Source organism: Pseudomonas sp. Sample_10 (assembly GCF_004321495.1).
GTDB lineage: Bacteria > Pseudomonadota > Gammaproteobacteria > Pseudomonadales > Pseudomonadaceae > Aquipseudomonas.
This window is the reverse complement of the sequence record NZ_RCOE01000181.1, coordinates 1-56629: the sequence shown is the minus strand read 5'-3', so window position 1 is coordinate 56629 and position 56629 is coordinate 1. Positions and strand designations below refer to the sequence as shown.

51 protein-coding genes are annotated in these 56629 nt (G+C 59.6%); 29 read left to right on the top strand and 22 right to left on the bottom strand.

The window, feature by feature from the left end:
* Both D8U18_RS18020 and D8U18_RS18015 read right to left on the bottom strand, forming a co-directional pair.
* Positions 1-1370 (bottom strand): methyl-accepting chemotaxis protein (locus D8U18_RS18020; protein ID WP_131108119.1); only part of this gene is annotated, 1370 nt, incomplete at its 3' end.
* 140 nt (positions 1371-1510) lie between these two features.
* Positions 1511-2827, bottom strand: a complete 1317-nt coding sequence (locus tag D8U18_RS18015) for a Na+/H+ antiporter NhaC family protein (protein ID WP_056854813.1) — start codon at positions 2825-2827, stop codon at positions 1511-1513.
* Positions 2828-3051: 224 nt separating this feature from the next.
* Between D8U18_RS18015 and D8U18_RS18010 the strand changes: the two genes are divergently transcribed.
* Entirely contained in the window at positions 3052-5199 is a 2148-nt protein-coding gene (locus D8U18_RS18010) for a methyl-accepting chemotaxis protein (RefSeq protein WP_131108118.1), read from the top strand.
* A 291-nt stretch (positions 5200-5490) separates the two neighbouring features.
* Entirely contained in the window at positions 5491-7167 is a 1677-nt protein-coding gene (locus tag D8U18_RS18005; protein ID WP_056854815.1) for an MFS transporter, read from the top strand.
* Positions 7168-7273: 106 nt separating this feature from the next.
* On the opposite strand, the gene D8U18_RS18000 is transcribed toward D8U18_RS18005, so the two are convergent.
* The 4 genes from D8U18_RS18000 to D8U18_RS17985 are packed head-to-tail and all read right to left on the bottom strand — an operon-like array spanning position 7274 to position 9890.
* Positions 7274-8590, bottom strand: a complete 1317-nt coding sequence (locus tag D8U18_RS18000) for an ATP-binding protein (RefSeq protein WP_131108117.1) — start codon at positions 8588-8590, stop codon at positions 7274-7276.
* Positions 8587-9255, bottom strand: a complete 669-nt coding sequence (locus D8U18_RS17995; RefSeq protein ID WP_056854817.1) for a response regulator transcription factor — start codon at positions 9253-9255, stop codon at positions 8587-8589. The genes D8U18_RS18000 and D8U18_RS17995 overlap by 4 nt, the downstream gene beginning before the upstream one ends.
* Before the next feature lie 3 nt (positions 9256-9258).
* A complete protein-coding gene (locus tag D8U18_RS17990) occupies positions 9259-9582 on the bottom strand; it encodes a PepSY domain-containing protein (protein ID WP_056854818.1) in 324 nt (107 codons plus the stop codon).
* Positions 9582-9890, bottom strand: a complete 309-nt coding sequence (locus tag D8U18_RS17985; protein ID WP_056854819.1) for a PepSY domain-containing protein — start codon at positions 9888-9890, stop codon at positions 9582-9584. The genes D8U18_RS17990 and D8U18_RS17985 overlap by 1 nt, the downstream gene beginning before the upstream one ends.
* A gap of 223 nt (positions 9891-10113) precedes the next feature.
* On the opposite strand from D8U18_RS17985, the gene D8U18_RS17980 reads away from it, so the two are divergent.
* The 4 genes from D8U18_RS17980 (at position 10114) to codA (ending at position 13974) form a co-directional block, all read left to right on the top strand.
* The gene (locus tag D8U18_RS17980; RefSeq protein WP_130904211.1) at positions 10114-11193 is read left to right on the top strand and encodes a patatin-like phospholipase family protein; all 1080 of its coding nucleotides are present in this window, start codon (positions 10114-10116) and stop codon (positions 11191-11193) included.
* A 75-nt stretch (positions 11194-11268) separates the two neighbouring features.
* The gene (queD, locus tag D8U18_RS17975; RefSeq protein WP_056854821.1) at positions 11269-11625 is read left to right on the top strand and encodes a 6-carboxytetrahydropterin synthase QueD; all 357 of its coding nucleotides are present in this window, start codon (positions 11269-11271) and stop codon (positions 11623-11625) included.
* Positions 11626-11846: 221 nt separating this feature from the next.
* Entirely contained in the window at positions 11847-12692 is an 846-nt protein-coding gene (locus D8U18_RS17970; protein ID WP_131108116.1) for an alpha/beta hydrolase, read from the top strand.
* Positions 12693-12729: 37 nt separating this feature from the next.
* Entirely contained in the window at positions 12730-13974 is a 1245-nt protein-coding gene (gene codA / locus D8U18_RS17965) for a cytosine deaminase (protein WP_056854823.1), read from the top strand.
* Between the two features lie 96 nt (positions 13975-14070).
* Here codA and D8U18_RS17960 read toward each other — a convergent pair whose 3' ends face one another.
* The 4 genes from D8U18_RS17960 to D8U18_RS17945 form a co-directional block, all read right to left on the bottom strand.
* On the bottom strand, positions 14071-14421 hold the full coding sequence (locus D8U18_RS17960) for a hypothetical protein (RefSeq protein WP_131108115.1): 351 nt from the start codon (positions 14419-14421) through the stop codon (positions 14071-14073).
* 11 nt (positions 14422-14432) lie between these two features.
* Positions 14433-15407: a hypothetical protein gene (locus D8U18_RS17955; RefSeq protein ID WP_056854825.1), complete on the bottom strand. Its 975-nt coding sequence runs from the start codon at positions 15405-15407 to the stop codon at positions 14433-14435.
* 10 nt (positions 15408-15417) lie between these two features.
* Complete coding sequence (locus D8U18_RS17950) at positions 15418-15906, bottom strand: type VI secretion system tube protein Hcp (protein WP_056854826.1); 489 nt, start codon at positions 15904-15906, stop codon at positions 15418-15420.
* Between the two features lie 203 nt (positions 15907-16109).
* Positions 16110-17102, bottom strand: a complete 993-nt coding sequence (locus tag D8U18_RS17945) for a hypothetical protein (protein WP_056854827.1) — start codon at positions 17100-17102, stop codon at positions 16110-16112.
* Between the two features lie 205 nt (positions 17103-17307).
* On the opposite strand from D8U18_RS17945, the gene D8U18_RS17940 reads away from it, so the two are divergent.
* From D8U18_RS17940 to D8U18_RS17930, 3 genes are all read left to right on the top strand, one after another.
* Positions 17308-18879: a glucan 1,4-alpha-maltotetraohydrolase domain-containing protein gene (locus D8U18_RS17940; RefSeq protein ID WP_056854828.1), complete on the top strand. Its 1572-nt coding sequence runs from the start codon at positions 17308-17310 to the stop codon at positions 18877-18879.
* 109 nt (positions 18880-18988) lie between these two features.
* Complete coding sequence (locus D8U18_RS17935) at positions 18989-20140, top strand: MFS transporter (RefSeq protein ID WP_056854903.1); 1152 nt, start codon at positions 18989-18991, stop codon at positions 20138-20140.
* A 119-nt stretch (positions 20141-20259) separates the two neighbouring features.
* Positions 20260-21786, top strand: a complete 1527-nt coding sequence (locus tag D8U18_RS17930) for a trypsin-like serine protease (protein ID WP_056854829.1) — start codon at positions 20260-20262, stop codon at positions 21784-21786.
* Positions 21787-21851: 65 nt separating this feature from the next.
* Here the strand turns inward: D8U18_RS17930 and D8U18_RS17925 are convergent, their stop codons facing one another.
* The 5 genes from D8U18_RS17925 to D8U18_RS17905 all read right to left on the bottom strand — a co-directional run bounded on the left by D8U18_RS17925 (position 21852) and on the right by D8U18_RS17905 (position 28057).
* Positions 21852-24278 (bottom strand): TonB-dependent receptor, encoded by a 2427-nt coding sequence (locus D8U18_RS17925; protein WP_131108114.1) that lies wholly within the window; start codon positions 24276-24278, stop codon positions 21852-21854.
* A gap of 98 nt (positions 24279-24376) precedes the next feature.
* Positions 24377-25360 carry a FecR family protein gene (locus D8U18_RS17920; protein ID WP_131108113.1) on the bottom strand — a complete coding sequence of 328 codons (984 nt, stop codon included), beginning with the start codon at positions 25358-25360 and terminating at the stop codon, positions 24377-24379.
* Positions 25361-25400: 40 nt separating this feature from the next.
* Positions 25401-25901 (bottom strand): sigma-70 family RNA polymerase sigma factor, encoded by a 501-nt coding sequence (locus D8U18_RS17915; RefSeq protein ID WP_056854832.1) that lies wholly within the window; start codon positions 25899-25901, stop codon positions 25401-25403.
* A 96-nt stretch (positions 25902-25997) separates the two neighbouring features.
* Positions 25998-27353 (bottom strand): ATP-binding protein, encoded by a 1356-nt coding sequence (locus D8U18_RS17910; RefSeq protein ID WP_056854833.1) that lies wholly within the window; start codon positions 27351-27353, stop codon positions 25998-26000.
* Positions 27350-28057 (bottom strand): response regulator, encoded by a 708-nt coding sequence (locus D8U18_RS17905; protein ID WP_056854834.1) that lies wholly within the window; start codon positions 28055-28057, stop codon positions 27350-27352. Before D8U18_RS17905 ends, D8U18_RS17910 begins: the two co-directional genes overlap by 4 nt.
* A gap of 164 nt (positions 28058-28221) precedes the next feature.
* Here D8U18_RS17905 and D8U18_RS17900 point away from each other — a divergent pair, with 164 nt between their 5' ends.
* From D8U18_RS17900 to tynA, 3 genes are all read left to right on the top strand, one after another.
* Positions 28222-28524: a hypothetical protein gene (locus D8U18_RS17900; protein ID WP_056854835.1), complete on the top strand. Its 303-nt coding sequence runs from the start codon at positions 28222-28224 to the stop codon at positions 28522-28524.
* A gap of 46 nt (positions 28525-28570) precedes the next feature.
* Positions 28571-29245: a DUF3313 domain-containing protein gene (locus D8U18_RS17895; protein WP_131108112.1), complete on the top strand. Its 675-nt coding sequence runs from the start codon at positions 28571-28573 to the stop codon at positions 29243-29245.
* A gap of 107 nt (positions 29246-29352) precedes the next feature.
* Positions 29353-31641 carry a primary-amine oxidase gene (gene tynA, locus D8U18_RS17890; RefSeq protein WP_131108111.1) on the top strand — a complete coding sequence of 763 codons (2289 nt, stop codon included), beginning with the start codon at positions 29353-29355 and terminating at the stop codon, positions 31639-31641.
* Positions 31642-31771: 130 nt separating this feature from the next.
* Here the strand turns inward: tynA and feaR are convergent, their stop codons facing one another.
* From feaR to paaY, 3 genes are all read right to left on the bottom strand, one after another.
* Positions 31772-32686, bottom strand: coding sequence for a transcriptional regulator FeaR (gene feaR, locus D8U18_RS17885; RefSeq protein ID WP_130904200.1), 915 nt, complete (start codon positions 32684-32686; stop codon positions 31772-31774).
* Positions 32687-32788: 102 nt separating this feature from the next.
* Positions 32789-33712, bottom strand: coding sequence for a phenylacetic acid degradation operon negative regulatory protein PaaX (paaX, locus tag D8U18_RS17880; protein ID WP_056854839.1), 924 nt, complete (start codon positions 33710-33712; stop codon positions 32789-32791).
* Between the two features lie 92 nt (positions 33713-33804).
* Entirely contained in the window at positions 33805-34401 is a 597-nt protein-coding gene (gene paaY, locus D8U18_RS17875) for a phenylacetic acid degradation protein PaaY (RefSeq protein WP_056854840.1), read from the bottom strand.
* Positions 34402-34749: 348 nt separating this feature from the next.
* On the opposite strand from paaY, the gene paaF reads away from it, so the two are divergent.
* From paaF to paaZ, 14 genes are all read left to right on the top strand, one after another.
* Entirely contained in the window at positions 34750-35523 is a 774-nt protein-coding gene (gene paaF, locus D8U18_RS17870) for a 2,3-dehydroadipyl-CoA hydratase PaaF (RefSeq protein WP_130908391.1), read from the top strand.
* Positions 35524-35560: 37 nt separating this feature from the next.
* A complete protein-coding gene (paaG, locus tag D8U18_RS17865) occupies positions 35561-36352 on the top strand; it encodes a 2-(1,2-epoxy-1,2-dihydrophenyl)acetyl-CoA isomerase PaaG (protein ID WP_130908392.1) in 792 nt (263 codons plus the stop codon).
* A gap of 3 nt (positions 36353-36355) precedes the next feature.
* Complete coding sequence (paaH, locus tag D8U18_RS17860; protein ID WP_131108110.1) at positions 36356-37873, top strand: 3-hydroxyacyl-CoA dehydrogenase PaaH; 1518 nt, start codon at positions 36356-36358, stop codon at positions 37871-37873.
* The gene (paaI, locus tag D8U18_RS17855; protein WP_056854844.1) at positions 37866-38315 is read left to right on the top strand and encodes a hydroxyphenylacetyl-CoA thioesterase PaaI; all 450 of its coding nucleotides are present in this window, start codon (positions 37866-37868) and stop codon (positions 38313-38315) included. The genes paaH and paaI overlap by 8 nt, the downstream gene beginning before the upstream one ends.
* Positions 38308-39519 (top strand): 3-oxoadipyl-CoA thiolase, encoded by a 1212-nt coding sequence (gene pcaF, locus D8U18_RS17850; RefSeq protein ID WP_131108109.1) that lies wholly within the window; start codon positions 38308-38310, stop codon positions 39517-39519. The genes paaI and pcaF overlap by 8 nt, the downstream gene beginning before the upstream one ends.
* A 99-nt stretch (positions 39520-39618) precedes the next feature.
* Positions 39619-40944: a phenylacetate--CoA ligase PaaK gene (gene paaK, locus D8U18_RS17845; protein ID WP_130904197.1), complete on the top strand. Its 1326-nt coding sequence runs from the start codon at positions 39619-39621 to the stop codon at positions 40942-40944.
* 297 nt (positions 40945-41241) lie between these two features.
* A complete protein-coding gene (gene paaA / locus D8U18_RS17840; protein WP_056854847.1) occupies positions 41242-42231 on the top strand; it encodes a 1,2-phenylacetyl-CoA epoxidase subunit PaaA in 990 nt (329 codons plus the stop codon).
* A gap of 28 nt (positions 42232-42259) precedes the next feature.
* Positions 42260-42541 carry a 1,2-phenylacetyl-CoA epoxidase subunit PaaB gene (gene paaB, locus D8U18_RS17835; RefSeq protein WP_007943393.1) on the top strand — a complete coding sequence of 94 codons (282 nt, stop codon included), beginning with the start codon at positions 42260-42262 and terminating at the stop codon, positions 42539-42541.
* An 8-nt stretch (positions 42542-42549) separates the two neighbouring features.
* On the top strand, positions 42550-43311 hold the full coding sequence (paaC, locus tag D8U18_RS17830; RefSeq protein WP_130931028.1) for a 1,2-phenylacetyl-CoA epoxidase subunit PaaC: 762 nt from the start codon (positions 42550-42552) through the stop codon (positions 43309-43311).
* On the top strand, positions 43298-43831 hold the full coding sequence (paaD, locus tag D8U18_RS17825) for a 1,2-phenylacetyl-CoA epoxidase subunit PaaD (protein WP_056854849.1): 534 nt from the start codon (positions 43298-43300) through the stop codon (positions 43829-43831). Before paaC ends, paaD begins: the two co-directional genes overlap by 14 nt.
* A gap of 34 nt (positions 43832-43865) precedes the next feature.
* Complete coding sequence (paaE, locus tag D8U18_RS17820; RefSeq protein WP_056854850.1) at positions 43866-44942, top strand: 1,2-phenylacetyl-CoA epoxidase subunit PaaE; 1077 nt, start codon at positions 43866-43868, stop codon at positions 44940-44942.
* A 176-nt stretch (positions 44943-45118) separates the two neighbouring features.
* Positions 45119-45427 carry a DUF485 domain-containing protein gene (locus D8U18_RS17810; protein WP_130904194.1) on the top strand — a complete coding sequence of 103 codons (309 nt, stop codon included), beginning with the start codon at positions 45119-45121 and terminating at the stop codon, positions 45425-45427.
* On the top strand, positions 45424-47070 hold the full coding sequence (locus D8U18_RS17805; RefSeq protein WP_131108108.1) for a cation acetate symporter: 1647 nt from the start codon (positions 45424-45426) through the stop codon (positions 47068-47070). The genes D8U18_RS17810 and D8U18_RS17805 overlap by 4 nt, the downstream gene beginning before the upstream one ends.
* 62 nt (positions 47071-47132) lie before the next feature.
* The gene (paaZ, locus tag D8U18_RS17800) at positions 47133-49202 is read left to right on the top strand and encodes a phenylacetic acid degradation bifunctional protein PaaZ (RefSeq protein ID WP_130904193.1); all 2070 of its coding nucleotides are present in this window, start codon (positions 47133-47135) and stop codon (positions 49200-49202) included.
* A 137-nt stretch (positions 49203-49339) separates the two neighbouring features.
* Here paaZ and D8U18_RS17795 read toward each other — a convergent pair whose 3' ends face one another.
* From D8U18_RS17795 to D8U18_RS17785, 3 genes are read right to left on the bottom strand one after another with little or no spacing between them, the layout of a single operon-like run.
* Positions 49340-50248: a helix-turn-helix transcriptional regulator gene (locus tag D8U18_RS17795; RefSeq protein WP_131108107.1), complete on the bottom strand. Its 909-nt coding sequence runs from the start codon at positions 50246-50248 to the stop codon at positions 49340-49342.
* Positions 50245-51663: an aminotransferase gene (locus D8U18_RS17790; protein ID WP_131108106.1), complete on the bottom strand. Its 1419-nt coding sequence runs from the start codon at positions 51661-51663 to the stop codon at positions 50245-50247. The genes D8U18_RS17795 and D8U18_RS17790 overlap by 4 nt, the downstream gene beginning before the upstream one ends.
* A gap of 38 nt (positions 51664-51701) precedes the next feature.
* Entirely contained in the window at positions 51702-52808 is a 1107-nt protein-coding gene (locus tag D8U18_RS17785) for a polyamine ABC transporter substrate-binding protein (protein ID WP_130931026.1), read from the bottom strand.
* A 217-nt stretch (positions 52809-53025) separates the two neighbouring features.
* Here D8U18_RS17785 and D8U18_RS17780 point away from each other — a divergent pair, with 217 nt between their 5' ends.
* From D8U18_RS17780 to queC, 3 genes are all read left to right on the top strand, one after another.
* A complete protein-coding gene (locus D8U18_RS17780; protein ID WP_130908400.1) occupies positions 53026-53808 on the top strand; it encodes an enoyl-CoA hydratase-related protein in 783 nt (260 codons plus the stop codon).
* Positions 53805-54986: an acetyl-CoA C-acyltransferase family protein gene (locus D8U18_RS17775; protein ID WP_056854858.1), complete on the top strand. Its 1182-nt coding sequence runs from the start codon at positions 53805-53807 to the stop codon at positions 54984-54986. Before D8U18_RS17780 ends, D8U18_RS17775 begins: the two co-directional genes overlap by 4 nt.
* Before the next feature lie 248 nt (positions 54987-55234).
* The gene (gene queC / locus D8U18_RS17770) at positions 55235-55930 is read left to right on the top strand and encodes a 7-cyano-7-deazaguanine synthase QueC (protein ID WP_131108105.1); all 696 of its coding nucleotides are present in this window, start codon (positions 55235-55237) and stop codon (positions 55928-55930) included.
* Between the two features lie 54 nt (positions 55931-55984).
* Here the strand turns inward: queC and D8U18_RS17765 are convergent.
* A partial coding sequence (locus D8U18_RS17765) for a queuosine precursor transporter (RefSeq protein WP_131108104.1) occupies positions 55985-56629 on the bottom strand: 645 nt, incomplete at its 5' end.

Sequence of the window (56629 nt, the reverse complement as noted above, 5' to 3'; positions counted from 1 at the left end):
GTGCCGGCCTGCAAGCGGTCGATCATGCCCTGGATTTCCTGGGTGCTGATCTGCGTACGACTGGCCAGCGCCCGTACCTCGTCGGCCACCACCGCAAAACCGCGCCCGGCCTCGCCGGCGCGGGCCGCTTCGATGGCGGCGTTGAGTGCCAGCAGGTTGGTCTGCTCGGCGATCGAACGAATCACCCCAAGCACGCTGACAATCGACGACACGTCTTTTTGCAGGCTGTCCAGGGACACGCCGCTGCTGCGAATGTCGTCCACCAACGCATGAATCTTGACGATGCTGCCGGCCACCACTCGCTTGGCAGCTTGTCCTTCTTCATCAGTCTGCTGGGCAGCAACCGCGGCGTTTTGCGCACTCTTGGCCACTTCCTGGGCAGCGGCGGACATTTCGTTGATCGCCGTGGCCACCTGGTCGGTCTCGTGACGCTGGCGCTCCATGGCCTGGTCGGAACGGTTGGCCTGTTCGGAAACCTGAGTCACCAGCCCGGTCAACTGTGAGGTCATCTCGGTGATCTGGCGCACCAGGCCATGGATCTTGTCGACGAAGCGGTTGAACGAACCCGCCAGTTGACCCAGCTCATCCTGGCTGGTGATGGTCAGGCGACGGGTCAGGTCCCCCTCACCCGCGGCGATGTCGTCGAGGTTGGCTTTCATCAGGTTCAATGGCCGCAGAATGGTGTTGGCCAGCAGCATGCCGGCTGCCGCGATCAGCAACAGCACCACCACGGCCACACCGACGATACTCAGCACCACGCCTTGCATACGCTCCTGAACCTTGGCCTCGACCACGGCGACTTGCGCCTCGATACCGTCGAGGTTGACCGACGTACCCACCGCCATGTCCCATTTCGGCAGGTATTCGGTGTAACCGAGCTTGGGCACCAGCACCTTATTGTTGCCCGGCAACGGCGAGCTGTATTGCAGATAGTGCGTCCCGTCCTGGGCGACTTTCACCAGATCGCGATTGACGTAGACCCCGTTGGGGTCGCGGTTGTCCTTGAAGCTTTTGCCTACGCCTTCCGGATCTTTGGCCTTGAACAGGCGCACGGTGTTGGAGTCATAGCCGAAGAAGTAGCCGTCCTTGCCGTAGGTGATGTTCGACAGCAACTTGATCGCCTGCGCCCGCGCTGCGTCATCGCCTTGCGCGGCAGCGTCGTACAGCGGCTTGATCGTGGTCATTGCCACGGCAACGTAACTTTGCAGGGTGGCCTTGGCATCGCTGAGCAGGCGCTCGCGGGTGACCTCGACCTCTTGGCGGGCCTGGCCTTGCAGGATGAACAACGTGGTCAGGCTGATGACCAGCGCGAAGAGCAATACCGGGAGGACGGCGAGGGACAGGACTTTGGCCTTCAGGCTCATGCGCATGACGTTCACTCTTTTGATTTTGTTGGCGTGGTTAAAGGCTATAACGGCACGCCAAGGCAAAACTGTAGGAGCCGGGTTTGCCGGCGAAAGCAATGTCAAAGACGCCTTCGCCGGCAAACCTGGCTTCTACATGAGTGAAATCAGAGGACCATCGCGGCCACCCAGCCAAACGCCAGCAACGGCAGGTTGTAGTGCAGGAAGGTCGGGACCACGGTGTCCCAGATGTGATGGTGCTGGCCGTCGATGTTCAGGCCGGAAGTCGGGCCGAGGGTCGAGTCCGATGCGGGCGAACCGGCATCACCGAGGGCACCGGCCGTACCGACGATGCACACGATGGCGATCGGACTGAAGCCAAGTTGCACGCACAACGGCACGAAAATCACCGCCAGGATCGGCACGGTGGAAAACGACGAACCGATGCCCATGGTCACCAGCAATCCCACCAGCAGCATCAGCAAGGCGCCGATGGCTTTGCTGTGGCCGATCCACGCTGCCGACGTTTCGACGAGTGTCTGCACTTGCCCGGTGGCCTTGATCACTTCGCCAAACCCGGAAGCGGCGATCATGATGAAGCCGATCATCGCCATCATCTTCATGCCTTCGGTGAACAGGTCATCGGTGTCGCGCCATTTGACGATGCCCGATACCGAGAAAATCAGGAATCCGGCCAGCGCACCGATGATCATCGAGTCCAGCAACAGCTGAATAATGAAGGCCGCCGCAATCGCCGCACCCGCGACCATCAGGCTCAACGGGTTGTATTGCACCGCAACCTGTTCGACTTGCTCGATCTTTTGCAGATCGTAGACACGCTTCTTGCGGTAACTGACGAACGCAATCAGCAAGCCCACCAGCATGCCCAGCGCCGGAATCCCCATGGCGTGGGTGACGTTGATGCCGCTGATGTCTACGCCGCTGCGGGCGACGTTGGCCAGCAGGATCTCATTGAGGAAGATGTTGCCGAAGCCCACGGGCAGAAACATGTACGGGGTGATGAGGCCGAAGGTAATGACACAGGCGATCAACCGGCGATCGAGTTGCAACTTGGTCAGCACGTATAAAAGCGGCGGCACCAGCAAGGGAATGAAGGCGATATGTATCGGCAAGATGTTCTGCGAGGCAATGGCCACGACCCAGAGCAACCCGATCAACAACCACTTGACCTGGCCACCGCCCGAGGCGTGCTGGCGATCGACCATCGCCAAGGCCTTGTCGGCCAGGGCATGGGCCATGCCGGACTTGGCAATGGCCACCGCGAAAGCACCGAGCAAGGCGTAGGACAACGCCACGGTCGCCCCGCCGCCGAGGCCGCTGTTGAAGGCTTTGAGCGTCGCCTCGATCCCCAGGCCACCGGTCAAGCCACCCACCAACGCACCTACGATCAGCGCGATCACCACATGCACGCGGGACAGGCTGAGTATCAGCATGACGCCGACCGCGGCAATTACTGCATTCATTGTCACTACTCCAGACAAGCGAAAAGAGTCCAGCCGGGCGCCTGCATGAGCCACCAGCGGGTTAAAGAATGGGTCTTATTAGAAGGGCGCGCACTTTGCCGCAGACACGGCCCGGTGTCAAAGCCGCGCTCGAGGTCATTTATTCACCGGGGCGAGATAAAGAAAGCCAAATCACAGCCGTTACAGTGCAAAGTCTCAGATATTTATCGAATAAGGACGTCTCCATGTCGCTCAGACAACTTTCCATTCAATGGAAAATCACCCTGCTGGCCGGGCTGTGCCTGGCGGGCATCGTGACCCTGCTGGTAGGTCTTTCGCTGTACCGCATGGAGCACAGCTCCGAGTTGGTGAAAGCCTCGAGCATGGAAATGCTGACTGAAGCGGCGCAGGCACGGATCGAGTCCCAGGGTGAAAACCAGGCACTGGTCATTCGCCAGCAGTTCATGGACGCCTATCAATACGGGCATGGATTTTCCCGTCAGGTGCTGTTTTTGCGAGACCAGGCCGAGAAGCGTTTCCTCGATGCCTTCGACCTGCGCGAAGACCTGACACGACAGGTCAAATCGGCCCTGCAAGCCAACCCCGAACTGCTCGGCTTGTCCCTGGTGTTTGAGCCCAATGGCCTGGATGGCAAGGACGATCTGTTCAGCGGACAAGCCGAACTGGGCAGTAACGACAAGGGCCGTTTTGCCCTGTACTGGTCACAGCCGACGCCGGGCAAGGTAACGTCCATGGCGCTGCCGGAAAGCGACATGGCCGACACCAGCAGCGGCCCCAGCGGCGAACCGGCCAATGCCTGGTTCACCTGCCCGCGCACCCGCCTCAAGCCCTGCGTGATCGAACCCTACTTTTATGTGATCGACGGCCAGAAAGTGCTGATGACCAGCATCGTGTTCCCGCTGATGGTCAACGGCAAGGTCATCGCTTCGCTATCGGTGGATATCAACCTCAACAGCTTGCAAACGATCAGTCAGGGCGCCAGCAAAAAGCTCTACGACGGCCAGACCAGCGTCAGTATTGTCAGCCCGGCCGGCCTGCTCGCCGGTCACAGCCCGGACGCCGACAAACTCAGCCAGCGCCTGGAAACCGTGGACCAGACCAGCGGTGCCGAACTGATGCGCATGCTCGCCGGCAGCAGCCAGACCGGCAGCCTGCACAGCCATCAGCAGCTCAAAGTCATATCGCCCTTCCAACCGATTCCCGATGGAAAATCCTGGGGTGTGTTGCTCGACGTCCCTGAAAAAGTGCTGATCGGTCCCGCCGAAGCCTTGAAAAAGCAGCTGGATGAAAGCAACACGGCCGGCACACTGACCGAGTTGGGGCTGGGTGTCCTCGCCGCATTGATCGGGCTGGTGCTGGTGTGGCTGATGGCCCGCAGTGTGACCAAACCGATCCTCGGCGTGGCGTACATGCTCGAAGACATCGCCAGCGGCGAAGGCGACCTGACCCGGCGCCTGGCCTACGACAAACAGGATGAGCTGGGGCAATTGGCGGGCTGGTTCAACCGCTTCCTCGACAAGCTGCAACCGATCATCGCCGAAGTGAAACGCTCGGTGCAGGATGCCCGCAACACCGCTGACCAATCGTCCGCCATCGCCACCCAGACCAGCGCCGGCATGGAACAGCAGTACCGTCAGGTGGATCAGGTCGCTACCGCGTCCCACGAAATGAGCGCCACTGCCCAGGATGTCGCCCGCAGCGCCGCCCAGGCCGCACAAGCGGCGCGGGATGCCGACCAGGCGACTCGCCAAGGCCTGACCGTGATCGACCGCACCACCACCAGCATCGACAACCTCGCCGCCGACATGAGCGCGGCGATGGTCCAGGTTGAAGGCCTGGCTGCCAATAGCGAAAAAATCGGTTCGGTACTCGAAGTGATCCGCGCCATTGCTGAACAGACCAACCTGCTGGCACTCAACGCCGCCATCGAAGCCGCCCGTGCCGGTGAAGCCGGACGTGGGTTTGCCGTGGTGGCCGATGAAGTGCGCAACCTGGCGCGACGCACCCAGGAGTCCGTCGAGGAAACCCGTGTGGTGATCGAGCAATTGCAAAGCGGCACCCAGGATGTGGTGGGCTCGATGGGCAACAGCCATCGCCAGGCCCAGGGCAGTGTCGAGCAGGTTGGACAGGCCGTTACGGCACTGCGGCAGATCGGCGATGCGGTGACCGTGATCAGCGACATGAACCTGCAAATCGCCAGTGCAGCCGAAGAGCAAAGCGCGGTTGCCGAGGAGATCAATAACAATGTCGCGACCATTCGCGATGTGACCGAATCGTTGTCGGGACAAGCCAACGAATCAGCACGGGTGAGCCAGTCGCTCAATTGCCTGGCCAATCATCAGCAGGGGTTGATGGATCAGTTCCGCGTCTAATTACCACTGATCCCCTGTAGGAGCCGGCTTGCTGGCGATAGCGGCGACACATTCAGTATCAATGTGTCCAGTACACCGCTATCGCGAGCAAGCTCGCTCCCACAGGTTTTCGTGTACATCCTTGCCATTCACTTTCCATCTTCAATGATGGCGAGTGGATATCTTCCGGAAGCCGATTATGCTTCATGAAACCTTGCAGCGATGCGAGGCCGTCAGTCTGTGTCCCAGGGCCCGGGTACGGCAACAAATGAGAGGTGCTCCGGCCTAAAACAAGAACAACGGAGAAAACTCATGGCGGCAATCGACAATACAACCACGGGCAGTGCGCCCAACCGCGGGATTACCAAGGAGGAACGTAAAGTCATCTTTGCCTCGTCCTTGGGCACCGTGTTCGAGTGGTACGACTTTTACCTGTATGGCTCCCTCGCCGCGATCATCGCCAAGCACTTCTTTGCCGGCGTCAACGAGACCACGTCCTTCATCTTCGCTTTGCTCGCGTTCGCCGCAGGCTTTGCAGTACGCCCCTTCGGCGCGATTGTTTTCGGCCGGTTGGGTGACATGATCGGACGCAAACACACCTTCCTCATCACCATTGTGATCATGGGTGTGTCCACGGCGGTGGTGGGCTTTTTACCGGGGTACGCGACCATCGGGGTGGCGGCGCCGATTATCCTCATCACCCTGCGCTTGCTGCAGGGCCTGGCCCTGGGTGGCGAATACGGCGGTGCGGCGACTTACGTGGCCGAACACGCGCCAAAAGGCAAACGCGGTTACTTCACCTCATGGATCCAGACCACCGCGACCCTCGGTCTGTTTCTGTCATTGCTGGTGATCCTGGCCTGTCGCACAGCGCTGGGCACTGAAGCCTTCGAAGCCTGGGGCTGGCGGATCCCGTTCCTGCTGTCGATCCTGCTGTTGATCATCTCGGTGTACATCCGCCTGCAACTCAACGAGTCACCGGTGTTCCTGAAAATGAAGGCTGAGGGCAAATCCTCCAAGGCGCCGCTGACCGAATCTTTCGCCCGCTGGGACAACCTCAAGATCGTCATCATGGCCCTGCTCGGCGGCACTGCCGGGCAAGCCGTGGTCTGGTACACCGGGCAGTTCTACGCGCTGTTCTTCCTGTTGCAAACATTGAAAATCGAACCGCAGACCGCCAACCTGCTGATCGCCGGCTCGTTGCTGATCGGCACGCCGTTCTTCGTGATTTTCGGCAGCCTGTCCGATCGGATCGGCCGCAAAGGAATCATAATGGCCGGCTGCATCCTCGCGGCGCTGACGTATTTCCCGATTTTCAATGCGCTGACCCAGTACGGCAATCCCGATGTGTTCGTCGCCCAGGAGAAAAACCCGGTCACGGTGGTCGCCGATCCTGACCAGTGTTCGTTCCAGTTCGACCCGGTGGGCAAGGCCAAATTCACCAGTTCCTGTGACTTGGCCAAGACCGTGCTGGCCAGACGGGCGATCCCCTATAAAAACGAGAAGGCCGAGCCGGGCACTGTGGCGCAGGTGCGGATCGGTGAGAAGGTGATCCAGAGTTTCGAGGGCACCGGCATGCCGGCCGCCGACTTCAAGGCGAAGAACGATGCATTCACCGCCTCGCTCGCTACCGCTCTGAAGGAGGCCGGCTACCCCGAAAAGGCTGACCCGGCCAAGACCAACTATCCGATGGTGTTGTTGCTCCTGACCATTCTCGTCATCTACGTGACCATGGTGTACGGCCCGATCGCCGCGTGGCTGGTTGAACTGTTCCCGGCACGTATCCGCTATACCTCGATGTCGCTGCCGTACCACATCGGCAACGGCTGGTTTGGCGGATTCCTGCCGACGGTGGCCTTCGCTATGGTGGCAGCCACTGGGGATATCTATTACGGCCTGTGGTATCCGATCGTGATCGCAGTGATGACGGCGATTCTGGGGATTTTCTTCATGCCGGAAACCAAGGATCGGGAGATTCATCACACCTGAAACCGGCACAACACAACCCTTGTGGGAGCACGGCTTGCCGGCGATGGCGGACGGGAGATCGCCATCGCGAGCAAGCTTTGCTCCTACGGGGGATGTCGGTGTGTTTTCAGGTGCGTTTGGGTAGTTCGATCAACACTTTCAACCCGCCCCACTCGCTCACCTGCAAGCGCATCACCCCGCCCCAGGTGTCGACGATATCGCGCACAATGCCCAGGCCCAGGCCATGCCCATCGGCCTGTTCATCCAGCCGTGCGCCGCGGCTGAACACCTGATCGCGCCTGTCTTCGGGAATGCCCGGCCCGTCGTCTTCGACAATCAGCTGAAAACTTTCTGCAGCCTCGACCACACTCAATCGGACTTCGGCATCGGCCCATTTGCAGGCGTTGTCCAACAGGTTGCCGAGCAGTTCCAGCAGATCCTCGCGATCCCATGGCAGTTGCAGCCCGGCCGGGGCGCGATAGCTCAGGTTCAGATGTTCGCCGTGAATCATGTTCAATGTCGCCAACAACCCCGGCAGTTCGGCGTCGCAGTCAAACAGTGCGCCCGGCAGTGCATCGCCGGCCAAGCGAGCGCGATTGAGTTCACGATTGAGCCGCTGTTGCACCTGTTCCAGTTGTTCCTTGAGCACCTTGCGCAGTTGCGGATGCGCGTCGAGCTGTTCGCTCGAGGCAAGACTCAACAGCACGGCCAATGGGGTTTTCAAGGCGTGACCCAGATTGCCCAAGGCATTGCGCGAGCGCTTGAGGCTGTCTTCAGTGTGAGCCAGCAGGTGGTTGATCTGCGCCACCAGCGGCTCCAATTCCACCGGTACCTGCTCATCAAGTTGCGAACGCTGGCCCTGTTGCAGTTGCGCGATCTGTTCGCGGGCCTTTTCCAGCGGGCGCAAGGCGCGACGCACAGTGACCCGTTGCAACAGCAGGATCAGCAGCAACCCCGCTAGCCCCAGTCCGAGCCCGACCTGCTGCATCCGCTGGAAGCTCTCGCGCACCGGCGTGTAATCCTGCGCCACACTGATGGAAATCGACTGGCCGAGGCGCCGATAGTCGGAACGCAGCACCAGCAATTGCTGCCCTTCCGGCCCCAGTTGCAGGTTGCTGTGCAGGCCGGGATGATCGAGGCGCGGCAGCTCCTGATCCCACAATGAACGGGAGCGCCAATGACTGTCGGCAAAATCGATACGGAAATAATGACCGGAAAACGGCCGTTGATAGGCTGGAGACAAGCGCCGCTCATCCAGTTGCAAGCCCTGCGGGCCACGCACCAGCGCCACCAGCAGGCTCTCGCTGTCGTTGCGCAATCCCGCCTCGAGGTAGCGCTGCAAGCCCATTTCAAACAACCACAGACTGGTTTGCGCCAGTATCAGGCCGACAATCACCATGACGCTGATCAGGCCAAGGCTCAAGCGCCGCTGGATCGACCTCACCTGGCTTGCCCGCCGAACAGGTAACCCTGGCCGCGACGGGTTTCGATCACACTCTTGCCGAGCTTGCGCCGCAGGTGATTGACGTGAACTTCCAGCACGTTGGAATCGCGCTCGGTTTCACCGTCGTAGAGGTGTTCGGCGAGGTGGCTTTTGGAAAGGATTTGCTCGGGGTGCAGCATGAAATAACGCAGCAAGCGGAACTCGGCTGCGGTGAGCTGGACCTCGGCGCCATCGCGTGTGACGCACTGACGGCCCTCGTCCAGATGCAACCCGGCAGCCTTGAGCGTCGGTTGATTGGCCTGGCCGTGGGAGCGACGCAACAACGCCTGAATGCGTAAATGCAGCTCTTCGGGATGGAACGGTTTGGTCAGGTAATCGTCGGCACCGGCCTTCAGGCCTTCGATGCGTTCAGCCCAGGAACCGCGTGCGGTGAGGATCAGCACTGGCGTAGCCAGACCTGCGGCGCGCCATTGAGCCAGCACGTCCAACCCCGGGACGCCCGGCAAACCGAGGTCGAGGATGATCAGGTCATAGGGCTCGGTACTGCCCTGATGCAGCGCGTCGCGACCATCGGCCAGCCAGTCCACGGCGTACCCTTGGCGATTGAGGCCGGCCATCAATTCGTCGGCCAGGGGCACGTGGTCTTCCACCAGGAGCAAACGCATCGGTCAGTCTTCCTTGTCTTTCAGTAATCGGCCGGTGGCGGCGTCAAGGTCAAGCTCGCGCACCACGCCTTCAGTAGTGAGCAACTCGACTTCGTAAATATAGATGTCGTGCTTCTCTTCGAGCTCAGCCTCCAACAGTTTGGCCTCGGGGTAGCGGTCCAGCGCCTGTTGCAACAATTGCTCGAGCGGCAGGATCACCCCCTGTTGGCGCAGGCGCAGGGCTTCGTCCTGATCGAGGTCACGAGCCATGGCCACCGAACAGAAAGCCAGCAGCACCAGCGCCAGTCGACTGCCGGCGCGCCGTGTTGTAAAGGAAAGCAACGTCATTACGAATCCTGATGATCCTTGAGAACCTGCCCGCTGACAGCGTCTAATTCCAGATCCCAATCGATACCCTGCGAGTCGCGCAGTTCAATCTGGTAGATGTACTTGCCGTACTCTTCTTCCAGCTCGGTTTCAGTGATAGTGGAACCCGGGTGCCTGGTCAACGCGGTGGCATTGAGTTTCTCGAAAGACACAATGGTACCAGCGTCGCGCAGCCTCAAGGCTTCATCCGGCCCCAGATCGCGCGCGTGGGCGATACTGGCGGTCAGGCTGATGATGGACGCGGTGAACAGGGCAGTCAGGGTTTTCATGGGTGTCTCCGTATTCTTTTAGGTGTTGCCTACGGGGGCCACGTTAGCGATAAGAACTTAATTGAAACTGAATTGCCATCATTGGCCACAGCAACACAAAACCTGTAGGAGCACGGCTTGCCGGCGATGGCGCCCAGGAGATCGCCATCGCGAGCAAGCTTTGCTCCTACGGGTTTGGCGCAAGCTGTTACATAATTAACTGTTGCCAGACACAGAGGCCGGTATGACCGCCATCCACATCAAGTTTCCCTCCCTGACGCTCAAGGCCGGGCCGCGTGCCTTGGCGCGCATCCGTGAAAACGGGTTGCAGGCTGCCGATGTCGGCACGTTGCCGGGCGCTGCCGGTGGCCCCAAGGCATTGGGGATTCAGGGGCTGGACCTGGCGTTATTCGGCCAATGGTTGCCGACGGCGCCCCGGGAGCGCTCGCTGATCGGTGCATCGGTGGGTTCCTGGCGCTTCGCCAGTGCCTGCCTGCCAGACGCCGCCGAAGGCATCCGCCGACTTGGCCAGCTCTACACCGAGCAGGATTTCGCCAAGGGTGTGACCATGGCGCAAATCAGCCAGAGCTCGCGGCGCATGCTCGATGACTTGCTCGACGGTCACGATGCCGCCCTGCTCGCCAACCCCCATTACCGCCTGAACGTCATGGTGGTCAAAAGCCACGGCCTGCTCGCGGATGACCATCGCGGGCGTCTGGGCCTTGGCCTGTCGTCGGTGATTGCCGATAACCTGCGCGGCCGCGCGCGGCTGTCGCGGCACTTCGAACGGTTGATCATCCACGATCCGCGCCTGGCGCCGCCGGTCAATGCGCTGAATGACTTCCCGTCACGTTTCGTCGCCCTGGATGCCGGGAATCTGCGCCAGGCCTTGCTAGCCTCCGGATCGATCCCGATGGTGATGGAAGGCGTGCGCGATCTGCCGGGTGCCGGCGCCGGGACGTTCCGCGACGGCGGCTTGCTCGACTATCACCTCGACCTGCCCTACAGCGGCGATGACATCGTGCTCTATCCGCATTTCACCGACCGGGTGATTCCCGGCTGGTTCGACAAGACGCTGCCCTGGCGCCGCGCCTGCCCGGCACGCCTGCAAAATGTCTTGCTGGTGGCGCCGTCGAAGGAGTACCTGGCGCGTTTGCCCTACGGCAAACTGCCGGACCGCAACGACTTCAAACGCTTCATGGGCGACGCCCCGAGCCGGCAGAAATACTGGCGCGCGGCGATGGATGAAAGTCGGCGCCTGGGCGATGAGTTTCTCGAACTGGCCGCCAACGGTCGCCTTGGCGAGCGCTTGCTGACCCTTTAGTCAGGACAAGCTGTTAAACTCGCCGCCTGCCCGAATCGCTGCGGCGAACGCCATCTGAACAGAGCTGAAAACACTGTGGAAATTTTCAAAGAGTTTACTTTCGAATCCGCCCACCGCCTGCCCCACGTCCCGGACGGCCACAAGTGCGGCCGCCTGCATGGTCACTCGTTCAAAGTGGCGATTCATCTGAGCGGCGACCTCGATCCGCACACCGGCTGGATCCGCGATTTCTCCGAGATCAAGGCGATCTTCAAGCCGCTGTACGAACGCCTGGACCACAACTATCTGAACGACATTCCCGGCCTGGAAAACCCGACCAGTGAAGTGTTGGCCAAGTTCATCTGGGCCGAAATGAAACCTCTGCTGCCGGAACTCAGTGCGATCCGCATCCACGAGACGTGCACCAGCGGTTGCATCTATCGCGGCGAGTAAACCTGCCAATGGATGCACAACCCTGTAGGAGCGAGCCTGCTCGCGATGGACGTCTAGACACCGCGGTTTTCCAGATACACCACGTTATCGTTAACGTCTTTCGCGAGCAGGCTCGCTCATAAAGTGGTTATGCGTTTCGTCAGTGATACAAAAAACAGCCTTCAACGGCTGTTTTTTTATGCCTATGCTTTTTGGCTCGCACCTGCCAAGAGGACACGTCCATGACTGAATGGCCACTGGCTCAAACCTACCGCTTCAAAGGGCACTCCGTTCGCTATGCCGTTCGCGGCGATGGCCCGCCGCTGGTGTTCGTGCACGGCACACCCTTCTCTTCTTATGTATGGCACCGGATTGCGCCGCATTTCATCACCACGCACCGCATTCACTACTTCGACCTGCTGGGCTACGGGCTATCCGAGAAAGTTGAGGGTGACGTTTCATTGGGCGTGCAGAACGAATTACTGGCGCAACTGTTGGAACACTGGGGCCTGGATAACCCCGATGTGGTGGCCCATGACTTTGGCGGCGCGACCACCCTGCGTGCGCACCTGCTCAACGGCAAGGATTACCGCAGCCTGACGCTGATCGACCCGGTCGCGCTGACGCCCTGGGGCTCGCCGTTCGTGCAACACGTGCGACAGCATGAAGCGGCGTTCAGCGGATTGCCCGACTACATTCAGCGAGCCATCGTGCCGGCCTATATCCGCGGGGCAATCAAACGCGACATTCCGGACGACGAACTCGCACCGTACGTGCAACCCTGGCTGGGCGACCCCGGGCAAGCGGCCTTTTACCGGCAGATCGCTCAGATGGACGAACGCTTCACCCGCGAAGTCGAAGGCTTCTACCCGACGATGCGCTGCCCGGTGCTGATCCTGTGGGGCGAGGACGATCAGTGGATTCCCATCGAACGCGGGCGAGCCTTGCAACAGATGATCCCGGGCGCACAGTTTCACGCGGTTCCCAACGCCGGTCATCTGGTGCAGGAAGATGCTCCTGAGGCCGTTGTCGCGGCGTTGATGCGATTTTTGCCACTGGCGGGGATTGCCATCACCGAGCTAACGTAAGGACATTGACAACCGAACCTCTAAAAGGACTCTCCTGATGCACATCATCAATGCCAGGTTGCGCAACCAGGAAGGCCTGCATGAGTTGCACCTGGAAAACGGCCTGATCAGCAACATCGCCCGCCAGACCGAAGCACCTACCCTGGGGCCAGACGATCTGGATGCTGGCGGCAACCTGGTCATACCACCCTTCGTCGAGCCGCACATTCATCTCGACGCAACCCTGACTGCGGGCGAGCCGCGCTGGAACATGAGCGGTACGCTGTTCGAAGGCATCGAGTGCTGGGGCGAGCGCAAAGCCACCATCACCCAGGAAGACACCAAAACCCGGGCCAGGAAAACCATCCAGAACCTGGCGGCCCACGGCATCCAGCACGTGCGCACACATGTCGATGTCACTGACCCGCAGTTGACCGCCCTGAAGGCGATGCTCGAAGTGCGCGAGGAAAGCCGGCACCTGGTGGACATGCAAATCGTCGCATTCCCGCAGGAAGGCATCGAGTCCTATCGCAACGGCCGGGACTTGATGGAGGAAGCGATCCACATGGGTGCCGACGTGGTCGGAGGCATTCCGCATTTCGAGTACACCCGCGAGCAGGGTGTCAGTTCGGTGAAGTTCCTGATGGACCTGGCCGAACGCACCGGGTGTCTGGTGGACGTGCATTGCGATGAAACCGACGACCCGCACTCACGCTTCCTCGAAGTGCTCGCCGAAGAGGCCCGCAGCCGCGACATGGGTTCGCGGGTCACCGCCAGCCACACCACGGCCATGGGCTCCTACGACAACGCCTACTGCGCCAAACTGTTTCGTCTGCTCGGGCATTCGGGCATCAGCTTCGTTTCATGCCCCACCGAAAGCATCCACCTGCAGGGCCGCTTCGATAACTTTCCGAAACGCCGGGGCGTGACCCGGGTCAACGAGCTGCTCGAAGCCGGCATGAACGTGTGTTTCGGCCAGGACTCGATCGTCGACCCGTGGTATCCGCTGGGCAACGGCAACATCTTGCGGGTACTCGAAGCGGGCCTGCACATCTGTCACATGCTCGGTTACCGCAACCTGCAAAGCGCCCTGGACCTTGTCACCGACAACAGCGCCAAGGCCCTGGCCCTGGGTGACCGCTACGGACTGGAACCGGGCCGGCCAGCGAACCTGCTGATTCTTTCTGCCGAAAGCGATTACGAAGTGATCCGCAGCCAGGGATTGCCGTTGTATTCGGTGCGTGGAGGCAAGGTGTTGATGAAGCGGACGATGCCGGTGGTGGAGTTCAGTGGGGTGGATTGATCTTCCGGTTTAATCAATTACACCCTGGTTATCGCTAGTCGATTTGTCACCGGCTATACACCGTGGCGTAAACTAGCGATAACCTAATGTAAAAAATCAAACCAACAAAAACCTAAGGACAACCATCGAAAAAAACACCACTCCACCTGCAATCCAAGGCGCTATCAACTTTCGCTTAAGATCTAGCGGCAAATTCAACAACTCATCCTTCTCTATAAGACCCCGTTTTTCGCATAGCCGAGGGATCAAAAACATTATTGCAATTGATCCACACCTATGAACCTTTCCAATCAAGCCAAAACCAGAAAACACTTCACGATTGCTTGCAACATATTTACTTTTATCCAAGTAGCTTTCTATTATTTCCGTATATCGAATGGTGAATATAAATATCCACACCAACACCAAAAACATCAAGAATATTAAAAATATTGCAGTAAAACCCAATACAATCCTCATTATTGAAGATACTCATAAATTATGTCACCGCCCATCCCACCTATATTTCCACCGATTGCTCCTCCTGCCCAACCGCCTACTCCACTCCCTACCACCATACAAGCTAGTGCACCGGCCCCGCCGGTAGCGACCCCGAAGGCAACAGCGCATCCGATTGAAGTTACGTAACCTCCAACAAACCCGCCGAAAGATCCACCATACAGGCTGCCCGACAACTTCCCTCCTTCTAGATACTTAGCTTTCCTGCATTGCTCTTCACGCCCAGTCGTGCATGCCTCATAAATTGAGGCACCTGTTGCAGTTACACTCAGGCCGACCCCCAGATAGGTCCCTTTTTTCATGAGGCTGGATGCTTTCGCCACGCCATTAATGGTTTCGGCATAGCCGGCTATGGTCCCCGTATGCAGGTAACTTTTGGTGGAAATGCCCAGCATGTCCTTGATCGAGCCTTGGTTACGCAAACCGGAGCCAAATCGGGCAAAGCTTCTCAACTGATGATCAAGCTTCTCAAATAGAGCCTTACGCTTTGTATAAAAGGCATCTCGACTCTCAGCGCCACCCTGTCTCAATAAATCACCATGAGCGCTTTCGATTTTTTCCAGGGTTGTCTTGATGCCATCAAGGTGTTTGCTCCAGGCACCACCCACCGCGCCAATCCCTATGGATGAATAACCAAGCATTCTTGTCAAAAGTTCGTGATTTTCAACTATGAAACCATCGCTCTGCATTCCATTTGTCATAATCGCCAAATGGACTTCCAACGCTTTGCGCATATAAAACGCTTCTTCGGCCGTACACGACGCTACTGATTCATCACCTACTATTACTATTTCACCGGGCAACACCACTGTATTGATAATGTGAGAATTCAACACATCAAACTTGATACTGGATTTTTGCCCAAGATTCAACTTTGACTTTAAATACGAATAGGGCTGCACATGCTCATTGATAAAAATGTAGGCCTTTGACATCAGCTAAACCTCACGAGCATTTCTTATTAGCAATACGATCCCACCCACCGGCCACGTTTCCGCCGCCTGCGCCGTCTGTACGCTTTTGCTGGGTGTAGATCGTTCTTATGCGCCCGTAATCTAGACTGATACTTTCGGTAGGTATCCCGTCATTTGCTATTTGCGAGTAACTGGAAATGATCACCTCTTCAAGCTGGATCTCGAAGTATTTGAGTTTCTCGCCACCTGCGCGGTGCAAACTTAAAACAACTTCTTTCAGGTGCTCACCCGCGCAACTAGCCTCCAAAAGTTTGCTACTGGATTTATCCAGGGTTTTGGTGAACGTAAAATCGGAAACGGTCGTACGCCCCGAAGAAGCTCCCCCCGCAGAACTGGCCGTAGCCGACGTTCCTTGGTGGGTGCCGAAGCGGTAGCCGGTAATTTCGATCCAGTCACTGTGTTGCTCATCAAGCGCTTCACCCGGGATTCCACTGATTTTCAAAAAAGCGTCAAATGCCATGCCACCGTTCCTTGGCAGTGGAATTGTTCATCAATTCCTTCATGAGCAAAGCTACAACTTTCTCTTTAAACAATGGTTTGACTAACACCCCCTGAGTACTGCGAAAAAGAGCTTTCCTATGCCGCTCTGCCAAATTTCTGTAGGACCTGTCCACATATGCCGGGGTTACTGTGGGCGGCGATTCGATAACGGCGACATAAGATTCAACTAACCAACCGGGCCGTACCAAACAGACTAACCCGACTCAACTTCCCCCGCTCTTCCTCCAGCAAAATCGGCGCAGTACCACCGGGCATCGTCACTTTCACCTCCCCGGCACTCACCCAGCCCACCCGCCAGGCCGCGCACGCCACCGCCGTGGCGCTGGTGCCGGAGGACGCCGTCGGCCCTTCGCCGCGTTCGAATACTCGCGCGATCACTCGCTGCGCGGCATCATGGGCCGCCCATTGCAGATTGATCCCCGCCGGGCACGGTTGTCCTGCCCCGGTGGGCATGGCGAAAGCGATTCGCGTGAGCCCTTCGCCCAATGCGGGTTCACGCATTTGCTCGTTGCTCGGCAGCGCATCCATGTGGTCCACCAGCGTCACACAATGCGGATTACCGACCCGTACAAACTGACTGCGGACCCATGCGCCGTTCAATGCTGCCAACGGCTGTACATGACTCAGCTCACGGCCGTTGAACGTTACACTCTCAACGCCTTGAGCACTGACTGCTTGCGGGCCGAAAGTCGGTTGCCCCAGATCCAGCCAGAAACCCTGCACCCCTTCGACCTGCGCCGCTTTCACCGAGGTTTCTCCCGGTGAAATCACATCGGCCTTGTCGTGATGAACCCTGAGCACGCACGCCTCGTCCCGGGGCAATAACCCTTGGTCACTCAGGGCCTGGGAGAAAATCGTCAGGCCGTTTCCACTGCGTTCGGCGAGGGTGCCGTCGGTGTTGACAATCAACAGATCGAACGGTGGCGACGACTGGAACGGGCCAACCAGCAAGCCATCGCTGCGATGAGCCTTGCTGCCGGTCGGTTGCTCACCCGGTGCCCAGGAACAGCATGCTTCGACGGCTGCCGACGCCCACAATTGGCGGGTTTGCGCGGCGTGGCCGGCTTGATCGGGCACAGCGATGCCCATTTGCCGCAGCGCCTCGGGCGCCGCAACCATGTAGATATTGCCTCGTGCATCGTAGAGCCGAGTCATGTACCAGTCCTGAGTTCAGCCAAAAAAGAGTCTGTACTTTAGGGCCTCACGGAAGACGACAGCAATCGATTGCCCCGTCGAATTGCGGTTACTACGCGCCCGGGGTTTATCGCGAACTGTTGTCGTCACCTGTCATTAATGACAGCAGACAACCTATCCGCACCAGCGCAAAGTTGAATCCTGGCCCTTATTGCCCGGTGACACCATGAAATGGATATCCCTGCCTTTTATTCTGATAACCCTGATTTCAAGCGGTGTGACAATCGCCGATGAGCCGGTGCGCAATGGCGGTGGCGAGGAAATCCTGTTGCAAGGGTTTCACTGGAACTCCAGCCGCAACCCGACGGAAAAGTGGTACGCGGTACTGACACGCATGGCGGGTGGGATTGGTAGCGATGGCTTCACCGCCGTGTGGATGCCACCTCCCTGGAGCGATGTTTCCCAGTGGAAAACCCTCTCGGCCGAAGGTGGAGGTGAAGGCTATTTCTGGCACAGTTTCGATAAGGGCAGCCGCTACGGAAGCGATGCACAACTTCAGCAGGCTGCCGGGGCGTTAAGTCAGGCCGGCGTGAAAGTGGTGTACGACATCGTGCCCAATCACATGAACGATAAAGACGTTTATTCACTATTTCCCAGAGGGCGAAATGAGTGGCGTCACGACTGTGCGCAATGTGACGAAGGCGATGCTTTCATGGACGGCGCGGCCGATCTGAATACCGCCAACACAGAGGTTTTCACCGCTTTCGAAAAGGAACTCATCAACCTGCGCGACCATTACGGTGCCAAAGGCCTGCGCTTCGACTTCGTCCGCGGCTATGCACCGGAAACGGTTGATCGGTGGATGAGGGCCTTTGGCGACCAACAGTTTTGCATCGGTGAAATGTGGAAAGGCCCAGGTGAGTACCCTGAAGGTGACTGGCGTCATAAGGCCAGTTGGCAAGATGCACTCAAGGACTGGGCAGACCGCTCGCACTGTACGGTCTTCGACTTTGCCCTCAAGGAACGCATGCAAAACGGTTCGCTCGCCCAATGGCGAGACGGGCTCAATGGCAACCCGGATCCCGCATGGCGCAAGATTGCCGTAACCTTTGTCGACAACCATGACACTGGCTACTCACCGGGTCCGAATCAAGGACAACATCACTGGCCGTTGCCAGAAGAGCGGCGTAATCAAGCCTATGCCTATATCCTCAGCAGCCCTGGTACACCCGCGGTGTACTGGCCGGACATGTACGACTGGCAACGTGGCGACTTGATTCGCCAGCTGATCAGGCTACGTAAGGAGGCTGGCATCAAGGCTGACTCCGAGATCCGTTTTCATCCGCAGTATTCCGGAATGGTGGCCACCACGACAGGCATTCTGAAAAGCCTGGTTATCGCGCTGGATTCGGATTTCACGAACCTGCCACAAAACCTGGGCCAACCAGCGCTGGCAGCGGACGGCGATAAAATCCGCATCTGGAGTACGCCTTCTGAGCAACCGCCCATAGGCGTTCATTTCAATTGCGACTACGCCCCCACCTCCGTCGACCAAACCGTTTATGCCGTGGGCTCATCTCTTGAACTGGGTGCATGGGACCCGCGCCATGCCATCGCCTTGACGCACAACCCCCAAGAGAACCGCTGGACGCGAGTCATCGAGTTGCCGGCGCATCAGGTCATCGAATGGAAATGCATCATGCGCAACAGCAATTCGCCTGACTCCGTGCGTTGGCAACCGGGTCCGAACGTCAGCTTCACCAGTGGCGAAGTCAGCGTAACCCGAGGAACGTTTTAGCCTGCTGGGCCAGCGGTTGTGAGCAGCCTTCAGGGTCGCGACAGGTGAACTGATGTGCAAGGATGGCGGTCTGCACACAGTCAGTCACCTGCGTTACCAAGGACTTTTCATGACCGCCATCAATACCCCACCGCTCTTCGTTCCCGGGCGCATGGAACAAATGTCCACGCGCGTCGCTTTTTTCATCGCCGGGTTCGGCATCGCCGCGTGGGCACCGCTGGTGCCGTATGCCAAGGCGCGGGCCGGGCTGGACGAAGGCACGTTGGGTTTGTTGCTGCTGTGCCTGGGGGTGGGTTCGATTCTGGCCATGCCGATGGCTGGGATCCTGGCCACGCGCTTCGGTTGCCGCAAAGTGGCGACCGGCGGGACGCTATTGATCTGTGCAGCGCTGCCGCTGCTGGCCACGGTGTCGTCGATTCCGGCCCTGATCGGCGCGCTGTTCATGTTCGGCGCCGGCCTCGGCACGGTTGATTCGACAGTGAACCTGCAAGCGGTCATCGTCGAACGTGCCAGCGGCAAGAACATGATGTCGGGGTTCCACGGTTTGTTCAGCCTGGGCGGAATCGTCGGCGCGGCAGGTGTCAGTGCTTTGCTCGGCCTGGGGTTGTCGCCGCTCGGTGCGATGCTGGTGGTGGTCGCTTTGCTGTTGGTCGCCCTGCTGAAGGCCGTACCACACATGTTGCCCTATGGCAGCGACAGTTCAGGGCCGGCGTTTGCCGTTCCCCATGGCATCGTGCTGTTCATCGGCGGCATGTGCTTCATCGTCTTCCTCGCCGAAGGCGCGGCACTGGACTGGAGTGCAGTGTTCCTGGCGCAGGAGCGCGGGATCGATACGGCCTATGCGGGGCTGGGGTATGCGGCGTTTGCCCTGACCATGACGGTTGGACGCTTGACCGGTGACAAAATCGTGCGGCGGCTGGGCGCGACACGGGTGATCGTGTTCGGAGGGCTGACTGCGGCGGCCGGGCTGTTTCTGGCGACATTCGCCCCGAGCTGGGAAGCGGCGTTGGCCGGTTATGCGTTGCTCGGTGCAGGATGCTCGAACATTGTCCCGGTGCTGTACACCGCCGTGGGCAAACAGACCGTCATGCCGGAAAGCATCGCCGTGCCGGCCATTACCACGCTGGGTTATGCCGGGATTCTTGCCGGGCCTGCGGTGATCGGCTTTGTCGCCCATGCCGCCAGCTTGAGCTTTGCCTTTGGGTTGATGGCGTTGTTGCTGGTGGCGGTGGCGATTGGCGGGAAGGTATTGAAGGTGTGAGCCACTTGTTTACGATAAGTGGTCAATCTTCTGCTCACTTTACTGTCAACTTTGTCAGTAGACCGAGGCCGCAAAAAAATCACACCATAAGTTGAGTTTCCTCAACTTATGGATGAATCATGAAAGCTCTCTTCCTTGACTGGTTAGTGCCGATCGTACTCTTGATAAACATGAGCGCCTGCTCTGTGCTCCCACAATCCATAAGTCGCGACTGGGGAGAAGGAACACCCGACTTCGCGCCGGCACAGCCCTTGGGCAACGTAAACGGTCAATACGATCACTGGCAGTCGATTGGCCGTGTGACGGTGGAAAACGGTATGACCTGTACGGGTTCGTTGATTGACACGCGCCAAACAGTCGATCAGCGGGATAGTCCAGCCTATGTATTGACATCCGGACACTGCACCAACCTGGACTCCAACGTGGTTCTGGTAGACGAAGATGCAACTGGAAAAGTTACTTTCAACTTCTTTGCAGATACCATCGAGTTCACCAAATCGTACCCCGTTAAACGAATCAATTGGAGCACTATCCGAGGGCAGGATATTTCGATTCTTCAACTTGATCGTACTATTGGACAAGTGATTAGCGATGGTATTCAGCCATTAAAATTGGCAACCAGTCTGCCCGCGGAGTCTGGTGTATTGATAGTTGGAGCACCTCTACAACGCCACATTCAACGAATGGCCTGCCCGCGCGAGCACTCGACCGGCATTGTTGAGGGCCTATGGGCATGGCAGGATCAACTCAGCAATCGATGCCTGGATGTCATGAGCGGCATTTCAGGATCGCCGGTACTAGGACGCTTCAACAATGAAATTCTTGCAGTGGTGGGCACGACCACACAAGGCAGTGGGCATTCGCGATGCAGCAGCGGTGCACCCTGCGAAGTCATGGACGGCAAGGTAAGTAAAAAGTTGAATACCAATTACTCCACGTCGGCAATCGGCTTACAAGCGTGCTTTAACCAGGGACGGTTTGACCCTCTCAACCCATCCTGCTCTGTAGGCCCGAACTTCAAGTTTTCAGCCACTCCACCCGTGAACACTTTCATTAAGCTTGAGCGTGATCACTCCGGAGCCGTCATACCATGGCTTTGGACCCAGCCCTTCGCTGTGGATAGTCCTTATTACCGATACAAGTTCACGCGAACAATTAATGAATGTGGAGTGCCAACGGGTTACAGCGAGGCAATTTCCAGCAATACAAGCGGCGAGAACAAGCTGAGTCGAGAGTTGCACGACGGTGCCGGCATGTATTTGCTATGCATTATGGGGCAGGAGCACAAAATCGGCGCGCCGGGTCAATGGGATGCGCGTAATGCACGAGTTTACTGGCGATGGATGCTTGAGGGGCCGAGCCAGCTCACCCCTATTTATTCTATCAGTCAAAACCAGAACGACCCGTCAGAGTATACAGTGAGAGCTTTTCCGGTCTCTCCCGATTTGGATGCTTATTCGTACCAATACAAGGTAGTTTCACGCGAAAAAACTGACTGTCTGGACCAGCAAGGTTACAAGAGGGTACAACCATCAATCGGCGTTTTTACTGTTGATGTAACAAACGGCCCGGTGAAAGTTTGTCTTAAAACTAATGATCTGGCAGGAAACCCTTCTCCTATCGTTGATTTCCAGCTTCCCGAATAAGCAAGGATATGTTCCCGCAGTTTGATAATCTGCGGGAACCATCAGGAAAGCATCACTTAGTAAGATTAAAAGCCAACACTGGCCTGCACGAAAAACGTACGCGGCGCGCCAACGTACATGCCCGAGTTATTGTCGCTGGAGCGAGTGAAGTACTGCTTGTCGAAGATGTTTTTCACCCCCGCGCCCAGCTTCAGGTTCGACACCTGCGGACCGAAGTCATAACCGCCACGGACGTTCCAGGTGACGTAGCCCGGAATGTCACCGTACTGACCATCGGCCGTGCCCTCGGTGATGTAGTTGTTGCTGAAGCTGCCGTCGGCGTTCACCGCAACACCCGGTGAGCGCTGTTTGGACTGGGCAAAGGCGTCGATATTGTAGGTCCAGCGATCAATGTCGTAACGCAGCCCGGCGGTGGCCACCTGACGCGAATAGAACGGCAGGTCACGCCCCTCGAAATCCGGGATATCGCCTTCATAGACGGCACGGGTGTAGGTGTAGCCGGCATTCGCTGTCAGACCGGCCAGACGCGGGTCCAGTGCCGCCATGTCGTAATGCACCGATGCTTCGATCCCCTGGTGGGTCGTTGCGCCCAGGTTGGTCCAGCCCGCATCGTTGCTGATGTACTGCAACTCTTTATCGAAGTCGATGTAGAACAACGTCACTTCGCCGCCCCACACGTCATCGTTGTAGCGCGTGCCGATTTCATAGGTCTTGGCTTTTTCCGGCTCCAGACCATTGGCAGTGCTGTCGCCCGTACCACCCTGACCGAGCTGGAAATACTGCAGGCTGCCGAACGAAGTTTCATAGTTGGCGAACAGTTTCCAGGCATCGGAGATGTGATACATCACGCTCAGCGCTGGCAGCGGTTCGTTGCTTTCGATGCTGCGTTTCTTTTCCGGTACGGGCCGGCCGGCCGTGTCGAGTACCGGGCGGTCGTGCCAGTCGGTACTGATATGTTCAAAGCGAATACCGGGAGTGACGGTCCATTGGCCGACATCGATCTTGTTGTCGATATACACCGAGTTGGCTTCGGTGCCACCGGTTCGGTCCTGATAGACATGCCCGTCCGAACCTGGACGTACCACCGGCTCGTTGCTGCTGTTGAGCCCCAGGCGGCTGGCCTCTTCGTGCATGGCTTCTTTCAGGTAGCGATAACCGACACTGACTTCCTGGGTGGTCGGGCCGACATCGAACACATGGGATACACGCGGTTCGATGCCAAAGGTGTAGTAGGTACGCGGGAACGAGCCGATGGTTCTCTGATCGCGGGCGGCGATATTACTGCCGCGGAAACTGTCGGTGTAGTACGTCAGCACTTCGGCCTGAGTGCGGTCGTCGAGTTGGCGGACCCATTTGAACGACACGTCCTTGCGACGGCCACTGAAGCTGTCGTTGTTCCGGTCGGACTGGAACGGGTCAGCGTCGTACTGCGCCTGGGTCAGGCCGCCGGGCATGTCGGCGCTGGCGTCGTAGTAGTGAAAATTAAGACTGAAATCGTCGTAATCCGTAGGTGCCCAATGGGTCTTGAGGATCACGTCGTCGATGTCGTTGCCGTTGTTGCGCTCACGGTAGCCGTCGCCGTTCACCCCGGAGTACAACAGCGCCACGCCCATGCCGTTGTCCGCGGTGCCGCCGGCAAATACCGTGTCGATATGCTTCCAGCCACCGTGCTGGGACGTTTCCAGGGTCGTGCCGATTTCCGCAGAGGCTTGTTCAGGGATCGCACGGGTCACGAAATTGATCACACCGCCCACGTTCTGTGGTCCGTAGCGCACGGAGCCGGCCCCGCGCACCACGTCGATGCTGTCGAGGTTGCCGGAGGAAATCGGTGCCATGGACAGCTGCGGTTGGCCGTAAGGCGCGAACGCCGCAGGCACGCCGTCGATCAGCACAGTGGAGCGCGGCGACAGGCGCGACGTCAGGCCGCGAACACCAACGTTCAGGGAAATGTCGCTGCCACCGGTACCGTTGGCGTCCTGCACTTGCACGCCCGGCACACGTTTCAGAACGTCGCCGACGTTCATCGCACCTTGCTCGACCATCGCTTCGCGGCGGATCACGGTCCGCGCGCCCGGGTGATTCTGCACCACGGCGGCGTCGGCATCATCGAGCCAGTCACCGACCACTTTGATGTCGGTCACGCCCAATTCCAGCGGCCCTTTTGCAGCCGCCGCTGGCGCCGGCAACAAGGTGACCGAGCCTTCGTCGATCTGGTACTGCAGGCCGCTGCCCTGCAACAGCTGACGCAGCGCCTCTTCCGGGGAAATATTGCCCTCCACCGCCGGAGCCTGTTTGCCGGCCACCAGTTCAGGGCTGAAAAAAACCTGCAACGACGTTTGCTGGCCCAGCTCACTCAAGGCCTGACCCAGTGGCTGCGCCCTGATTTTAATGGCGTCGGCCGCGAAGGCCTGGGGCATCGCAACGTTGATCGCCAGTGCGAGCGCCAAGGGCAACCAAGGGAGATTGTTGTTTTTAGCGGCGGATTTTTTCACGTCAAACGGCGTCCTGTGAATCGCAAGAGTGTGCGCTTGTTAATGCAAACCAGTTGCAGTTGAACAGGAAGACGATGAACTCGAAAAAAACCTGAATTTTATTTTGAAATTATTTCCTGACTGCCGTCATCGAGGGTACGTACGGCCACCGGAAGTATGCTCGGCAAGGCCTTGAGCAGCGCATCGGTGTTGTCGGACTTGAACACGCTGGTCAGACGCAGATCGCCGACTGCGCGGCTGCCGACCTTGAGCGGCGTCTCGCGATAGCGCGAGACTTGCTCGGCGACATCGACCAGCCTGGCGTTGTTGAAGACCAGTTTGCCGTTGCGCCAGGCGGTCAGTTCGGCCGGGTTGACCGCATAGGCCGCCGCGACTTTGCCGTGCGCATCGACGTGGGTGCCCAGGCCAGCCGTAAGGTTGATGAAATCGTTGTCGGCAGCGTCGTGCCCCTGAACCTTGACGGTGCCCTGCTCCACCACGACCCGGGTTTCGCTGGCGCCACGGCGCACATCGAAACGGGTGCCGGTGACCGTGACTTTGCCGTTGCCGGCCTCGACGATGAAGGGTCTGCGGGTGTCAGGCTGGACGCTGAACATCGCCTCGCCTTCACTCAGTTCAACGGTGCGCCGGTCTTTTTCAAATCGCACCTGAATGCGACTTCGGCTGTCCAGGTCGACCACCGAGCCATCCGGCAGCGCCACATGACGGCGCTCGTTCAGTGCTGTGGAGAACTCAGCCGTGTAAGGCGCCGGATGATTCAGGCCACTGAACAAACCCAGCCCGAGCGCTACCGCCAACACGCTGGCGGCAACCGCATAACGCAGCACCGGGCGGCGTTTGTTGCGCGTTGGCGCTTCCTGACACAGCGCTTGCAGACGCGCCGCAGGCACCAGGTCGGCAGCTTTCCACAGCCCCTGGAGCCATTCGAATTCGGTTCGATGTTGCGGGTGTTGGTCCAGCCAGGTTTCGAACTGGCGATGCGTTTGGACATCGACCGCAGGTTCCTGCAATAGCACAAACCACCGCGCCGCTTCATCGCGGACCGCTGTTTGCCCGCACGCACAAGCACGAGTATCCATCATGGAAGTTCCTGTTTGGCTGGGGATGAAAAATGGCCGGCGCTCATGATTGCAGTCCGTCCAGGCGGTCGCGCAGATGCCGCAGCGTGCGGATCATATACTTTTCCACCATGTTCTTGGACAACCCCAGGCGTTCGGCGATTTCAGCCTGGGTCAGGCCTTCGATTTTCTGCCAGACAAACACCTTGCGGCAGTTGATCGGCAATTCGGTGAGCGCGCGCTCGATGGAATCGGCCAATTGGATCGCGTGCATGAAATGCTCCGGGTCGCCGGTTGACGACACACTGAGATCAATCGCCTCTGACTCCATGGCGCCCCGCCGATCCTCACGCCGATAACCGTCCACCGCGATATTGCGCGCGGTCTGGTGCAGGTAAGCCCGAGGTTGCTCCACCGCCGCCGAATTCGCCTCAAGCACCCGCACGAAGGTGTCGTGGGCCAGATCCTCAGCCTGCTGACGGTTTCTCAGGCGACGGGTCCAGGTGCCAACCAACTCTTCGTAATGCTCGAAAAAGCCGTGTCTGCGGGGCAGCTTGGGGATCATTTCGGTGTGCTGTGGAGACGGGGGCGTGAATAGTAATGCTTCCTATTAACCCAAGGCAACGATTTGCAGCTCAGTGGGCAAACAGCCCGCCATCCGCTATCGTCCGGCAGCGTTTGCCCTGCGAGCGCCGGGCAATTGCACACGCGCAATCAGCCCCGCGCCGCTGCGATTGCGCAGTGTCAGCTCTCCGCCTTGTTCGCGAACGATTGCCCGCGCAGCGGACAATCCCAGGCCGACACCGCCAGTATCACGGTTGCGTGAGGTTTCCAGTCGATAAAAAGGCTCGAACACTCGCTCAAGCGCAGACTCGGGAATGCCCGGGCCATCGTCCATGACTTCGATGCAAACCCGCTGCTCATCCTCCATCAGCTGGATGCTCGGCTTACTCGCATACTTCACTGCGTTTTCCAGCAGATTGACCACCACCCGCTTGATCCCGAGCGGGCGGCCGTCGTACACCAGATGGGCCGGGCCAGTGAAATCGACCTCGATACCTTGGTCGCGGAAATCATCGATGATCGTTTGCAGCAACTCCGAGAGATCGAACGCAGTGGTTTGCTCCCTGTGGGTTTCTTCGCGGAAAAAGCCCAGCGCCGCGTTGATCATCGTTTGCATTTCTTCGATGTCACGGACCATTTTGCGCTGCTGCTCCAGGTCGTCCATGAACTCGCTGCGCAGGCGCATCCGCGTCAAAGGAGCCCGCAGGTCGTGGGAGATGGCGGCGAGCATTTGCGTGCGCTCGCTGAGAAAGTGCCGAATCTGCGCCTGCATGGTGTTGAAGGCGATGATGGCCTGGCGAATCTCATGGGGGCCCTCGATTTTGATCGGCGGCGCATGCAAATCCCCGCCGAAGCGGCGCGCGGCGCTGGCAAAGCGTTGCAGCGGGTTGGCCAGTTGCCGGGTGGCAACCCAGGCGACGAGCAGGGTTGCGATCAGACCCAGGGCAATGATGATCGGGATCCGGACATTGGCGTCGAGCCCCCAGCTTCGTTCCGGCGGCGTGAACGACAACCAGCTGCCATCGAGCAACTGCACGAGTGCAACGTAGTGCGCCTGAGGGCTTTCGTCCGGCCAGTCGCCGGGGTTGAAGACTTCTATGTCTCGGGGAGTATCACCCAGCAATTGCTGTAACGGCGAACTGTTCGGCGTCACCTGTTTACCGCCCGAGGGCAGGTGGAAATCGGACCGCTGCGGGTGCCAGTTCACCTCAAGCATCGGGCTGCTTGCCGCAGCGGCCAAATGCGAACGCGAGGCCGCCGGCGCCGCTTCGATTACCCGCACATTCGCCGCCATCTGTTCCAGCAAGCCCGTGCGTTCGATGGGCGGACGGCCCCATGTACCGGCGAGCTGCATGAACAAACCATTGAGTGCCAGCGAAGCGATCATCGCCGCGACGATGGTCAGCGCGATCCGGCTTCTGAGAGTGTCGCGAGGGGCCAGTCGACGGATCACGAGCGGGTTACCCTGGCAGAGAACATGTAGCCGCCGTTGCGCACCGTGCGAATCAGGTCCGGGCGCTTGCTGTCCGGTTCGATCTTGCGGCGCAGGCGACTGACCTGCACATCGATGCTGCGGTCATAGGCATCGTGGCCCTGGCCACGCGCCAGGTCGATCAGTTGTTCCCGGGTGAGAATGCGTTGCGGATGCTCGAGAAAAACCAGCAGCAAATCGAACTCCCCGGCCGACAGCGGAATCATCACGCCCTCGGGTGAGCGCAACTCGCGACAGGTGATATCCAGTTGCCAATCGGCAAAGGTAATGACCGGCCGCGTCGGTTCCTGCCCCAGGCTTTTCTCGCCTGCGCGACGTTGCACAGCGCGCAGACGGGCCAGCAGCTCCCTCGGGTCGAACGGTTTGGTCAGGTAATCGTCAGCGCCCAGTTCCAGACCGATGATGCGGTCGCTCAGCTCGCCCATGGCGGTCAACATGATGATCGGAATTGCCGTTCTCGCCCGCAGCTTCTGGCAAAGACTCAGGCCGCCTTCGCCCGGCAGCATCAGGTCAAGAATGATGATGTCCGGGCGGTTTTTTTCGATCACCGCCCACATGGCGTCACCCTGGGTGGCCAGATCCACTTCGTAGGCATGCTGAACAAAGAACTTTTTCAGCAAGTCCAGGATTTCCACATCGTCGTCGACGATCAGCAGTCTGCTCACGTTCAGGGGTCCATGGGTCGGAAAAGGAGCGTATCTAAAACCATTGCGCGGCCGCGGTCATATATTTCAATCGAGCAACATTTCTACATCCCGGACATTTTTCGGACATACCACCGCAATCCCCCTGCGGCACCCTGCGCGACTTTCAACCCATGAGGTCTTCCATGCAGGGATCGAACAGCACCTACCCGATCGAGGCGGTCGATAGCGCGCATAGCGTGATCCTCAATCAGCGCACAAGTACCCCAGGCGACGACGAACCGATTTTATTCCAGCAGGCATGCCTGGGTCTGACCGACGATCGGACCCACGTTGTACTGCGCCGTTATTACGAGCGCTACAGCCCGACCGACAGCAACTGGGTGGAATACATCCACTCAGTGCCCATTGCCGAATTCACCCACTGGATCATGGCCCATGGCGGCCTGCGTATCGAATGCTCGGAAGAGCTGCCGGGCGGCAGATGATCAGCGGCAAGCCCCTTGCGCAATTCATCCACTCAGGAATCCCTTGATGAGAAAACACTTCTCGCTGCCGCTATTGGCTGCCACCACCCTGGCCCTTGCGGCGTGCAGCAACAAAAAAGTCACACCTGAGGCCTACTCGGGCTTCTTGAAGGACTACAGCGTTTTGACCGAACACCAGTCGCCGTCGGGGCAAACCGTGCTGAGCTGGGTGAGCCCGACACTCAAGGTCCAGCGTTACACGCAGGTGTACATCGAACCGAGCCAGTTCTATCCACAGCCCCTGCCTACTGAGCGAATTCCGCAGACTACGCTCTCGGACACCACCTGGTATTACGACGCCGTGCTCAAGCACGAACTGGGCAAAGTGTTGCCCGTGGTCACGACCCCAGGCCCCAACACCCTGATCGTTCGGCCCGCGATCACCGGCGTCACGGCCAGCACCCAAAGCCTGCGCTACTATGAATGGTTGCCGATTACCCTGGTTGCAGCGGGCGTCAGCACGGCCACCGGGATCCGCGACCAGGACAGTGAAATCGCTACCGAAGTGCTGTTTCTCGATGGCGGGACCAAGGCCGTGGTAGCTGAAGTGGTGCGCAAAGGCACGGGTGTCCCGCTGGAAAACGACCAGCAAGTCATCACGACGGCGAACGTCAAGAGCGTGCTCGATGGTTGGGCCAGCGACCTGCGCAATTCGTACGTGGCGATGCGCAAAAAACAGTAACCCGGCACGCATCCAAAGCAATCTGGCAGGAATCCCAATGCATCCGGCGGCTGGCTGTAGCAAAGTGCAAGAATGCCAGTCACCGGCTTTTCCTCAGGAATGCACACATGTCCAGCACCCACGCATCACCAAAGAGATCACCGCTTGCCCGGCTCGCCCTGGCCATTTCCCTGAGTGCCCTCGGCCTGTCTTTCTGCGCCGGCAATGCCCTGGCCCATGGTGGCCAAGCGGAAATGGTGCCACTGCAGGCGGGTCTTGAAGCGTTTGGGGCCACGGTCAAATGGGACGATTATTCGAACCTGTTCACCATTGCCAAGGATGGGGTCTACCTCAAGGTCAAGCCTGACAGCAAAGTCGCCATGCTCAACGGCAAGCGCATCGAGCTGACGGTGCCGGTGGTGTTCAAGGACCATACGGCGTTCATGTCCAAGGACTTCATCAACCAGGTGTTCCAGTCCGGCCTGGACAAGACCTTCGTTGTCGAAACCCGCCCCAGCCCGCTCAACCCCTTGAGCGCGGCTGAAATCACGGCGGCGGTGGACATCGTCAAACAATCGGAAAACTACAAACCTGGCTTTCGCTTCACCGAAGTCTCGGTCAAGGAACCGCCGAAGGATCAGGTGTGGAACTTCGTCCTTACGGGGCAAAACGTCAGCCAGCCGCGCCAGGCTTCGATCGTGGTACTGGACGGCAAGCATGTGATCGAAGCGTTGGTCGATCTCGACAGCAAACAGCTCAAGTCCTGGACACCGCTGCAAGGCGCCCATGGCATGGTGTTGCTGGACGATTTCGCCACGGTGCAGACCGCCGTGGAAACCAGCCCGGAATACGCGCAAGCCTTGGCCAAGCGCGGTATCACCGATGTGAAGAAGGTCGTGGCGACACCGCTGACCGTCGGTTACTTCGACGGCAAGGACGGCCTGGCGCAGGACAAACGCCTGCTGAAAATCGTCAGCTACCTGAATGTCGATGACGGCAATTTTTGGGCGCACCCGATCGAAGGCCTGGTGGCGATTGTCGATCTGGAACAGAAAAAACTGATCAAGATCGAAGACGACGCGCTGATCCCGGTGCCGATGAAACCGACGCCGTATGACGGACGTGGACGCCAGGCCGTGGCCGTCAAACCGCTGGAAATCATCGAACCCGAGGGCAAGAACTACACCATCAGCGGCAACAGCATTCACTGGCAGAACTGGGATTTCCATGTTCGCCTCGACTCGCGGGTCGGGCCGATCCTGTCCACCGTTACTTACGACGACAAGGGCAAGAAACGCAAGATCATGTACGAAGGCTCGCTGGGCGGGATGATCGTGCCTTACGGCGACCCCGATGTCGGTTGGTACTTCAAGGCCTACCTGGACTCAGGCGACTACGGCATGGGCACCCTGACTTCACCGATTGCCCGCGGCAAAGACGCGCCGCAAAACGCCGTGTTGCTGGACGCCACCATCGCCGACTACACCGGCGCACCAACCGCCATCCCCCGGGCCATCGCGGTATTCGAGCGCTATGCCGGCCCGGAGTACAAACACCAGGAAATGGGCCAGCCCAACCTCAGCACCGAGCGGCGTGAACTGGTGGTGCGCTGGATCAGCACCGTGGGCAACTACGACTACATCTTCGACTGGGTCTTCCAGCAGAACGGCACCCTCGGCATCGATGCCGGCGCCACCGGTATCGAAGCGGTCAAGGGCGTGAAATCCAGGACCATGCACGAAGATACCGCCAAGGAAGACACCCGCTACGGCACTCTGCTCGACCACAACATTGTCGGCACCACGCACCAGCACATCTACAATTTCCGCCTCGATATGGATGTGGACGGCGAGCAGAACTCGCTGGTGGAAGTGAACCCGGTGGTGTTGCCCAACGACCGCGGCGGACCGCGCACCAGCACCATGCAGACCGAGACCAGAGTAGTCACCAGCGAACAGCAAGCGGCGCAGAAATTCGACCCGTCGACCGTGCGCCTGCTGACCAACTTCAGCAAGGAAAACAAGGTCGGCAACCCAGTGTCCTACCAGTTGATTCCGTATGCCGGCGGCACGCACCCGGTGGCCAAGGGTGCCAACTTCGGCAAGGACGAATGGCTCTACCACCGGCTGAGTTTCATGGACAAGCAACTGTGGGTGACGCAGTACAACCCGGAGGAAAAATACCCGGAGGGCAAATACCCGAACCGCTCGGACAAGGACTCGGGGCTGGGGCAGTTCACCCAGGACAACCAGTCCATCGAGAACACCGACAATGTGGTCTGGCTGACCACCGGCACCACCCACATCGCCCGCGCCGAGGAATGGCCGATCATGCCGACCGAATGGGTGCATGTGCTGCTCAAGCCGTGGAACTTCTTTGATGAAACGCCAACGTTGAATCTCAATTCAGCGAAGTAAAACGGTAAGCACATTACCTGTGGGAGCGGGCTTGCCCGCGATGACGGAGTGTCAGTGGACAGCATTGTTGTCTGATACACCGCTATCGCGGGCAAGCCCGCTCCCACAGGGTCAAGCGGTGCTCATGAAATCAGGCGTACTGTTTGCGGTATTCGCCCGGTGCAATGCCGAAGCGCGATTTGAACGCTGTGGAAAAGTAGCTCGAATCGGAAAACCCCCACGAATACCCCAGCACCGACAATTTCTGTTCCTTGCCTGACTGACGCAGGGATTCAGCGCACAGGTCCAGCCGTCGGTTCTTGATGTAGCGCGCCACCACCAGGCCTTTCTTGGCAAACATCCGGTACAGGCCTCGGGTCGACATGCCGACTTCCCGCGCCAGCCATTCCGGGCACAGTTCCTCGGAGCGGATGTTCGCGTCGATAAAGCTCAGGGTCTTGCGGAAGATCCGTTCGTGCGGGTCTGTGCAATCGTCGGTCTGGCTGATGGCCGGACGCAGCAGGCTGACAATTGCTTCCAGGGTCGCTTCACTTTCCTGGCGGCTGAGGTTCTGCTGGCGCGTGGCATCGAGGATCAAGCGATGCGAAAGCATGGCAATGGGCGATGTCGCCGCGATCCGGTGGCCGCACTTGACCTGGTTGAAGCGCAGGGTTTGCTCGACCAGTTGATACGGCAGGATCAACGACAATTGCCGGGAATTTTCGCTGTAGGTGAAATCACTGGGCCGCGAGGCATCGATCAGGGTGATGTCACCGGCGGACAACAGCACCTTGTCGTCGCCCTGGGCCATGCCTGCGGTGCCATCGAGCTGGAACACCGCAAAGTACTTGCCGTCCTCGCCCGCCGCCACTTGTTGCGGCGTGCGGTAGAGCCGAGCCTGGCAAGCATCGACGAAGCTGAGCTTTAAGGCATCGCTGTGGTATTCGCGGATCCGCCCGGCAAAGTCGCTGCCCAGGGGTTGTGCGTTGAAGGCGCCGCAGATCTGGTTGATCTGATGGATCCACTGATCGAACCCGTCCTGGCGCTGTGCGGTTGTAGAAATCATGTCAGGCCTCACGCAGGCTTATTTTTATTGTCTACGCCAATCCACACGACATCGGGATGCTTCTAGTCTCCTGAACCGCACCTTTCCCTGAACAATGACGTGTTACTTGAGTCCGCCAAAACGTCGATAAAAGCTTTCACCGACATCCGGCAACGGACCATCGGCCGTCTCCAGTGCGCTGTTGAGCCACTCTTCGGCCTTGGCGTAAATCAAACGGTAAATATTGCGGCACAACTGCCGGGCCGCACGCCCTTCCCAATCACCGGGCAACAACTCGTCGGGCAATTGCGGGTCGCGCAGCAGCAGTTTGCGGTACTCGTGAATCAGCAGAATCCGTGCCAGGAAGCAGTCCGAGGGTTGCAGGTTCTCCTGCTCGCGAAGCGCTTGCCAGAGCGGTCGGAACAGCTGGATGAACTCGCTGTAATGGGTCGCCAGTTCCTCGATGTTCCAGCTCTCGCGCACTTGCAGGCGCAGGGCCTTGGAGGCCAGCACATCCTGAGCGGTGGTTTCGAAGACGATGGTGTCTTCCTGGGCCCCCAGGTCGAGCAGCGTTGCGTTGATATCGGCACGGTCGCTGCGCGGGCAGGCCAGGACCACTGGCGAAATCGCACCAAAACCTTGCCACTCCAGTTCTTCGCGCACTTGTTTGCGCTTGTCCTGGGTCAACTGCGACAGCATCACCAGGCACCACGAACCGTCCCAGGCCGGCATGCTGGTGCTGTAGACCCGCTTGAACGCCTTGTCGAAACGCCGGCGACCGGTGCCGGTCAGGCTGTAATAGCTACGGCGGCCGACTTTCTCGGCGGTCAGCCAGCCTTCCTTGGTCAAACGGAAAATCGAGGTGCGGATCAGCCGTTCGTTGATGCCGATCGGCTCGAGCAATTGAATCAGGCTGCCCAGCCACACGGTGCCACCGTGGGGCTCGATGGCATCACCGTACAGCGTGATGATCAAGGAACTGGCGCGAATCGGCGTCTGCTCCTGGAAGCGCGTAATCAGATGGTTCAAGGGTGTCAGGGACGACATGGGCGTACCGAGCGAAAAAAGAAAAGGAATATACCGAATGCCGGGGTGTTAATCCCAATCCCTTGCAGGAGCCAGCCTGCAGGGGACCATGTTCACAAAGTGTTGCCTTTGGGGCGAAGGCCGCTGTCGCTGATTCGCGGCCGATCCGGCTCCGGTTCGCTCAGCGGTTCGCAAACCTGCATCTGCTCCAGGCAACGCTGGGCCAGTTGCTGGTATTCGCGCGTTCCCGCCTGCTTCCACGCCACTTCCTGATCGCTGAGGGTGCGCTTGACGCCGGCCGGTGCACCCATCACCAGCGATTGCTCCGGACATTCGAACCCGGCCTTGACGAACGCCGCCGCCGAAACGAAAGAACGCGCACCGATCCGGGCGTTGTCCATGACCACCGCGTTCATCCCCACCAGCGCATCGGCGCCGATCCGACAGCCGTGCAGCACCGCGCCGTGGCCGATGTGGCCGTTGCGCTCGACCACGGTGTCGCTGTCGGGGAAGCCGTGCATGACGCAGGTGTCCTGCAGGTTGGCGCCCTCCTCCAGCACGATCCGCCCGAAATCGCCACGCAGGCTGGCCAGCGGACCGACATAGCAACGCGGGCCGATGATCACGTCACCTATCAATACAGCGGACGGGTGCACATAAGCGCTTGGGTCAACCACTGGAGTCAGGCCATCAAGGCTGTAGCAGGTCATGGCAGGTTCCTTCACAAAGCGATGCAATTAATGACTCATTTTGTATCACATCACTTTTGCAATCACAAAGACTAAAAAGCGTATCACTTGAAACAGCCCTTTCCGACGAATGCCAGCAGGGTCCTAAAATCAACGAATAACCCAATAAAACCGAGTCAAATCACTCACACAGGGCCCCTCAATCGCAGTGACATCAAACCAGAAGACTCTCAATTAAGACACATTATTTCTATTTTCATATTGCTTTTACGTATCACGTTGTAGCTATACTTTGGCAAAACCGGCCCCAGCGGCCGATCCAATAACGAGCCGGCATCACGCCGAGCGTGCACCGTGAGGGCATCCGCCATGCCTCTAACCCTTGCCGTCGAGTTGATCGAGCCTGGCGTCCGCCTGATTACCCTGCAGCGCCCACAAGCATTGAACGCCCTGACCACTGAGTTACTCGGTGAACTGGCCGATGAACTGAATGCTGCGCAAGCCGATCCCGACACCCGCGTCGTCGTACTCACCGGCAGCCGCAAAGCCTTTGCCGCTGGCGCCGACATCAAGGAAATGGCTGAGCGCGATCTGGTCGGTATCCTCGACGATCCGCGCCAGGCATCGTGGCAAGCCATTACCCGCTTCAGCAAACCGCTGATCGCCGCCATCAACGGCTTCGCCCTGGGCGGTGGTTGCGAACTGGCGATGCACGCCGACATCATCATTGCAGGCCTCGACGCCCGCTTCGGCCAGCCGGAAATCAATCTCGGGATCATGCCCGGCGCGGGCGGTACCCAACGCCTGTTGCGCGCGGTCGGCAAATCCATGGCCATGCAAATGGTCCTCACCGGCGAACCGATCGATGCCCGCCAGGCCCAACGCGCCGGGCTGGTCAGCGAAGTGACGCAACCGGAATTCACCGTCGAACGCGCCCTGCACATTGCCCGCAGCATCGCGGTCAAGGCGCCGCTGGCAGTACGCCTGGCCAAGGAAGCCCTGCTCAAAGCCATGGACACCGACCTCGCCAGCGGCCTGCGCTTCGAGCGCCACGCCTTCACCGTGCTGGCCGGCACCCGCGATCGCAACGAAGGCATTGCCGCCTTTCAGGAAAAACGCCTGCCGACCTTTACCGGCCAGTAATCACTGAATTCGAGATCTCCAAGAGAGCGCCAAGACCATGAACTTCGAACACATCCTGTTTTCCATCGAGGCCGGCGTCGCCCTGCTCAGCCTCAATCGCCCGGACCAGCTCAACAGCTTCAACACCCAGATGCATGGCGAGGTCAAAGAAGCGCTCAAACAAGTGCGGCAGAACCCGGACGTGCGGGTGCTGCTGCTGACCGGTGAAGGTCGCGGCTTCTGCGCCGGGCAGGATCTGAGCGACCGCAACGTCGCCCCGGGCAGCGCCGTGCCGGATCTGGGCGAGTCCATCGAGAAGTTCTACAACCCGCTGATCCGCCAGCTGCGCGACCTGCCGATGCCGGTGATTTGCGCGGTCAACGGTGTGGCAGCCGGGGCCGGTGCCAACATTCCACTGGCCTGCGATCTGGTACTGGCGGCGCGCTCGGCGAGCTTCATTCAGGCGTTCTGCAAAATCGGCCTGATCCCTGATTCCGGTGGCACCTGGACCTTGCCGCGCCTGGTCGGCATGGCTCGGGCCAAGGCTCTGGCACTGCTGGGCAACCGCCTGAGTGCCGAACAGGCCGAACAATGGGGCTTGATCTACCAGTGCGTGGACGACGCCGACCTGCGCGAAGAAGCGCTGAAACTGGCCCGCCACCTGGCGACGCAGCCGACCTACGGCCTGGCGCTGATCAAGCGCAGCCTCAACGCCAGTCTGAGCAACAGCTTTGACGAACAGCTGGAACTGGAGCGTGACCTGCAACGTCTGGCCGGGCGCAGCGAGGACTACCGCGAAGGCGTCGGCGCCTTCATGGAAAAACGCACCCCAGTTTTCAAGGGGCGCTGAGTCATGAGCGCACTCAACACCAACGCACGCATCGCCGTGATCGGCGCCGGTGCCATGGGCGCGGGCATTGCCCAGGTCGCGGCGCAGGCCGGGCATCCGGTGCTGCTGCTGGACAATCGCCCAGGCGCGGCCGCTCAAGCCATTGAAGGCATCGATCGGCAACTGGGCAAACGGGTCGAAAGCGGCAAGCTGTCGGCCGAATCGCGCACTGCAACCATCGCTCGCCTGCAAGCGGTGGACGCCATCGAAGCTTTGGCCGACTGCGCGCTGATCATCGAGGCCATCGTCGAAAACCTTGATGTCAAGCGTGCACTGTTCCGTCAGCTCGAAGGCATTTGCGGCGAACATTGCATCCTCGCCAGCAATACCTCGTCGCTGTCGATCACCAGCATCGCTGCGCAGCTTGAACATCCTCACCGCTTGCTCGGCCTGCACTTCTTCAACCCGGCGCCAGTGATGGCGCTGGTGGAAATCGTCTCCGGGCTGGCCAGCGATCCGACATTGGCCGAGTGCCTGTACGACACCGCCAGGGCCTGGGGCAAAAAACCGGTGCACACCCGCTCCACACCGGGCTTCATCGTTAACCGCGTGGCCCGGCCGTTTTACGCCGAAAGTCTGCGGATGCTTCAGGAAGGCGCGGCCGACTGCCCGACACTGGATGCGTTGATGCGCGAGGCCGGTGGCTTTGCCATGGGCGCGTTCGAACTGACCGATCTGATCGGCCACGACGTCAACTACGCCGTGACCTGCTCGGTGTTCGACGCCTATTACCAGGACACGCGCTTCCTGCCGTCGCTGATCCAGAAAGAGCTGGTCGACGGTGGACGTCTGGGGCGCAAGAGCGGCCAGGGTTTCTACAGCTACGCCCAAGGGGCAGAGCGCCCGCACACCACGCAAATCAGCAGCGACGCGCAGGTCGAGGTTTGTGCCGTGGAAGGCGACCTCGGTATCGCCCAAGGTTTGCTTGTGCGACTGCGCGAACAAGGCGTCCAGATCATCCAGCGCGATGGCAAGGGTTTGCTGCGGATCGGTGACGCCGTGCTGGCCTTGAGCGATGGGCGCATGGCCTGTCAGCGGGCTCGGGAAGACGGGCTGCGCAACCTGATCCTGCTGGATCTGGCGTTCGATTACGTCAACGCCAAACGCATCGCCATCAGCCATGCGGCTGGCATCGATCCACAGGCTCTTGAACAAGGCGTGGCCTTGCTGGAACGGGCCGGGCTCAAGGTCAGCCTGCTCAGTGACAGCCCGGCCCTCGCCGTGCTGCGCACCGTGGCGATGCTCGCCAACGAAGCGGCCGACGCCCTGCTGCAAGGCGTGGCCTCAGCCAAAGACATCGATCTGGCGATGCGCGCCGGGGTCAACTATCCGCAGGGGCCGTTGGCCTGGGCTGATGCCATTGGCCTGTCGCACATTCTTGAAACGCTGGAAAACCTGCAGGCCAGTTATGGCGAGGAACGCTACCGGCCGTCGCTGCTGCTGCGCCGTCGGGTCGCCGAAGGGAGACACTTCCATGACTAATCACCAAGCCATGACATTGGCCAGCGACTGTGCGCAAGCATTGTTCCAGCGCGACACCGCCAGCCAGGCCATGGGCATGCGCCTGCTCTCGGCCGGCCCCGGTTGTGCCCGGGTCGGCATGACCGTGCGCGCGGACATGCTCCAGGGCCACGGCACTTGCCACGGCGGTTACCTGTTCGCCCTCGCCGACTCGGCGTTTGCCTTTGCCTGCAACAGCTACAACGAAGCCACCGTGGCCATCGGTTGCAGCATCGACTACATCGCCCCGGCCCGCCTGGGTGACACGCTCAACGCCGACTGCATCGAGCAAAGCCGCTCCGGGCGCACCGGCAACTACGACGTGCGCATTGAAAACCAGCAGGGCCAGTTGATCGCCCTGTTCCATGGCAAATCCTACAAAGTGCGCGGCCCGGTGCTGACGCAGGAGAACCCGAATGAATGACGCCCTGATCATCGATGCAATCCGCACCCCGATAGGCCGCTACGCCGGTGCATTGAGCAGCGTGCGCGCCGACGACCTCGGCGCGGTGCCGTTGCGCGAACTGCTGCGCCGCCACCCGCAAGTCGACTGGAGCAGCGTCGACGACGTGATCTACGGCTGCGCCAACCAGGCCGGCGAAGACAACCGCAACGTCGCGCGCATGTCGGCGTTGCTGGCCGGGTTGCCGGTGAGCGTGCCGGGCACCACCCTCAATCGTTTGTGCGGCTCCGGGCTGGATGCTGTCGGCACGGCGGCGCGGGCGATTCGCAGTGGTGAGGCCGGGTTGATGCTGGTCGGGGGTGTTGAGTCGATGTCGCGCGCGCCGCTGGTGATGGGCAAGGCTGAGCAGGCGTTCTCTCGTGCGGCCGAAATGTTCGACACCACCATTGGCTGGCGCTTCGTCAACCCACTGATGAAAAAGGCCTACGGCATCGATTCCATGCCGGAAACCGCCGAGAATGTCGCCGAACAGTTCAACATTTCCCGCGCTGACCAGGACGCCTTCGCCCTGCGCAGCCAGCAACGCGCCGCGGCCGCCCAGGCCAGTGGGCGATTGGGGAAAGAAATCGTCGCGGTAGAAATCCCGCAGCGCAAAGGCCCGGCCAAAGTGGTCGAGCACGATGAACATCCTCGCGGCGACACCACCCTTGAGCAACTGGCCAAACTGGGGACGCCGTTCCGCGAAGGCGGCAGCATCACCGCCGGCAACGCCTCCGGGGTCAACGACGGCGCCTGCGCGCTGCTGCTGGCCAACCCGGAAACCGCCAAACGCCACGGCCTGACCGCCCGTGGCCGGGTCGTGGCCATGGCCACTGCCGGCGTCGAACCACGGATCATGGGCATCGGCCCGGTGCCGGCCACGCGCAAGGTGCTGGAGCTGGCCAACCTGAGCCTGGCCGACATGGACGTGATCGAGCTCAACGAAGCGTTTGCCGCACAGGGCCTGGCGGTGCTGCGCGAGCTTGGCCTGAGCGACACCGATCCGCGGGTGAACCCCAACGGCGGTGCCATTGCCCTCGGCCACCCGCTGGGCATGAGCGGCGCGCGACTGGTGACCACCGCCCTGCATGAGCTTGAGGAACGTAACGGCCGCTACGCCCTGTGCACCATGTGCATCGGCGTCGGCCAAGGGATCGCGCTGATCATCGAGCGTCTACCCCACTAAAGAATCGCGATTCCCAAGGAGCCCAGAGGTATCCTTGGGGCATGCACTCAAAGCCCCTGCACGCGGGGGCTGGAACACAAAAACAATTCGAGTGAATACATGAACATGCCAATTGCCAAAGCCGTGCTCAACCCTGTGCTGGACCCGCTGGAAACCGCCAGCATCGACGAGCTGCGCCAGCATCAGCTGGAACGCCTGCGCTGGAGCCTGAACCACGCCTACAACAACGTGCCGCTGTATCGTCAGCGTTTCGATGCGCTGGGCGTGCACCCGGATGACATCCAATCCCTGGACGACCTGGCGAAGTTTCCCTTCACCACCAAATCCGACCTGCGCGACAACTACCCTTACGGCATGTTTGCCGTACCGATGCACGACATCGTGCGATTGCACGCGTCCAGCGGCACCACTGGCAAACCGACCGTGGTCGGCTACACCCAGAACGACATCGACACCTGGGCCAATGTGGTGGCCCGTTCGATCCGTGCAGCCGGTGGCCGCCGTGGCGACAAAGTGCACATTTCCTACGGCTACGGCCTGTTCACCGGCGGCCTCGGCGCGCACTACGGCGCCGAACGCCTGGGTTGCACCGTGATTCCGATGTCCGGTGGCCAAACTGAAAAGCAAGTGCAATTGATCAAGGATTTCCAGCCGGACATCATCATGGTCACGCCGTCCTACATGCTCAACATCGCCGATGAAATCGAGCGCCAGGGCATCGACCCGCACAAACTGGCCCTGCGCCTGGGCATCTTCGGCGCCGAACCGTGGACCGCCGAACTGCGCAGCGCCATCGAGGCACGCCTGGGCATCACCGCGCTGGACATCTACGGCCTGTCGGAAATCATGGGGCCAGGTGTCGCCATGGAATGCGCCGAAACCAAGGACGGCCCGACCATCTGGGAAGACCATTTCTACCCGGAAATCATCGACCCGGTCACTGGCGAAGTCCTGCCAGACGGCCAGATGGGCGAACTGGTGTTCACCTCACTGAGCAAAGAAGCCCTGCCGATGATCCGCTACCGCACCCGCGACCTGACCCGCCTGCTGCCGGGCACCGCGCGTCCGATGCGACGCATCGACAAAATCACCGGACGCAGCGATGACATGCTGATCATTCGCGGGGTCAACGTGTTCCCGACGCAGATTGAAGAACAGGTCCTGAAAGTCAAACAACTTGCCGAGTGTTATGAGATCCATCTGTATCGCAATGGCAACCTGGACAGCGTGGATGTGCATGTCGAACTCAAGGCAGAGCACCAGCACCTGAGTGACGAACAACAGAAGGCTGTTTGCGGGGAATTGAGCAAACACATCAAGACGTATATCGGCATCAGCTCGCGGATTGTCTTGCAGCCGTTCCATTCGATCAAACGCTCGGAAGGCAAGGCCTGCCACGTACTGGACAAACGTCCGAAAGCATGACTGCTGCACCCTTTTCAGCCCCGCTTTTGCGGGGCTTTTTTTTGGGCGCACGGAAGATGATCGTTCCCACGCTCCGCGTGGGAATACCGCCGGGGACGCTCTGCGTCCCGCAGTCGCCGCCTGCGCAACGGTGACGCGGAGCGTCACGGGATGCATTCCCACGCGGAGCGCGGGAACGATCAATCGAAAGCGATACAAAAAACAAACGCGACACGTCATTTTATGTTTGATAATAATTTCTGTATCGCTTATAAAGTTCTCCATGCCCCAGAACAGATTTCAAGGCGGGAACAAAAAATGTACGCACAGCTCGTAGAAACCGGCGTCAAGCGCATCAAGGACCTCTCGGAAATGTCCGAACAGGAACGCGCCTTCCAGGAAAAAATCGATTCAGAAATCAAGATCGAAGCCAAGAACTGGATGCCAGATGCCTACCGCCAGACCCTGATCCGGCAGATTTCCCAACACGCCCACTCCGAAATCGTTGGCATGCTGCCCGAAGGCAATTGGGTCACCCGCGCGCCGACGCTCAAACGCAAACTGCAACTGATGGCCAAGATCCAGGACGAAGCCGGACACGGCCTGTACCTGTACAGCGCCATGGAAACCCTCGGCGCCGACCGTGATGAAGAAATCGCCAAACTGCACAGCGGCAAGGCCAAGTATTCGAGCATCTTCAATTACCCGACGCTGAACTGGGCCGACATGGGCGCGGTGGGCTGGTTGGTGGATGGCGCGGCGATCGTCAACCAGGTGGTGTTGCAGCGCACCTCGTACGGCCCCTACTCCCGGGCCATGGTGCGCATCTGCAAGGAAGAGAGCTTCCACCAGCGCCAGGGCTACGAAATTCTTCTGACCATGATGCGCCACGGTAATCAGGCGCAAAAAGACATGGTCCAGGACGCGATCAATCGTCTGTGGTGGCCGTCGCTGATGATGTTCGGCCCGAGCGACGAACACTCGCCGAACAGCGCGCAATCGATGGCCTGGAAAATCAAGCGCCAGAGCAACGATGAACTGCGCCAGCGCTTCATCGACCAAACCATCCCGCAACTGGAACTGCTGGGCTGCACCTGCCCCGATCCGGACCTGAAGTGGAATGCCGAACGCGGTCACTACGATTTTGGCGAAATCCAATGGAGCGAATTCTACGAAGTGCTCAAGGGCAACGGTCCGTGCAACACCGAACGCGTTGCCACCCGCCGCAAGGCGATTGAAGACGGTGCCTGGGTACGTGAAGCCGCCGTCGCCCACGCCCGCAAAAAACAAAACAAGAACGCCGCCTGATTCGGCCACCTGATGTGGAGTAATTGAAATGTCCGAGTGGACCCTCTTCGAAGTCTTCGTGCGCAGCAAGCACGGCCTCAACCACAAGCACGTCGGCAGCGTGCATGCCGCCGACACCACCATGGCCATCGAGAACGCACGCGAGCTCTACACCCGTCGCAGCGAAGGCGTGAGCCTGTGGGTGGTGCCTTCAGCCCTGATCACCGCTTCGTCGCCGGATGAAAAAGACCCGCTGTTCGACCCGTCGGACGACAAGGTCTACCGCCACGCCAGCTTCTACGAGCTGCCGGCCGAAGTCGGGCACATGTGAGGTCGACCATGGACAACAAGACTGATCTGATCGAATACCTGCTGCGCCTCGGCGACAGCGCCCTGATCCAGGGCCAGCGCCTGTGCCAGTGGTGCGGCAAGGCACCGGCGCTGGAAGAAGAGCTGGCACTGATGAACGTCGGCCTCGACCTGGTGGGCCAGGCGCGCAACTGGCTGGAGTACGCCGCCGAACTGCTGGACGACGGCCGCGACGCCGATCACCTGGCGTTCCGTCGCGACGAGCGCGCCTATCGCAACCTGCTGCTGGTGGAACAACCCAACGGCGACTTCGCGGTGACCATGCTCAAGCAGTTCCTCTATGACGCCTGGCATTTGCCGGTGCTGCAGGGCCTGAGCCAGTCCAGCGACGAACGCATCGCCGGGATCGCCGCCAAGGCGGTGAAGGAAGTGACCTATCACCTGCGCCGCTCCGGCGAATGGATTGAGCGTATGGGTGACGGCACCGAGGAAAGCCACAAGCGCATGCTCGCGGCAATCCCCGAAGTCTGGCGCTTCACTGTAGAACTGATCGCCGCCGACGACAGCGAACAGCGCCTGTGCGAAGCCGGCATCACCCCGGACATCGCCAGCGTCGCCGCACAGTGGCAAGCCAAGGTCAACGAAATCTTCGCCAGCGCCACCCTGCCCGTGCCCGCCGCGCCGAGCTATTTCTATCTGAATGCGCGCAAGGGCCTGCACAGCGAACACCTGGGCATTCTGCTGGCCGAGATGCAGTTCCTGCCACGAGCGTACCCCGATGCAACCTGGTGAGCTGATCGCCAGCGACCTCGGCGCCCGGCCGGCGCAACCGTCCGACCTGGCTGCCGCCTGGGCGATTCTGGCCGGGGTCATGGATCCGGAAGTCCCGGTGGTCAGCGTGGTCGACCTGGGCATTGTCCGCGATCTGGGCTGGCAGGCCGGGCACCTTCACGTTGTGGTCACGCCGACGTACTCCGGTTGCCCGGCCACCGAAGTGATCGAGAGCGATATCCGTGATGCCCTGGAGCTCGCCGGATTCAAGGCGCCGCAGCTGGAACGCAAATTGACCCCGGCCTGGACCACCGACTGGATCAGCGACAGTGGGCGCGAACGCCTGCGCGCCTACGGCATCGCCCCGCCCGAGGGCAGCACCAGCAAGCGCAGCCTGCTCGGCGAAAGCCCGCAGGTTGTATGCCCGCAATGCGGCAGCGCCCACACCGAGGTGCTCAGCGAGTTCGGTTCCACCGCGTGCAAGGCGCTGTACCGCTGCGTCGATTGCCGGGAACCGTTCGACTATTTCAAGTGCATCTGAGCGGCGAATCGGCCGTCCCAGCTGGAGAACAACAATGAGCAAATTTCACAGCCTGACCATCAAGGATGTACGCGCCGAAACCCGTGACGCGGTGTCCATCGCCTTCGAAATTCCGCAGCACTTGCAGGACAGTTTTCACTTCACCCAGGGCCAGCATCTTGTGATGCGTACCCAACTGGACGGCGAAGAAGTGCGTCGCTCCTATTCGATCTGCACCGGGGTCAACGACGGTGAACTGCGCATCGCCGTCAAGCGTGTGGCCGGTGGACGCTTTTCGGCGTTTGCCAACGAGCAGCTCAAGGCCGGCCACACGCTGGAGGTGATGCCTCCGGCCGGGCATTTCTGCGTCGAACTCGACCCGGCGCGTCATGGCAACTATCTGGCCGTGGCCGCCGGCAGTGGCATCACGCCGATCCTGTCGATCATCAAGACCACCCTGGAAACCGAACCCCACAGCCGCGTCACCCTGTTGTACGGCAATCGCTCCAGCTCCGGCGCGCTGTTTCGCGAACAGCTCGAAGACCTGAAAAACCGCTACCTGCAACGACTTAACCTGATCTTCGTGTTCAGCCGCGAGCAACAGGACGTCGACCTGTACAACGGCCGGATCAACGCCGAGAAATGCGAGCAACTGTTCAGCCGTTGGCTCGATGTCAAGGCGCTCGACGCCGCTTTCATCTGTGGTCCGCAGGAGATGACCGAGACGGTGCGCGATGGTCTCAAGGCCAAGGGCATGCAACCTGAACGCATCCATTTCGAACTGTTCGCCGCCGCCGGCAGCCAGCAAAAACGCGAAGCCCGTGAAGCGGCGCGCCAGGTGGATTCAGCGGTCAGCCAAATCACCGTGATCAGCGACGGCCGCGCCCTGGCCTTCGACCTGCCGCGTAACAGCCAGAGCATCCTCGATGCGGGCAATGCCCAGGGCGCCGAGCTGCCTTATTCGTGCAAGGCCGGCGTGTGCTCGACCTGCAAATGCAAGGTGATCGAAGGCGAAGTGGAAATGGACAGCAACCACGCTCTGGAAGACTACGAAGTGGCCGCCGGTTATGTGCTGTCGTGCCAGGCCTTCCCGATCAGCGACAAGGTGGTGCTGGATTTCGACCAGCTCTGATATCAGGCGCCACACCAAACCCTGTGGGAGCGGGCTTGCCCGCGATGAGGCCATCAGATTCAACATCACTGGTGACTGATCCATCGTTATCGCGGGCAAGCCCGCTCCCACAGTTTTAGCGATAGACCCGAAATACTGTTTCACCCCAAAACAAAAACAACAAAGGAGAGCACGTCATGACACCCCAAGACATAGAACTCATCCGCCAGCACCCCGACTTCATTCAACTGGTGCGGCGCAAGCAGACGCTGTACTGGTCGCTATCGCTGATCATGCTGGTGATCTACTTCGGCTTCGTGTTGCTGGTCGCGTTCTCCCCCTCCACGCTCGGCCAATCCCTGAGCGGCGGCGTGACCACCGTGGGCATGCTGGTGGGTGTGGTCATCGTGGTGCTGGCCTTTGCCCTGACCGGTTTCTATGTCTATCGCGCCAACAACGTGATCGACCCGCTGAACGAAAAACTCAAGCAGGAGTGCGCCCGATGAGCCGTCTTCTCGCGTTGTTCCTGTTGCCGCTGGCGGTGGTCACTGATCTGGCGGTGGCCGCCGATGGTGTGTCCCGCCCGCTCAACTGGAACGCCATTGGCATGTTCCTGGTGTTCGTCCTGTTCACCCTCGGCGTGACACGCTGGGCGGCACTGCGCACCCGCTCCGCCAGCGATTTCTATACGGCTGGCGGCGGCATGACGGGTTTTCAGAACGGCCTGGCGATTGCCGGTGACATGATCTCGGCTGCCTCGTTCCTCGGCATTTCCGCGATGATGTTCCTCAATGGCTACGACGGCCTGCTCTACGCATTGGGCGTGCTCGCGGGCTGGCCGATCATCCTGTTCCTGATTGCCGAACGCCTGCGCAACCTGGGCAAATACACCTTCGCCGACGTGGTCTCCTATCGACTGGAACAAACCCCGGTGCGCCTGACGTCGGCATTCGGCACCCTGACCGTGGCGCTGATGTACCTGGTGGCGCAGATGGTCGGCGCTGGCAAGCTGATCGAATTGCTGTTCGGCATCGACTACCTCTACGCCGTGATGCTGGTCGGCGTATTGATGGTGTTCTACGTGACCTTCGGCGGCATGCTCGCCACCACGTGGGTACAGATCATCAAGGCGGTAATGCTGCTGTTCGGCACCAGTTTCATGGCGTTCATGGTGCTCAAGCACTTCGGTTTCAGCACCGAAGCGATGTTTGCCGGTGCCACTGCCGTGCATGCCAAGGGCGGCGCGATCATGGCACCCGGCGGTTTGCTGTCGAACCCGATCGACGCAATTTCCTTAGGGCTTGGCATGATGTTCGGCACTGCCGGCCTGCCGCACATCCTGATGCGTTTCTTCACCGTCAGCGATGCCAAGGAAGCGCGTAAAAGCGTGTTCTACGCCACCGGTTTCATCGGTTACTTCTACTTGCTGCTGATCATCGTCGGCTTCGGCGCCATCGTCATGGTCGGCACCGACCCGGCATTCCGTGACGCCAGTGGCGCGATCATCGGCGGTGGCAACATGGTCGCCGTGCACCTGGCCCAGGCCGTGGGCGGCAACCTGTTCCTTGGTTTCATCTCGGCGGTGGCCTTCGCCACCATTCTGGCGGTAGTTGCCGGGCTGGCACTGTCCGGCGCCTCGGCGGTGTCCCATGACCTGTATGCCTGCGTGATGCGCAAGGGCCAGGCCAGCGAACAGCAAGAGATGCGCGTGTCGCGAATCGCCACCCTGTGCATCGGCGTGCTGGCGATCATCCTCGGCCTGCTGTTCGAGTCGCAGAACATTGCCTTCCTCTCCGGCCTGGTGCTGGCCATCGCCGCCTCGGTGAATTTCCCGGTGCTGTTCCTTTCGATGTACTGGAAAGGCCTGACCACTCGTGGCGCAGTGCTCGGCAGCCTGGCTGGCCTGATCTCGGCGATTGTCCTGCTGGTACTGAGCCCGGCCGTGTGGGTCAACGTCATGCATCACGACAAGGCACTGTTCCCGTATTCCAACCCGGCGCTGTTTTCCATGAGCCTGGCGTTCTTCAGCGCCTGGCTGTTTTCCGTCACCGACCAGTCACCCCGTGCAGCCCTTGAACGCGGTCGTTATCTGGCGCAGTTCATCCGTTCCATGACCGGTATCGGCGCCTCGGGCGCCAGCCAGCACTGATCCTCTTTTGACCGGCGCGGCTCGAACCGCGCCAGACACTGACCATACCCGGAGCAATCCTGATGTCCTCCTCAACTGCACCGCATGCCCCAACCCTGCAAAGCTTCATCGCCGGCCGCTGGCTCGGCCAACACGGCGCGCAAGTCCTGCGCAGTGCCATCGACGGCCACGATATTGCGTACACCCATGAAGAGCGCCCGGACTTCGCCGAAGCCATCGAGCACGGTCGCCGCCAGGGCATCAGTGGCCTGATGGCCCTGGATTTCCAGCAACGCGCCCAACGTCTCAAGGCGTTGGCTCTGTACTTGAGCGAGCGCAAGGAACAGCTCTACGCGATTTCCCACCACAGTGGCGCCACCCGCGCCGACAGCTGGATCGACATCGAGGGCGGCAACAGCACGCTGTTCACCTACGCCAGCCTCGGCTCGCGGGAACTGCCGTCGGGCAACGTCGTCCATGAAGGCCCGGCGATGCAGCTAAGCAAAATGGGCACCTTCGCCGGCACCCACATCCTGGTGCCTCGTGGTGGCCTGGCGGTGCACATCAATGCGTTCAACTTCCCGATCTGGGGCATGCTCGAAAAGTTTGCCCCGAGCTTCCTCGCCGGCATGCCGTGCATCGTCAAGCCGGCCAGCGCCACCAGCTACCTGACCGAAGCCGTAGTGCGACTGATGGATGAATCCGGCCTGTTGCCGGCCGGCAGCCTGCAATTGATCATCGGCGGCACCGGCGACCTGCTCGACCGCCTGCAAGGCCAGGACGTGGTGACCTTCACCGGTTCGGCCGATACCGCGGCCAAGCTGCGGGTCAACCCGAACCTGATTCGCAATTCGGTGCCGTTCAATGCCGAAGCCGACTCGCTGAACTGCGCGATCCTCGCCCCGGACGTGACCCCGGATGACGAAGAGTTCGAGCTGTTCATCAAGGAAGTCGCCAGGGAAATGACCACCAAGGCCGGGCAGAAATGCACCGCCATCCGCCGCGCCATCGTCCCGGCCAAGCACATCGATGCAGTCGCCACCCGCCTGCGCGATCGCTTGGCCAAAGTGGTGGTCGGCGACCCGTCGGTGGAAGGCGTGCGCATGGGTGCGCTGGCGTCCCACGACCAGCAGAAGGACGTGACTGAACGTCTGCAAGCACTGTTGCAGAGCAGCGACATGCTGTTTGGCGCGCGCGATGGCTTTGAACCGCGTGGTGAAAATGTCGACAAAGGCGCGTTCTTCGCGCCAACCCTGTTGCAGGCCCGCGACCCGCATGCCGAGGGCGGCGCCCACGATATCGAAGCGTTCGGCCCGGTCAGCACCTTGATGGCCTACGATGATCTGGATGAAGCCTTGGCCCTGGCTGCACGCGGCAAAGGCAGCCTGGTGGCCAGTTTGATCACCAAGGATCCGCACATCGCCGCCAAAGCCATTCCGGTGGCGGCTGCGTTGCACGGTCGGCTACTGGTGCTGGACCGTGAGTCCGCTGGCGAATCCACCGGTCACGGCTCGCCGCTGCCGCAACTCAAGCACGGCGGTCCGGGCCGCGCCGGTGGCGGTGAAGAACTCGGTGGCCTGCGTGCGGTGAAACACTACCTGCAACGCGCGGCGGTTCAAGGTTCGCCAACCATGCTGGCGGCGGTCACCGGCGAGTACGTGCGCGGTGCCAAGGTCATCGAAACCGAAGTGCATCCGTTCCGTCGATACTTCCAGGACCTGCAGATCGGCGAATCGCTGCTGACTCACCGCCGCACCGTCACTGAAGCCGATCTGGTGAACTTCGGCTGCCTGTCGGGCGACCACTTCTACATGCATTTCGACGAGATCGCCGCCAAGGAATCGCAATTCGGCAAGCGCATTGCCCACGGTTACTTCGTGCTGTCGGCGGCAGCCGGGCTGTTTGTGTCGCCTGCGCCGGGGCCGGTGTTGGCCAACTATGGCCTGGACACCTTGCGCTTCATCAACCCGGTGGGCATCGGCGACACCATCCAGGCGCGCCTGACCTGCAAACGCAAGATCGACCAGGGCAAGAAGAGCCCTCAAGGAATTCCGCAAGGCGTGGTGGCGTGGGATGTGGAGGTGACCAACCAACTCGGCGAACTGGTGGCCAGCTATGACATTTTAACGTTGGTTGTAAAACGCGAAGACTGACCTCGCACCATTGACTGATCGTTCCCACGCTCCGCGTGGGAATACAGCCCGGGGCGCTCTGCGTCCCCTCCAGCGCTGGAACGCGGAGCGTCCCTTGAGGCATTCCCACGCAGAGCGTGGGAACGATCGTGAAAGGCTCAGTGCCTGCGCAACCACTCGATAAACAGCGCAAACAATTCCGACTGCGACCCCACCTCCAGCTTCAGGTACAGGTTCTTGCGGTGCATGCGCACGGTTTCCGGCGAGATGCCCATCTGGCTGGCCGTAGACTTCACCGAATGCCCGCGCAGGACCATGTGCGCCACTTGCCGCTCGCGCTCGGTCAGCAAATCGCTGCCGAAATGCTCGAAAGCCGACTGCACTCGATGCTTGAGATCATCGCGTTGGCCCTGATCCTGGTCGCACTGGATCTCGCGACTGCGCAGCATCCCGCGCTGGCTGAATTCACTGATGAATTCACGCACCAGCGGTTCCACGGCGCGCAGCAGATTCAATTGCTCGGCGCACAGGCACTCACCGCCGAAACCCTGAAACAGGCTGAGTGAAATCTTCGTGTCATTGCCGGTATCGACGATGTAGTAGCTGTCTTCAGAACAGCCCGCGTTCAGGTAATAAGTCTTGTAGTAGTCGCTGTCGAAGAAGTGGTCCGGGGCGATTTCTTCCAGGTGATAGAACCCTTGCGCCAGCCCCTGCTCCACCGCCAGGCAGAACGGGTCGAGCAAATAGCCCCCGGCAAAATAACGCTCAAGAATCGACACCTGATATTCCTGGGCAATCCCGCGCTGATGCAGCAACTGTGGCGCGCGGTCCTTGCGCTCCAGGCTGATCATCATCGACTCGACGCCCGCCAGTTGCGCCAACGCGGATGCCAGGTGTTGCAGGGCGTCAGGCTCATCGATATGGGCGAATGCCTCGCGCATTCCCCCATGCCATTTGTGCAATGCCCCGAAGGGCATGGCGATCAGCGTATCGTCGTCTGGTTTGCTCATGCCCCGCAGTCTAGCGGCTGCGCAAGCCCTTGGTAACAGCTTGACCGACGAAATCATTGGCCCGCGTACTGACCGTTCGCTGCAAGCTCTGCCGCCACCTCCAGGATGCACACCCGCAGGGTTTCGACGATCTCATCGACTTGCGCATAGGTGAGGATCAACGGCGGCGACATGACGTTGAGGTGCATGATCGGCCGCACCAGCAAGCCTTTGGCCTGGGCCCGCGAATGGATTTTCTCGCCAATGTTGATCTCGTCGGCAAACAGTTCCTTGGTGCGTTTGTCCGCGACAAACTCCACGCACGCCATCAGCTTCATGCAGCGCACATCGCCCACCAACGGCAAGTCCCGCAGCGTCGCCAAACGTTGTTCCAGATAGCCGCCGACATCCTCGACATGGGCCAGCAGGTTTTCTCGTTCGATGATTTCGATGTTTTTCAGCGCCGCCGTGCAGCACACCGGATGGCCGCTGTAGGTGAAACCGTGGGTAAAGCAACGGCCCTTGCCCGGTTCGGCGATGACCTTCCAGATGCGCTCGGAAAAGATGCACGCGCCCAGCGGCAGGTAAGCCGAGGTCAGGCCCTTGGCAGTGGTGATGATGTCGGGTTGCACATCGAACACATCGAGGGAGGCGAAGAACTTGCCCAGGCGTCCGAACGAAGTCACCACTTCGTCGGCGGCGAACAGAATGTCGTAGCGCTGGCAGACTTCCCACATGCGCTTGAGATAGCCCTTGGGCGCAATGATCACCCCGCCCGAGCCCATCACTGGTTCGGCGAAGAAACCCGCGACCTTGTCAGCGCCAATCGACTGGATCTTGTCTTCGAATTCCTTGACCAGAAATTCGAGAAACTGCGCCTCATCCATGCCGTCTGGTGCACGGTACGGGTTGGGGTTGGAAACGTGATGGATCAGCGGGTTGGCGTAATCGAACTCCGGCACCCGGTCGGCAGCCTTGTTGCCGATCGACATGGTCAGTGTGGTAGAGCCGTGGTACGCGTTGAAGCGCGCAATGATGTGCTTCTTTTGCGGTTTTCCACGGCAGTTCTGGTAGTACTGGATCAGTCGGTACGCGGTGTCCACAGCGGTGGAGCCGCCGGTGGTCAGGAACACGTGATCGAGATCCCCCGGCGCCAGGCTGGCGAGCTTCTCGCAGAGCTCGATGGCGACGTTGTTCGACATGTCGGAAAACGGATTCGAATAGGCCAATTGCCGTACCTGGTCAGCGATGGCGTCGGCCATTTCTTCACGCCCCAGGCCGATATTCGTGCACCACATGCCACCCACTGCATCGAGGAAGCGGTTGCCCTGGGTGTCATAGATGTAGGCACCGTCTCCGGCGACGATGTTCAGCGAACCCTGTTCGGCGTGCTCGTCGAACACGTGATAGCCGTGCATATGGTGGGCCTTGTCGGCTTTGACCAGCCGGGATTCATCCGCTGGGGAAAAAACGCTGCGTGTTGGCGTCGCCATAAGTAAACCTCTAACCGAATTGACTAACGTTCGAACAATCAAATGCCGCTCTTGACGGTGCTCCAGACCCGGGTCATGGCCCGCATGTCCTTGCCGTCCTGAGTCTTCTGCGGAAACAGCCGTTCGCGGGTTTCGGCATCGGGGTAAATCGCCGGGTTGTTGCGTACATCGGCCTTCAACAAAGGCGTGGCCGCGGCGTTGCTGTTGGCGTAATGGATGTAGTCGGTGACGTCCGCCATCACCTGCGGCTGCATCAGGTACTCCAGGAACTTGTGGGCATTGGCGACGTGGGGCGCGTCGGCCGGGATGTAAAGGTTGTCGAACCAGATCAACGAACCTTCCTTGGGAATGAAGTAGGACAGGTTGATGTTCAACTTGGCTTCTTCGGCGCGGGCCATGGCTGTGGCGTAGTCGCCGGACCAGGTCATCGCCATGCACACGTCGCCGTTGGGCAGGCTGGTCAGGTAATTGACCGAGTCGAATTTGCGAATATATGGCCGCACGGACAACAGCAATTCCTGCGCGGCCTTCAGATCATCCGGCCTGGCGCTGCGAGGGTCGCGGCCGAGGTATTTGAGGGCCAGCGGAATCACTTCGGTCGGCGCATCGACCAGGGTCACACCACAATCGGCGAAGCGCGAGACAATTTTCGGATCGAAAATCATCGCCAGCGAACCGATGGGCGCGTCCGGCATGCGCTCCTTGATCTTGTCGACGTTGTAGGTGATGCCATTGCTGCCCCAGGTGTAGGGCGCGGAATACATCGTGCCGGGGTCGAAACCTTGCAGATCCTGCAATACTTTCGGATCGAGGTTGGTCCAACTCGGCAGCAGTTTCTTGTCCAGTGGCTGGAACACCTTGGCCTGGATCAGCGGCGGTGCGAGGGACGCGTTGAGCACGATCAGGTCATAGCCGGAGTGCCCGGTGAGCAACTTGGCCTGCACCGTTTCGTAAGCATCAAAGGTGTCGTAGATGACTTTGATGCCGGTGGCTTTTTCGAAATCGGCGAGGGTTTTCTCGCCGATGTAATCCGCCCAGTTATAGAGCCGCAGCGTGTTGCTGTCGTTTACCTCGGCGGCGTAGGCGTTCAGGGTCAGTGGTACAACAAACAGACTGGAAATCACCTTAAGCAGTGTCTTGCCCATAGCAAATGCACCTTATCAAGCGAGTTCGGCTCTGGATGAGCGGATGTACCTACTATTGGCGGATTCACAGGTCGGCACCATACCCCGAATGGGTGTGAACACCCGATGGGCCGGCGACATGGCAAAAAGCATCAGCCCGGTTGACCCGTTTTGGCATAGCGGCAGGGTTTGCCTGACGCTTAAAGTGCCCGTTGAACCGACTCGGCGAGAGCCCGCCATGACCGACCTGATCAAACAAGAACACCGCGATGGCGTGCTGACGCTGACCATCGACCGCCCGGACAAGCTCAACGCGCTGACCAACAGCATGTACACGCGGCTGGCCGACCTGTTGCTTACCGCGAATGAAGACGATGCCGTGGGGGCGATCATCATCACCGGCGGCCCGAACTGTTTTACCAGTGGCAACGACCTGGTGGACTTCCTGCAGGAACCGCCGAAGCACCTGGACAGCCCCGCGTTTCGCCTGATGCGCGCCGTGACGCACCTGCAAAAGCCGTTGATCGCAGCAGTTTGCGGAGCGGCCATCGGTATCGGCACCACCCTGCTGTTGCATTGCGATCAGGTGCTGATTACGCGCGACGCCAAGCTGCGCACGCCGTTCGTCAATCTGGGTCTGTGCCCCGAATTTGGCGCCAGCCTGCTATTGCCTCGCCTGCTCGGCCATGCCCGTGCCGCGCGCCTGCTGCTATTGGGTGACAGCCTCGATGGCAGCGAAGCGGTGGCCTGGGGCCTGGCCAACCAAGCCTTCGATGACGGCGAACAGTGCCTGGCCGCGGCCGCCAAAATTGCCCAGCGCTTTTTGGCGATGCCTCAGCAAGCCTTGCGCCAATCCCGGCAATTGATAAAGCAGCCGGGTATGGAAGAACTGCAGGCCACCCTGCGCGAAGAAAACACGCTGTTCATCCAGCGCCTCAACAGCGATGAGGCAAAAACAGCCTTGAACGCCCTGCTCAATCGCAGTACAGATAAGAATCCACCGAAAGGAGCCCAGTCATGAACACCCCGGACATCTTCGTAGTCAGCGCCGCCCGTACCGCCATCGGTACCTTCGGCGGTTCGCTCAAGGACGTGCCATTGGCCGACCTCGCGACCACCGCTGTGAAAGCCGCCCTGGAGCGTGCCGCCGTGGACCCGGCGCTCGTCGGCCATTTGGTGATGGGCAACGTGATCCCGACTGAAACCCGTGACGCCTATATTTCCCGGGTTGCCGCAATGAACGCCGGCATTCCCAAGGAAACCCCGGCCTACAACGTCAACCGCCTGTGCGGTTCGGGCCTGCAAGCGATCATCAACGCCGCGCAGACCCTGATGCTCGGCGACGCCGACATCGTCGTCGGTGCCGGTGCCGAATCCATGAGCCGAGGCCCGTACCTGATGCCGAGCGCCCGCTGGGGTTCGCGCATGGGCAACGCCCAGGTCATCGACTACATGCTCGGCATCCTGCATGACCCGTTCCATGGCATTCACATGGGCATCACCGCCGAAAACGTGGCCGCACGCAACGGCATCACCCGCGAGATGCAAGACGCCCTGGCCTTTGAAGACCAGAAACGCGCCGCCCACGCGATTGCCAACGGCTACTTCAGCGAACAAATCGCCACCGTGGAAATCCAGGATCGCAAGGGCACCAAGCTGTTCAGCGTCGACGAGCATCCGCGTGCCACCTCCCTGGAACAACTGGCCGGCATGAAGCCTGCGTTCAAGAAAGACGGTTCGGTGACTGCCGGCAACGCCTCGGGCCTGAACGACGGCGCCGCCGCCCTGGTCATGGCTACCGGCACCGCCGTCCAGGTCAATAACCTCAAGCCACTCGCGCGCCTGGTCAGCTACGCCCACGCCGGCGTCGAACCGGAACTGATGGGCCTCGGTCCGATCCCTGCCACGCGCCTGGCGCTCAAACGCGCCGGCCTGACCGTCGCTGACCTGGACGTGGTCGAAGCCAACATCGCCTTCGCCGCCCAGGCCTGCGCGGTCAGCCAGGAACTCGACCTCGACCCGGCCAAAGTCAACCCGAACGGCTCGGGCATCGCCCTGGGCCACCCGGTCGGCGCCACCGGCGCGATCATCGCCACCAAAGCCATCCACGAACTGCACCGCACCAACGGCCGCTACGCGCTGGTGACCATGTGCATCGGTGGTGGCCAGGGGATCGCGGCGATTTTCGAGCGCGTCTAACCCCTTGCCGTAGGGGCTGTCGAGTGAAACCAGGCTGCGATCTTTTGACCTTGTCTTATAAAAAGCAAAGTCAAAAGATCGCGGCCTGCGGCGGCTCAGGTGGAGTGCGGTACGTCCAGCGAGAAAATGACATAACCGGAAAGCGGAGACGGTCATTTCGGAAACGTCCCACAGTCAGAGTTTTAGCTTCCCGGTAGGGTCAATGCCCTCCCAGCATCAGGCTGGGATTGGCCAGGGAAGAAAAGAGCATGACTAAAAAGGCAGTTATCGTTTTCAGTGGCGGTCAAGACTCCACAACCTGCTTGATCCATGCATTGCCGCATTACGATGAAATTCACTGTATTACGTTCGACTACGGCCAGCGCCATCGTGCAGAAATCGAAGTGGCGCAGCAGCTTTCAAAGAAACTTGGCGTGACAGTACACAAGGTATTGGACACGTCATTACTCAATGAGCTGGCGATTAGCAGTCTTACTCGCGACAACATCCCGGTATCTACCACACTCAGCTCCGGGGATACCCTGCCCAGTACTTTTGTACCAGGGAGGAATGTTCTATTTTTAACCCTGGCAACTATCTACGCTTATCAAGTGCGTGCTGAAACTATCATCACCGGTGTCAGTGAGACGGAAAGCTCGGGTTACCCAGATTGTCGCGATGACTTTGTAAAGCGCCTGAATGATGCGATTGAATGTGGCATGGATTACAAATTGCGCATTGAAACCCCGCTTATGTGGCTGACCAAAGCGGAAACCTGGGCCCTTGCCGATTATCACCAACAGCTGGACTTGGTTCGCTACCAGACACTGACCTGCTATAACGGCATAAAAGGAAGTGGATGTGATCGTTGCGACGCCTGTACGCTCCGCAAAAATGGACTGATTGAATTCCTTGAAGATAGAACGGGAACTACAAAACGCCTAAGAATCAAACTGAATCTATAAAAAATAGCATATGGCAGGGGGGGGCGTTTACGATTAACACCTCGCCGCTGAACCTTATGCCGGTTGTGCTGCGCCGACGTACCTTTTAAATAAGGATCTAGCTCCATAGGCTGGAAAAATGTTAAGCACAGCAAAACACATTTTTATTGCTATCTGAACGTAAACTATATTCAGGATATCTCGGTTTTCCATGGCACCATAAAACGCAATAAAACAGAAAATAAAGCTATCTAGAATTACTGCGAAAAAAGTACTGAAGAACACTCGTAAAAATAGATACCTGGAATTTGTGAGCTGCTTAATTTTACAGAGCAAGTATGAATTTACGTACTCCGAAAAAAGAAAAGACACGGACGAAGCTACTAATGCAGACGAGACATGAGTGATGACTTCCCCATATGGTTCATTAAGCTGCCAGCCAGGCAAACCCGGGAGATATCCAGTAATGGAGAGTAAAACAAGAATAAAAGCATTACTAGCGAAGGCAAAATATATCGCCCTCCTTGCCAATCTAAGCCCATATGACTCATTTAGCAGATCAACTATCAAGAACGTCAACGGATAGAGAAAAACACCAGGAGTAACCACGACATCAAAATACTCCAAATAAATAAGCTTTGCCGCAGCGACATTAGTAAAAATATAGAGCGCAAAAAGCATTAGATTAAGAGCAACATAAGCCATCCATGACCTTTCATT

What these genes read in the sequence shown, in the direction of transcription:
- D8U18_RS17795 (WP_131108107.1), bottom strand. Translation starts at nt 50,248, where the DNA reads ATGATTTCGTCGGTCAAGCTGTTACCAAGGGCTTGCGCAGCCGCTAGA.
- D8U18_RS18010 (WP_131108118.1), top strand. Translation starts at nt 3,052, where the DNA reads ATGTCGCTCAGACAACTTTCCATTCAATGGAAAATCACCCTGCTGGCC.
- D8U18_RS17805 (WP_131108108.1), top strand. Translation starts at nt 45,424, where the DNA reads ATGAGCCGTCTTCTCGCGTTGTTCCTGTTGCCGCTGGCGGTGGTCACT.
- D8U18_RS17985 (WP_056854819.1), bottom strand. Translation starts at nt 9,890, where the DNA reads ATGAAAACCCTGACTGCCCTGTTCACCGCGTCCATCATCAGCCTGACC.
- D8U18_RS17930 (WP_056854829.1), top strand. Translation starts at nt 20,260, where the DNA reads ATGAAAGCTCTCTTCCTTGACTGGTTAGTGCCGATCGTACTCTTGATA.
- paaE (WP_056854850.1), top strand. Translation starts at nt 43,866, where the DNA reads ATGAGCAAATTTCACAGCCTGACCATCAAGGATGTACGCGCCGAAACC.
- D8U18_RS17980 (WP_130904211.1), top strand. Translation starts at nt 10,114, where the DNA reads ATGACCGCCATCCACATCAAGTTTCCCTCCCTGACGCTCAAGGCCGGG.
- D8U18_RS17995 (WP_056854817.1), bottom strand. Translation starts at nt 9,255, where the DNA reads ATGCGTTTGCTCCTGGTGGAAGACCACGTGCCCCTGGCCGACGAATTG.
- D8U18_RS17775 (WP_056854858.1), top strand. Translation starts at nt 53,805, where the DNA reads ATGAACACCCCGGACATCTTCGTAGTCAGCGCCGCCCGTACCGCCATC.
- paaY (WP_056854840.1), bottom strand. Translation starts at nt 34,401, where the DNA reads ATGACCTGCTACAGCCTTGATGGCCTGACTCCAGTGGTTGACCCAAGC.
- D8U18_RS17785 (WP_130931026.1), bottom strand. Translation starts at nt 52,808, where the DNA reads ATGGGCAAGACACTGCTTAAGGTGATTTCCAGTCTGTTTGTTGTACCA.
- D8U18_RS17950 (WP_056854826.1), bottom strand. Translation starts at nt 15,906, where the DNA reads ATGGCATTTGACGCTTTTTTGAAAATCAGTGGAATCCCGGGTGAAGCG.
- D8U18_RS17970 (WP_131108116.1), top strand. Translation starts at nt 11,847, where the DNA reads ATGACTGAATGGCCACTGGCTCAAACCTACCGCTTCAAAGGGCACTCC.
- queC (WP_131108105.1), top strand. Translation starts at nt 55,235, where the DNA reads ATGACTAAAAAGGCAGTTATCGTTTTCAGTGGCGGTCAAGACTCCACA.
- paaB (WP_007943393.1), top strand. Translation starts at nt 42,260, where the DNA reads ATGTCCGAGTGGACCCTCTTCGAAGTCTTCGTGCGCAGCAAGCACGGC.
- D8U18_RS17810 (WP_130904194.1), top strand. Translation starts at nt 45,119, where the DNA reads ATGACACCCCAAGACATAGAACTCATCCGCCAGCACCCCGACTTCATT.
- D8U18_RS17935 (WP_056854903.1), top strand. Translation starts at nt 18,989, where the DNA reads ATGACCGCCATCAATACCCCACCGCTCTTCGTTCCCGGGCGCATGGAA.
- codA (WP_056854823.1), top strand. Translation starts at nt 12,730, where the DNA reads ATGCACATCATCAATGCCAGGTTGCGCAACCAGGAAGGCCTGCATGAG.
- D8U18_RS18015 (WP_056854813.1), bottom strand. Translation starts at nt 2,827, where the DNA reads ATGAATGCAGTAATTGCCGCGGTCGGCGTCATGCTGATACTCAGCCTG.
- D8U18_RS17940 (WP_056854828.1), top strand. Translation starts at nt 17,308, where the DNA reads ATGAAATGGATATCCCTGCCTTTTATTCTGATAACCCTGATTTCAAGC.
- feaR (WP_130904200.1), bottom strand. Translation starts at nt 32,686, where the DNA reads ATGATTTCTACAACCGCACAGCGCCAGGACGGGTTCGATCAGTGGATC.
- paaZ (WP_130904193.1), top strand. Translation starts at nt 47,133, where the DNA reads ATGTCCTCCTCAACTGCACCGCATGCCCCAACCCTGCAAAGCTTCATC.
- paaC (WP_130931028.1), top strand. Translation starts at nt 42,550, where the DNA reads ATGGACAACAAGACTGATCTGATCGAATACCTGCTGCGCCTCGGCGAC.
- D8U18_RS17990 (WP_056854818.1), bottom strand. Translation starts at nt 9,582, where the DNA reads ATGACGTTGCTTTCCTTTACAACACGGCGCGCCGGCAGTCGACTGGCG.
- paaG (WP_130908392.1), top strand. Translation starts at nt 35,561, where the DNA reads ATGAACTTCGAACACATCCTGTTTTCCATCGAGGCCGGCGTCGCCCTG.
- D8U18_RS17945 (WP_056854827.1), bottom strand. Translation starts at nt 17,102, where the DNA reads ATGACTCGGCTCTACGATGCACGAGGCAATATCTACATGGTTGCGGCG.
- paaA (WP_056854847.1), top strand. Translation starts at nt 41,242, where the DNA reads ATGTACGCACAGCTCGTAGAAACCGGCGTCAAGCGCATCAAGGACCTC.
- paaX (WP_056854839.1), bottom strand. Translation starts at nt 33,712, where the DNA reads ATGTCGTCCCTGACACCCTTGAACCATCTGATTACGCGCTTCCAGGAG.
- D8U18_RS17920 (WP_131108113.1), bottom strand. Translation starts at nt 25,360, where the DNA reads ATGATGGATACTCGTGCTTGTGCGTGCGGGCAAACAGCGGTCCGCGAT.
- D8U18_RS18005 (WP_056854815.1), top strand. Translation starts at nt 5,491, where the DNA reads ATGGCGGCAATCGACAATACAACCACGGGCAGTGCGCCCAACCGCGGG.
- paaD (WP_056854849.1), top strand. Translation starts at nt 43,298, where the DNA reads ATGCAACCTGGTGAGCTGATCGCCAGCGACCTCGGCGCCCGGCCGGCG.
- D8U18_RS17900 (WP_056854835.1), top strand. Translation starts at nt 28,222, where the DNA reads ATGCAGGGATCGAACAGCACCTACCCGATCGAGGCGGTCGATAGCGCG.
- D8U18_RS17915 (WP_056854832.1), bottom strand. Translation starts at nt 25,901, where the DNA reads ATGATCCCCAAGCTGCCCCGCAGACACGGCTTTTTCGAGCATTACGAA.
- paaF (WP_130908391.1), top strand. Translation starts at nt 34,750, where the DNA reads ATGCCTCTAACCCTTGCCGTCGAGTTGATCGAGCCTGGCGTCCGCCTG.
- paaH (WP_131108110.1), top strand. Translation starts at nt 36,356, where the DNA reads ATGAGCGCACTCAACACCAACGCACGCATCGCCGTGATCGGCGCCGGT.
- D8U18_RS17955 (WP_056854825.1), bottom strand. Translation starts at nt 15,407, where the DNA reads ATGTCAAAGGCCTACATTTTTATCAATGAGCATGTGCAGCCCTATTCG.
- paaI (WP_056854844.1), top strand. Translation starts at nt 37,866, where the DNA reads ATGACTAATCACCAAGCCATGACATTGGCCAGCGACTGTGCGCAAGCA.
- D8U18_RS17895 (WP_131108112.1), top strand. Translation starts at nt 28,571, where the DNA reads ATGAGAAAACACTTCTCGCTGCCGCTATTGGCTGCCACCACCCTGGCC.
- tynA (WP_131108111.1), top strand. Translation starts at nt 29,353, where the DNA reads ATGTCCAGCACCCACGCATCACCAAAGAGATCACCGCTTGCCCGGCTC.
- D8U18_RS17780 (WP_130908400.1), top strand. Translation starts at nt 53,026, where the DNA reads ATGACCGACCTGATCAAACAAGAACACCGCGATGGCGTGCTGACGCTG.
- pcaF (WP_131108109.1), top strand. Translation starts at nt 38,308, where the DNA reads ATGAATGACGCCCTGATCATCGATGCAATCCGCACCCCGATAGGCCGC.
- D8U18_RS17790 (WP_131108106.1), bottom strand. Translation starts at nt 51,663, where the DNA reads ATGGCGACGCCAACACGCAGCGTTTTTTCCCCAGCGGATGAATCCCGG.
- paaK (WP_130904197.1), top strand. Translation starts at nt 39,619, where the DNA reads ATGAACATGCCAATTGCCAAAGCCGTGCTCAACCCTGTGCTGGACCCG.